We start from the raw sequence: 57,671 nt of genomic DNA on the forward strand, positions 1-57,671 counted from the left end.
TATTTCGGCACTTAAAAACAAATAATAGTAATCTGTACCTTCATTTAATTCCTTCCAAAAATAATGGTAATCGTCGCCTACGACTTTACCAGCCTGCTCACCAGAGTCAGATGTATCTAAAACTTCATCTATTGTTTTACGATTCATCCTATTCTTATTCACGCTATCAAATATTACTTGGTCATTTGCATCAGCAATTGTAACACTGACACCTAACCAGTTAGCAAACTGGTCGACCTTCTCTTGAGTCAGTTGTTCTATTCCACCTATTTCCTCAATCTGGCCAGCTACTAGCTGAATCTCTTTAGACAACCGTTCATCTATCACATTTATATAATAAGATTTAAACAACTGACCTAATAATAAGCCTAAACAAAGCAAAACAGCGATAATCAATGTGATAATAGCAAAAAATAGTTTTGAACGAAATGTTCTCATTCAGGCTTTGGCTCCTCTAGCTTATAGCCAAGCCCACGAATCGTTTTAATATATGTCGGTTTTTTTGAATTTTGCTCGATTTTATCTCTTAGGTGACTAATATGAACATCAACAATCCTTGTATCACCTGCAAAATCATAATTCCAAACGGCACTAAGTAATTGATCCCGAGTTAATACTCTACCTTTATTTTTAGCGAGATATAATAGCAATTCGAACTCTTTCGGTGTCAGTTCAAGTAATTCTTCTTGATAATAGACCTCATATCGTTCTGGATAAATTTTCACGCCGGCTATACGAATGCTATCATTTTCATCTTCTGCAACAGGTTCTTCAAATTGGGCTTGTGATCTTCTTAAAATAGCCTTTACCCGCGCCACTACTTCTCTCGGACTAAATGGCTTTGTCATATAGTCATCTGCCCCAAGCTCTAAGCCAAGAACTTTATCGAATTCATCATCTTTTGCAGTTAACATGAGAATGGGCGTATTCACTTTTCTTTGTCTGATTTGTTTACACACTTCAATTCCGTCTAACTTAGGTAACATCAGATCTAATACAATCAAATCTAGCTGTTCACTTAAAGCAAGATTTTTACCTTCTTCTCCATCAGATGCTGTTAGTACTTCATAACCTGCTTGTTGCAAATTATATTGTAGTAACGTTACAATCGACTGCTCATCATCAACCACTAGAACTTTTTTATCCATAAAAGCCTCCGATAAATAGATTCCCCATTAGTATAAGCCAATTTCTTTAGTAAAACCCCTTATATAAATGTATTATAATATAAAAAAAGAAAAAAAGCGTGCCACGACAAAAAACTAAGCAGTATTAATTACTTTTGCTTAGTCTTTTGGTCAACTATACCTAATGATTTCATGATTAGAAGTTTTCTATCACTTTACTGTTAAGACTCTCAAGTGGATAGGGTGGACAGACTTTCATTCGACCATATAAAACCGTTTCACCTTCCTCATTCGTTGCTTGTACCTTCATATCAATATTATGCTTCTCTTCATCTAGGTGAATAATTTCCATCAAGAATTCAATTGTAGAATAGTGATAAACAGGTTTTACATATTCTAATTCTTGCTTCAAAATATGGCTACCTGGTCCAGGAAGATATTTTGAAACACTTGATGAGACCATACCATTCAGCATAATATTGGGTACAATCGGTTTTTTATAAGGTGTTTGCGAAGCATAATCATGCTGTAAATATAGTGGATTCGCATCATCTGTTAACCCTAGATATAATAATATATCCCTATCTTCTATTTTTTCAGTAAAGGTCAGCTTCTCACCAACCGAAATTTCCTCAAGTCTTCTACCTATTTTTCTCTTTTTCCCTAACATGGATGCACCTCCGCTTTTTGTAAACGCTTGCAAAAAAATGATAGTATAAACTAATTTTTCTGTTTATTTATAATTATATTAACATTTTATTTTAATAAGTAAAAGAAAAAGAGGAAAAATAATTTTCTTTTTATCGCAAAACATAAATTAAGCGAAGCTCAGTTAAAAGACCGAACTTCGCCAACAAGGCTTTCTTTATATATTAGGTTTGTGACAATATTGATATCACCTGACGAACCGACTTAGCTGACTGATCTAATGCATCCTTTTCTTCTTTTGTTAGATCTAACTCGATAACTTTTTCAATTCCATTTGCACCAAGGATTGTTGGCACACCTAAATAAATCCCATGATAGCCAAACTCTCCTTCTAAATAAGCTATTGCAGGAAGTATTCTTTTTTGGTCCTTAATCATAGCCTCTACCATTTCTACTAAAGCTGCTGCTGGTGCATAATAGGCACTACCATTCCCAAGTAAACTAACAATTTCTCCTCCGCCCTTACGCGTTCGATCAACAATTTGCTCTAAACGATCTTTAGAGATTAACTTTTCTAAAGGGATGCCACCTGCATATGAATACCTGACAAGTGGAACCATATCATCACCATGCCCTCCAAGAACAAAGCCTGTTATATCCTTGACGGAAATCTGTAACTCTTGAGCGATAAACGTCCGAAATCTGGCACTATCCAGCACGCCTGATTGTCCAATTACCCGATTTTTTGGGAATCCTGTTTCTTTAAATATCGTATATGTCATCGCATCTACCGGATTGGATAACACAATAATAAATGTATCGGGAGAATAATGCGCAATTTCCTTCGCTACATTCTTCATAATCGTTTCGTTTGTTTGAACAAGATCTTCACGACTCATTCCTGGCTTCCGGGCAATTCCAGCAGTAATAACCACGATATCCGAATCTTTTGTATCTTCATAGTTCGCTGTACCAAGGATATTTGCGTCAAATCCTTGAACTGGGCTTGCTTCTAACATGTCTAAAGCTTTTCCCTTTGTCGGATTTTCCATTTGGGGTATATCAACTAATACAACATCTGCTAATTCCTTTTGTGCCAATAAAAACGCAGTCGTCGCTCCAGTAAAACCGGCTCCGATCACAGAAACTTTTTTACGCTTGAGTGTAGACACTTGCAACATCTCCTTATGTATTCATTTACAACTATTCAATTTATAACCGCTTCTTATGAGATTAAAACATGGGGAAGTAACATAATTTCAGATATGATGGAAAGGATCTTCAACTGGATATCACAGTCAATATAGATGAGGCGTTGATTCTTTTTAATATATTTAGCAAATTATCCTATATATAAAGGAAAAGCAGGTTTAATTTTTAAATTAAACCTGCAAGAAAGTTAATTAGTCCATGTTTTTAATTAGGACATCACCGAATTCAGAACATTTCACTTCTGTTGCTCCGTCCATTAGACGAGCAAAGTCATAAGTTACAACTTTAGAAGCAATAGATTTTTCCATAGATTTCTCAATTAAGTCAGCCGCTTCATTCCAACCTAAATGTTTAAGTAAAAGTACACCTGAAAGAATAACAGATGAAGGGTTTACTTTGTCTAAGCCAGCATATTTAGGAGCTGTTCCATGTGTAGCTTCGAAAATCGCATGTCCAGTTTCGTAGTTGATGTTTGCTCCTGGAGCAATGCCGATTCCACCAACTTGTGCTGCTAGCGCATCAGAAATGTAGTCACCGTTAAGGTTCATTGTTGCTACTACATCAAATTCAGCTGGACGAGTTAAGATTTGTTGTAAGAAAATATCAGCGATAGCATCTTTAACGATGATTTTACCAGCAGCTTCAGCATCAGCTTGTGCTTTGTTTGCTGCATCTACGCCACTTTCATCTTTAATGCGATCATATTCAGCCCATGTGAATACTTTATCGCCGTATTCTTTTTCAGCTAGTTCGTAACCCCAGTTTTTGAATGCACCTTCAGTAAATTTCATGATATTACCTTTGTGGACAAGTGTTACTGATTTACGACCTTCGTTGATTGCATATTCAATTGCAGAGCGAACTAGACGAGTTGTTCCCTCTTGAGAAACAGGTTTAATACCGATTCCAGAAGTTTCTGGGAAGCGAATTTTATTAACGCCCATCTCATCTTTTAAGAAAGAGATTAATTTGTTTACTTCATCTGTACCTTTTGCATATTCAATACCAGCATAAATATCTTCCGTATTTTCACGGAAAATAACCATGTCTGTATCTTGTGGACGCTTAACTGGTGAAGGAACACCTTCAAACCAACGTACAGGACGCAAGCATACGAATAGATCTAATTCTTGACGCAAAGCAACGTTTAAAGAACGAATTCCGCCACCGATTGGTGTTGTAAGAGGTCCTTTAATTGCGATTAAGTATTCATTAATAACATCTAACGTTTCTTTTGGTAACCATTCACCCGTTTGGTTAAATGCTTTTTCACCAGCTAAAACTTCTTTCCAAGCAATTTTACGTTCACCTTTATAAGCTTTTTCAACCGCTGCATCTAATACACGAGAAGCAGATGCCCAAATATCGGGGCCAGTACCGTCACCTTCGATAAAAGGAACGATTGGTTCGTTTGGTACATTTAGTACACCATTATTTACTGTAATTTTTTCTGCTGCCATAATAATTTCTCCCTCCAATTTCCTTGTGTTAAAAATAACACATTACAAACTTATCAGAATCAAAGGCTAGAAGGCAAACCCTCTAACCTCTGACTGGTAGCTTGTTTATCTTTATTTATTGTTATCATCTGTATTAAAAAAACGCAATAAAAAGTTTATCCTCTTTGTTCTACTGGAATATAAGCTTGCATTCCTGGACCAGTATAATCAGCACGAGGGCGGATTAAACGGTTGTTAGAGTATTGTTCTAAAATATGTGCTAACCAACCAGAAACACGGCTAACCGCGAAGATTGGTGTGAAAAGGTCGTGATCGATACCTAAGCTGTGGTATACAGATGCTGAATAGAAGTCAACATTAGGAGGAAGGTCTTTCTCTCCAGTCACAATGCCTTCAATTTTTGTAGACATTTCATACCAATGTGGTTCACCCGTTAATTCTGTTAGTCTTTTTGACATCTCTCTTAAATGTTTCGCTCTTGGGTCACCTTTTCTGTATACACGATGACCAAAGCCCATAATTTTATCTTTATTGGCTAATTTTTCACGAATTGCAGGTTCTACATTATCTAAAGTACCAATTTCTTTTAGCATTTTCATTACCGCTTCATTCGCACCACCATGTAGAGGTCCTTTTAATGCACCGATAGCTGCTGTAATACCAGAGTACACATCAGATAATGTAGCTACACAAACACGAGCTGTAAATGTAGATGCATTTAATTCATGATCAGCATGAAGTACAAGTGCTTTATTCATTGCTTCAACTGCTACATCTTCTGGTACTTCCCCATTTAACATATACAAGAAGTTAGCAGCAAAACTTAATTCTTTTTTAGGAGCAATTGGCTCTAAGCCTTTTCTTACACGCGCAAATGCAGCAACGATAGCAGGCATTTTCGCTTGTAAACGAATAGCTTTTCTATAGTTCGCACCCTCTTCCATTACATCTGCTTCTTCATCATAGAGACCAAGAAGAGATACAGCGGAGCGAAGAGCTGCCATTGGATGAACTTGATCAATTGGATAAGTCTTAAAATGAGCAAGAACCTCTTGTGGCAAATTCATATTTTCTGCCAATTGTGCTTTTAATTCATCTAGTTGTGATTGTGTAGGTAATTTACCATGCCATAATAAATAGATGACTTCCTCAAAACTAGCATTCTCTGCCAAATCATCAATGTTATAGCCTACATATGTTAAAGTATCATCAATGATTGAACTGATAGCAGATGTAGTAGCCACTACACCCTCCAGACCGCGTGTTGCTGTCATAACAAACCATCTCCTTCTTTGAAATATTTTCCCCAAACCCTCTGTCTGCATGAAACTTATTCATTAAGTTGTTATCAGATAAAACCTGATAGCTCTATTGGCTATTGTAGCCGATTTAATCCAGCTAATATGTATTAAGCTGGGAGACAGACTAAATGACATTCTCAGTCAGATTTCCACTGACTAAACAATCTCTGAACGTATGCTCAGTACAAACATGTACAAACATTATTGAAAGAAAATGCTTACATTTTCTTTTTGGTATAAAGTATCTACTATTTTCATAGACTCAACTATCAAACCTATTTGTACATGTATATTATAAACAATTATCTGACTTTTGTGAAACGAAAATTTCATAAAAATACAAGTGACTGATAGCTTGCAAACAATTAGTGAATATACTCAAATATCTTCATGAATAAATAGGCGATACCCGCTCCAATTAGCGGACCAACTGCTACTCCTTTAAATAGAGTAATAGCTAGAATTGTTCCTAGAACAAGAGCAGTCGTAATATGTGGATCTTCTGATAGGAGGGTAAGCCCGCCCTTTGCTAATAATGCAACGATAATGCCAGAGATACAAGCAACCCAAGCATAAGGTGATTTAAATGCATCTGCTAGATCTTTGAACCCGATTGCTCCACTTGCTATAGGAGCTAATACAGCAATCGTAATAATCGTTACACCCCAATTAATACCCTTACTTTGGATAAATGAAAACACTTTTAACTCTGTACCGACTAATTTTAACAATAGGAGGACAGCAATCGCAAATATAAGAGATTGATTTTTAGCCACAATACTAATAGCTAAAAGCAATAGTAAAAACAGGAATGACTCCATATTCTATCTCACCTTCCTGTTAATGATGTTATTTTAACATAATTTCGAAAAAAGATAAAATTAATTTCTTTTTCGCCCATTATGCCACTATAGATAATTAGGACAAAAGAGCAGATTTTCGGCTAAAAGATTGAAATTAGCGTTCAGAAAACAATTTCAGATTATTCAACCTTTTTTCACTTAAAATACACTAAGGAGGAGCGCCAAACAATGACAAGTACTCTCCATTACCAAATCATGAGATTCTTTTTTGTCTTAATAATCATAGTTACTTTCTTATTTGTTAGTTTTTACTTGTCATCCATTGCTTATCCTTTTCTAATTGGATTAGGTATTGCGTACATCATTAATAGGACAGTCAATTTTTTTCAATATTCATGTAAAATACCACGATCTTTTTCTGTTTTCATTTCTTTAACATTACTTTTAGGTGTTATTCTGGGCGGCGCAGTTATTTTGATCACTGAATTGGTCTCTGGGGCAGCTCACCTATCAAAAGTTGTGCCAGCACATGTCCAAGTGTTTATTACCCATATAGAACACTGGATTGCCAATCAGTTTATGCCTGTGTTAAATAAACTCACCAGTTTATTTAATCATTTAGGAACAGAACAACAAGCTAGCATTATGACCAATATAGAAGAAATAGGTAAGAATATAGGACAATCATTAGGGCTTTTTCTGCAATCTTTTTTTGAAAAGCTACCAGCATTATTCTCATGGATACCTAATGCAGCAACTGCCATTATTTTTTCTCTTTTAGCCTCATTTTTCATTAGCAAAGACTGGGAAAAAATAAAACGATTTTTTCTTGATTTGACACCTGAATATGTAAGACGAAGTAGCATTACCGTCTTCTCTGATCTAAAATCAGCCCTTTTTGGCTTTATAAAAGCACAAGCGACTTTAATTTCAATTACGACTCTTATCATCTTGGTGGGATTATTAATATTAAACATAGATTATGCGATGACGATTGCCATCATCGCGGGTATGGTTGATATTCTTCCTTATTTAGGAACAGGTATCATCTTTATTCCATGGATTATTTATTCCTTTTTCATTGGTGAAACGACCATTGCAGTTGGACTCTCTATCCTGTACGTGATTATTATTGTCCAAAGACAAGTGATGGAACCAAAGATTTTATCATCCAATATTGGTTTAGATCCATTGGCGACTTTAATCGCTTTATTTATTGGTTTTAAACTATTTGGATTTCTCGGCCTCATTATTGGTCCAATTATTCTTGTCATTCTTTCTACTTTATACAGAGCAAAAGTATTCACAGATATTTGGCTTTATATAAAAAATGGAAAAGAGGAGAAATAGAAGCTAGCCATTATAATAGCTGCTAAATTTGAGTACCTATTTCCATCACTTTTTGAACCTTGTCTCCAAAAACTCTCGCCAATAAAAAAATCCGAACATCTTCGCACTCATAAATGAATTGGAATATGTTCGGATCTTTTTTTGACTATTCTTTTTTAATATATGGCATCATCTTTGTCTAAATGCTCACCATTTTATCACTTTAATGTTGCCATGATTTATACGCCTTCTAAGGAAGTGATACAAAATAATTTTTAATTTATTTCTTATAAAAGGAATCAATAAGAGAATACCTATGAAATCTGAAATAAATCCCGGTAATACAAGGAAGATACCTGCTATGAATATACAAACACCATCTAGCATGGAATCTCCCGGCATTTCTCCTCTGCGCGTTTCCATCTGCACCTTCTTCATTACTTCTATCCCTTGCCTTTTTGCTATATAAACGCCAAAAACACCAGTCAATATAATTAGAAGAAATGTTACGGCAACACCTAAAGCCTTACCAGCAAGAAGCAGTACAGCAATTTCAATCGCCGGTATTAAAATTAGCGGTAATAATATATAGCGCATTTAGCCACCTCATTATATTTTGTATATATAATGATATCAAAATTATTGGCTCCCGAGAAATATAACACATTTCCATCATTGGAAATTTAAGAACAAAATGTTACTTAAACGAATTCGGGAAAGTACCTATATCGATACCCCAAACAATTGGCATATAGAAATAAATCATGACAACAACAAGGAAAATGGTAAACAGACTTAACCAAAAACCGGATTTAGCCATATCACCTATTTTTAAATAGCCAGATCCAAAGACAATAGCATTAGGCGGTGTAGCAACAGGAAGCATAAAAGCACACGAGGCAGCAATTCCAGCTGCGACCATAAGTGCATAAGGATGAATATTTAAAGCCAATGCTAAAGATGCCATGATAGGAAACATCATTGTTGCCGTAGCCGTGTTTGATGTAATCTCTGTTAAAAATGTAACAAGTGCTGTTACGCATAAAATGACAATAACAAGATGTACACCTTCTAAAACAGTTAATTGTTCACCTATCCAAGTTGCTAAACCTGAATCTTTAAACCCTTTGGCAATAGCTAATCCTCCACCAAATAGTAGTAGGATACCCCAAGGTATATTTAAAGCATCTTTCCAATTTAAAAGCTGACCATCTTTACTACTTTTTGAAGGTAAAAGGAATAATATAATGGCTGCAGCAATAGCTATTATCGTATCATCAATTCGGCTGATAAAATCAAAAGGGATAAATGATCGCGTGATCCATGCAACTGCAGTAGCTAGAAACACAACTAATACTAACTTCTCTTCAAAGGAGATTTTACCTAAATGCTGTCTTTCAGAAGAGATGATCTCTTTTCCACCTGGAAGCTCTTTTATACTCATAGGAAAAGCTATTTTCACCAAATAAACCCATGCAGCTAGTAGTAAAATACATGCAAAAGGAACGCCAAATAACATCCAGGTAGCAAAAGAAATCTCAATACCATAAATTTCTTTTACAACACCTGCAAAAATCATATTTGGTGGTGTACCGATTAATGTACCTAATCCACCTATCGAAGCAGCATAAGCTACCCCAAGCATTAATGACTTACCAAATCGGTTAGCTGATTCTCTCTCCGACTTCATGGAATCGTTTACATGAGTTATTACAGCAATAGCAATCGGCATCATCATCATGGCCGTTGCCGTATTCGATATCCACATAGAAAGGAAACCTGTAGCCACCATAAACCCAAGGATAAGCCTAGATGTACTGGTACCAACCACAGTAATGATACCAAGTGCTATTCTTAAATGTAGATTCCACTTTTCCATGGCAATAGCAATTATGAATCCACCTAAAAATAGGAAAATAGTATTATCGGCATATGAACTTGTTACTCCTTCTGATACTGCACCAGTGACAGGAAAGAGAATAATTGGTAGTAATGATGTTACTGGAATGGGTATAGCTTCTGTAATCCACCAGACAGCGACCCAAAGAGTACTTGCTAGCACCGCTTGGGCTTCTCTGGACATTCCTTCAGGTGAAACAAATAGGAGCGTTAGAGCAAAAAGAATGGGTCCTAATAATAATCCTATATTCTGTTTATTCGTTCTTTTTCTCTGTTTCGGATTTTCTCCATTATTTTCATTTGATTGATTCAATTCACTTGATTGATTCTTATTAGGCTCGTTCTTCACTGAGAATAACCGTAATAAATCCTTTATTTGATCATGCAACCTCCACATTTCCATCCAAAATCCTTGCATATAATTCAGCATATCTTCACCACTCCCTTTAATTATGTATTTATTTCTTTTAGTATCTCTATTCAAAATAATTTAAGAAATATGTTATCATTGTAATTATGATACATTATATTACCTATTATGTTATACTAATATATCGATATTGGCAACTATTATATTCTATTCTGAGTTAAAAATTTAATTAGGGTATCTAAATATCTTTTCACCCCTCTACATAAAAAAAGAACTGCCGAATAATAGTATCCGACAGTTTCTTCCATTTTTATAAGACACTCGCATGTCCGTTATAAATGACACCTCTTTGTGAGTCTACTGTAATGTCTTGGCCATCCTTAATTAATTTTGTAGCCATATCTAAACCGACAATAACCGGTATACCAAGGTTCAAACCAATTACAGCACCATGGCTCGTTAGACCACCTTCTTCAGTAATTAAGGCACTACATTTTTCAATAGCTGGAACCATTTCGCGATCAGAGCCAATCGTTACGAGTATTGAGCCTTCTGTAACCTTTTCCATCGCTTCTTTCGCATTGCGAGCAATAACCGCTTTACCAAATGCTGACTTTCTGCCAATTCCTTGAGCTTTTGCAATGATATCGCCAACTACATGAATTTTCATTAAGTTTGTTGTTCCTGCTTCTCCAACCGGAACGCCAGCCGTTATAACAACAAGATCTCCCGAATGAACGATTCCTGTTTGTAGACTTTCTTCTACAGCTATATCTAGCATATCATCTGTTGTTTTTGCTTTTTGACCGACTTGAGAATACACTCCCCAAACAAGTGATAGGCGACGAGAGACGTATTCATGTGATGTGACAGCTACAATTGGATTTACTGGTCTAAATTTAGCAATCATTCTAGCTGTATGACCGCTCTCAGTAGGGGTAATAATGGCGCTAACTCCTAAGTTTAATGCTGTATGCGCAACAGATTGACCAATGGCATCTGTCACATTATGTTTATTATTTTTACTTCTCTCAGATAAAATTTCTCTATGATTCAACGCTGTCTCTGCACGTGAAGCAATATTATGCATTGTTTTAACTGCTTCTACAGGATAAGACCCCGCTGCTGTTTCCCCTGATAACATGATAGCATCTGTACCATCAAAAATGGCGTTAGCAACATCACTTGCTTCCGCACGAGTTGGGCGAGGGTTTCTTTGCATGGAATCTAACATTTGTGTTGCTGTAATAACTGGCTTTCCAAGCTCATTACATTTTTTTATTAATTGCTTTTGTACAAGTGGTACTTCCTCCGCTGGAATTTCAACTCCCAAATCCCCGCGCGCTACCATTAATCCATCTGACACTTCTAGAATACCTTCAATATTATCTACGCCTTCTTGGTTTTCGATTTTGGGGATAATATGAATATATTCCGCATTATTTTCTTCTAGTAATTGACGAATTTCTAAAACATCTGATGGTCGTCTAACAAAGGAAGCGGCAATAAAGTCCACTTCTTGCTCAATTCCAAAAAGAATATCCTTAGCATCCTTTTCGGTGATGCCAGGAAGGTTAACTGAAACACCTGGTACATTCACACCTTTTTTATTCTTTAACGTCCCACTATTTAAGATTTTTGCATGAATTTCTTCTTTCTCTTTATTGATAGCAATGACTTCCAGAGCAATCAAACCATCATCTAAAAGAATACTAGAGCCAATGTGAACATCATCAATGAGACCACTATATGTAACAGAGAATTTGTCTGTTGTCCCTTCCATTTCTTTCATACTTACAATAATATTGTTACCCGCTTCTAATTCAATCGCACCGTTTTTCATATCATTCGTACGTATTTCTGGCCCTTTTGTATCTAAAAGGATCGCAACTGTTTTTCCAGTTTGTTTGGAGGCTTCACGGATATTAGCGATTCGCTCACCATGCTCTGCAAAATTCCCATGTGAGAAATTTAATCTTGCTACATTCATGCCAGCATTTATTAATTCTATAATCTTTTCAATACTTTCACTAGCTGGTCCAATTGTACAAACAATTTTCGTTTTACGCATATTTATATATACCTCCTAATTATGTACGCTTAAATTGAGAGCTCTCTTGATAACTCGTATAGGTCTAAATCTAAAGTATTATGTTGGCTTAAGACATCACGCAAGCTATTGGCAACGACTTGGTTATTGTTCAAACCAACTGCTTGCCCACCTTTTCCTTTGGCAAGTAACTCCACCGCATGCGCCCCTAAACGACTAGCTAAAACACGATCAAATGCCGTTGGAGATCCTCCTCGTTGGATATGACCAAGCACTGACACCCTCGTTTCAAGTGAGGTTGCGCTCTCCACTTCTTTTGCGAATGCTACACCACTACATACACCTTCGGCCACAATGATAATACTATGCCTTTTTCCTCTTTCAAGTCCACTTTTGAGTTTTGTTGCAATTTCATCTATATCGTAATTCACTTCAGGAATAAGAATTGTTTCTGCCCCACCAGCTAACCCTGCCCATAAGGCAATATCTCCTGCATCTCTTCCCATTACTTCTATAATAAAGGTTCTTTCATGTGAGCTCGCTGTATCCCTGATTTTATCAATGGCATCAATGACCGTATTTAATGCTGTATCGAAACCAATGGTATATTGTGTGCCCGCAATATCATTATCAATCGTCCCTGGTACACCTACACATGGAAAACCCGCTTCAGTGAGGGCAAGTGCTCCTCGATAAGATCCGTCTCCGCCAATCACAACTAGACCTTCTATTTGATGTGCTTTTAAGTTCTCTATCCCCTTTTGTCTTCCTTCTTCTGTTTTAAACTCTTCACATCTTGCAGAATAAAGGATCGTACCGCCACGGTGAATAATATCACCAACGGATCCTAATTCTAGCTTCTCTATATTACCATGAATTAGACCTGTATAACCGCCATAAATACCATATACCTCAATACCATCATGAATAGCTTTTCTAACAACTGCGCGAACAGCCGCATTCATTCCAGGTGAATCTCCTCCACTTGTTAATACACCAATTCTTTTCATTTTCTCTATCACCTCTATTATGGGAAAACAATTTGTATTCTATAAATATGAACGAACCTAGGGGAAAGGAAAAAGAGGACCTATAAAAGGTTATTAAGCTTCTTCTACTGTTAAAATAGCACGAAAAAATAAACATCACAATTATAATTTATTAAGTTTAGTTAAAGAATTCTTACTTATCGACATTCAAGCCAAATGAACAAAGTGATACATTCCATTGAACCCTATCAAAGATTGTATTAACTACCTTACTTTATAGTGCAAATAAACCCTTGTTTATCTCGTGATGTTCTCATTGGTACCGATTAGAATCGTCTTCCATTTTTAAATATCATCAATAATAGGAAAAACGTGCAATTCGCACGTTTTTATTTTACCCCAATATAATCTCTTAAAAACGAATATTTCCCAATTGATTTATATTTCTCATAACGATGGTCAACTAATTGGTTTTCATCTAGTTGAGATAATTCTTTTAATGACTGATAAAGAATATCTTCAATTGCAAGTGCTTGCTGCTCAACATCCTTATGCGCTCCACCTTTTACTTCAGGGATGATTTCATCGATGACTCCAAGCTCCTTTAAATCTGGAGCAGTAATACGCATCGACTCAGCAGCTGTTTGTGCTTTCGTCGCATCTTTCCAAAGAATAGAAGCAGCTCCCTCTGGTGAAATAACAGAGTAAGTAGCATTTTCCAGCATATGAATATAGTTTCCAATGCCTAACGCCAATGCTCCGCCACTTCCCCCTTCTCCAATTACTATGCATACAACCGGTACTTTCAAACTAGCCATTTCAAAAAGGTTTTTAGCTATCGCTTCGCTTTGCCCTCTTTCTTCAGCTGCCTTGCCTGGATAAGCACCTTTCGTATCTATGAAACAAACAATTGGTCGGCGAAACTTCTCCGCCTGCTTCATTAAACGCAGCGCTTTACGATAACCTTCAGGATGCGGCATACCGAAGTTTCTACGAATATTTTCTTTTGTATCTTTTCCACGTTGATGGCCGATTACTGTAACCGGGTGTCCTCTAAACTTAGCAATCCCACTAACAATCGCTTCATCATCTCCGAATACGCGATCGCCATGACATTCAAAAAAGTCATCAAATAAATACTCTATATAATCTAATGTAGTAGGACGATTAGGATGACGAGCAATTTGCACTCGGTCCCACGGGCCTAGATTTTCATATATATCTTTTTCTAACTTGGCTAATCTTGTCTCGAGCTTATTAATCTCAGATCCTAAATCAACATCCGCTGTTTTCGTAAATTCTTTTAATTCAGCTATTCTTTTTCTTAGTTCAATAATCGGTCTTTCAAATGTTAATTCAGTTACCATTTAAGCTCACCTCCTGGCTGATGAATAGAAAGAATGTTAGCAATCTCCTCTCGCAACTTAGAACGGTGAATTACGGCATCAAGTTGCCCATGTTTCAATAAAAATTCTGCTGTTTGGAAGTCCTCTGGCAACTCCTCACGAATCGTCTGTTCAATAATACGGCGCCCCGCAAAACCAATTAACGCTTTCGGTTCAGCAAAATTATAATCTCCTAATGAAGCGAAACTAGCAGATACTCCACCAGTAGTCGGGTGTGTCATAATCGATATAATTAAACCGCCATTATCACTGAATCGCTTAAGCGCCACACTCGTCTTAGCCATCTGCATCAAACTCAATACACCTTCTTGCATTCTTGCACCACCAGAAGCAGTAAAGATAATGAATGGCACTTTCAATTCGTCCGCCTTTTCAATGGCCCTTGTGATCTTCTCTCCGACCACAGATCCCATGCTTCCCATTCTAAAAGTCGAATCCATTACGGCAATAACAATCTGAAAACCATCCAATTCTCCAATCCCTGTCATTACCGCTTCATTCATACCTGTTTTCTTACGGTCTTTTTCAACTTTATCAAGATAATCTGGGAAAGATAGCGGGTTTTCTGATATCATTTCACGGTCTAACTCTTGAATTGTTCCCTTATCTAGAAAACTCTCAAAACGTTCGGCAGCGTTCATTGGGTGATGATGCCCACAATTAATACATACCTTCATGTTTTTCATTAATTCTTTCGTATACATTATCTTCTTACATTCAGGGCATTTAGTCATGATTCCTTCTGGGACATCTTGCTTCGCTGCCTCAGAAGGAATGGTTGCATATTTTTTCTTCTTTGATTTTGTAAAGATGTCTTTTAGCAAGGTGAAACCTCCTTGTAATTACAAAGTAAATAACAAAAGTGAAATTTACCTTTCCTACTTTAGTAATCATTACCATTTTCCTAGGTGGTCAGACCACTTAGAAAAAACAATTGCCTATCGACGTAAGTGCGAGAAAAAAGCTTGTCTCATCACTATACAATAATAGGCTTAAAAAAGATGGAAAACATTGTCGTTAAATGCTCGACAAATTTCTTATTAAACAATATTGAATTTTAGCTGCTTGTTCATCTTTCTGTATCATCGCATCTATTAATAACTGATAGTTTTTTGGATCAACTACAGCTAAACCGAAGTCTAGCGAATTATAATAATCCGTTAAGATCGTCCATAGACGCTTAAATAAATGGTTATCTGCTATGAGAACGATGCGATAAAAATACTCATCTTCTTGAAATACTTCAGAAGTGACCCAATTTCTGAAAGCTTCAAGTTCTTTGACGGTTGCTTTTCTCATCGCTAACCATATACAATCCCATTCTACCAAATATTTCGTTTCTTTAATATCAGTTTTTGCTTGTTTGTCTTGTAGAATAAATGTACTTAGTAATTGTACCAAATTATGACCGCGAAAATCTTTAATAAAGGTTCCTTCGCCTCTTCTCGTCTCTATTAAACCTAAAAGCTCTAACGCACGAAAAGCTTCCCGAACGGAAGAACGCCCAACTTTTAGGCGTTCTGACATTTCACGTTCTGAGGGTAGCTTATCACCTGTTTGATAACCTTCTTCTTGAATAATATTTCGCAGTTGTTTCACGATTTCTATATATAATTTCGTTGAATTTTCCAGCGAACCCACCGCCTATCGTTATTTATCTTTTCCGATAGCTGCAAGTTGTGCTGTTCTATGCTTCACTTCTTCTGGGTCAACTTTGATTCTAGCTACACCCGTTTCCATAGCTGATTTAGCTACCGCAGATGCTACTGCAGGTGCCACTCGCGGATCAAATGGAGCTGGAATGACATAATCAGAATGTAAGTCTTCTTCAGCAATTAATTCAGCAATTGCTTCAACCGCAGCAATTTTCATATGCTCATTAATATGAGTCGCACGAACATCTAAAGCACCTCTAAAGATCCCTGGGAAGGCAAGAACATTATTTACTTGGTTCGGGAAATCTGAACGACCTGTACCAACAACAAGCGCTCCGGCAGCTTTTGCTTCTTCTGGCATGATTTCTGGTGTTGGATTAGCCATGGCAAAAATGATTGCCTTGTCGTTCATTGATTGTACCATATCAGCTGTCAAAGCGCCCGCTACTGATACACCAATAAATACATCTGCATCCTTTATTGCATCCGTTAATGTACCTTTAACTTGGTCACGGTTTGTGAAACGTGCAACTTCACTCTTAATATCATTCATCCCGTTTGGACGTCCTTCATAAATAGCACCCTTTGTATCGCACATAATAATATCTCTTACACCATAACGGTATAGCAATTTAATAATAGCAATACCTGCCGCACCAGCACCGTTTGCAACTACCTTTATTTCGCTCATCTTTTTACCAGCAAGTTTAAGTGCATTGACAAGTCCAGCAACAGTTACAATGGCCGTCCCGTGTTGATCATCATGGAACACTGGAATATTTGTCTCTTTTTTCAAGCGTTCTTCAATATAGAAGCAATTCGGTGCTGCAATATCCTCTAAATTCACCCCGCCAAATGTTGGCTCCATTAGTTTTACCGTATCTACAATCTTATCAATATCATTGGTATTCAAGCAAATTGGAAAAGCATCAACACCTGCAAAACTTTTAAATAACACAGCTTTCCCTTCCATTACTGGTAATGCTGCTTCTGGTCCGATATTACCAAGACCAAGAACAGCAGTCCCATCAGAAACGACCGCTACCATATTGCCTTTCATTGTATAATCATAAACCGTTTCTGGTTTATCATAGATTTCTTTACATGGCTCTGCAACGCCGGGAGAATAAGCTAAGCTTAACTCTTTCGCATTTGTAACAGCTACTTTTGATTTAGATTCTAATTTACCTTTATGAACCTTATGCATATTTAATGCTTCATCTCTTAATGACATGACCTACACCCCTTAGTGCTTTCTTGGAATTCTTCACAAACGCAAATACTAGTTGTCTCTTCTCTTCTTAATGTAAAATTTCTCTTCATCACATATATCAAGAATGTTAGCTAAAACAACTAAATACCTTGAACGTTATAAAATAGCAGTCGACCGCACATTAAACATATACTAGAAAAATGATTCAGTATTCATTAATAAGAATTACTTCAGTACTAGAGACCCATTAACCTATAAACAAGGAAATGAAAGCAGTACTTTAAGCAAATTCTTTAAAAATCAACTTCATGGTGGTCTGACCAGTTTATGATAACAATATAACATATCTGAAAAACTTGTAAAGGCTAACGCTTAAAAACAATATTCTCTCTTCCAAATAATCCTTTTAAGCGTTCAGTCAATTTTTCGCTGTATGATACATACTCATCTTGACTTAATTTGATAGACCGCCGATCATTTTCATAGAATAAAACGACAGGTGATTGCCCTACTTCATAATGTAAAATTTCTTTTAACAAAGTCAATTTCTCATCTGATTCATTCTCTTTCGTCACTTTAATGTAGAGGGTAGGTGGCTTTGATTCTTCCTTCTCAATCACTTCTTCCACCTTCTCAACACTTCTAATAATCCATTGTTTTTTTTCATTCCTTACCTCAATTTCACCTTTCATAAAAACAATATCGCCAGCTTGAATAAAAGAAGAATATTTATTATAGATTTTCGGAAAAGCGACTGCTTCCATATCTCCAGTCTGATCGCTAAGATGTAAAAATGCCATCGCTTCTCCTTTTTTCGTCCTAATTTTCTTCACTTCTGAGATATACACAACTGATTGAACAATGGCTTTTCTCTCTTGACTCTCAATGTATTGAAGTGTTTGAGATTTTAACAACGGGAAGAATGATTCATAGGTCGTTACTGGATGCGCTGAAAGATATAACCCTAAAGCCGCCTTCTCGTTAGCAAGTTTATCTAACAAGGGAATCTCTTCAACAGTTGCGTATTTCGGTTTAGGAAAGAATTCCTCTTCACTAAACATATCAAATTGTTCATCATCTGGCTGAACTAGCTCCGCATGCTCTAAGGCAATATCTAAGCTAGCAAGTAGTGTCGCTCGATCCTCACCAAACTCATCAAAACTCCCGGAATGAACAAGCATTTCAAGCATTCGCCTATTGAACACTTTCCCTGACATACGTAAACAAAAATCAAATAAATCTTGGAATGGTCTACCTGCTCTCACTCGAACAATTTCCTTCCAAGCATTTACCCCAATCGTTTTCACTGCTGCTAAACTATAGCGAATTCCTTCATTTTCCACCTGGAAAGAAAAGATACTTTTATTAATAGAAGGGGGTAGGATAGAAATCCCCAATTGCTTCGCCTCATTTACATATTGGGCTATTTTCGCATCATTACCAATAGCTGAGGTTAACAATGCCGCCATGAAATGTAGCGGATAATGGGCTTTTAAATAGGCCAGTTGATAAGAAATCATACTATATGCTACTGCATGACTTCTATTAAATCCGTAATTAGCAAACTTGACGATGTAATTATATATTTGATTGGCTGTTTCTTCTGTATATCCTTGGGTAATCGCACCTTGCACAAAATGTGCTCTTTCTTTATTCAGAACTTCTTCTTGCTTCTTACTTACGGCCCTTCTTAATAAGTCCGCTTCCCCTAGTGAAAATCCTGCCATCTTTGCTGCGATCTGCATAATTTGCTCTTGGTAAACAATGACACCATAGGTAGGCTTCAATATATCTTCTAAATCTTGATGAGGATAGGTAATTTCCTCCTCACCATGCTTTCTCGCAATAAATAATGGAATATTCTCCATTGGGCCTGGACGATATAATGCATTAACTGCAACAATATCCTCAAATGTAGTCGGTTGCAGTTTCTTTAATACATTTCTCATCCCACTTGATTCTAATTGAAAAATTCCTGTTGTTTCTCCTCTAGATAGTAATTGATAAGCTTTTTGGTCCTGAAGTGGCACTTCTTTGATTGGAATAAGTTTCCCTGTTCTCTTTTTGATAGACTGCAAAATATTTTCAATAAGAGACAAATTACGTAAACCAAGAAAGTCCATCTTTAATAAGCCACGATCTTCTAAGTGCTCCATTGAGAATTGTGTAAGAAAGACATCTCCATGCCCCCCCGTAATTGGTACCACTTGAACGAGAGGGCGCTCACTTATGATAACGCCAGCAGCATGTGTAGAAGTATGTCTAGGCAATCCTTCTAGCTTTAAAGCTGTATTAAATAATTTTTTATATAATGATGATTGATTAATCAATGTCTGCAAAGAATGTGACTCTTGCCAAGCTGATTTTAAGGTAATACCCTGTCGACTAGGTACTGCACGAGATAACTGATCAAGTTCCTTTGAGTTTAAGCCAAAAGCTCTCCCAACGTCTCTGAGTGCCGCCTTAGCTGCTAATGTTCCAAACGTAATGATTTGCGCGACATGTTGCTGACCATATTTGCCCGCCACATACTGGATTACTTCATCTCTGCGATGGTCAGGAAAATCAATATCAATATCAGGCATAGAAATCCGCTCAGGGTTCAAAAACCGTTCAAAAAGCAAATTGTAACGAATCGGATCAACATCTGTTATATAAAGCACATATGCCACAATTGAGCCGGCAGCCGAACCGCGTCCTGGTCCAGTGAAAATTTTTTCTCTTCTACAAAACTGCATAAAGTCAGCAACGATTAAAAAATAATCACTAAAGTTCATTTTCTTCAAAATAGAAAGCTCATATAAAAGGCGATTCCTGGCTTCCTCATTTCCATCAGGATACCTCTCACCCCACCCTTTCATACAGAGCTTCTCTAACTGTTGATCGGCTGTCATATCGCCCTCAGTGGGGAATTTCGGCAAGCTTTTTATGCCAAGGTCCATCTCCACATGACATTCACTGGCAATCCTATTCGTCTGGATAATAGCCTCTTCCTCTTCTACAAAAAGGTCCACCATTTCTTTGACACGCTTTAAAAAATATTGATCAGATTGTAATCTTTCCCAACTCTCGTCTTCTAATTTTTCTCCATTGCGTATAGCCAATGCACATTGTTGCGCAAAGGCATCTTCTTTATTTAAATAATGAACAGCATTTGTCACAGCTAGAGGTATATGACTTTGCTCTGATAAATTCTTCAGCAACGGCAATAATTTCTCTTCCTCTTCTAGCCCATGTCTTTGCATAGAAAGATAAAAGTCACCAGAAAAAATCTCTTTAAACATACGAGCATATTTTTCAGCATCCGGATAACGGTCTTCTAGCAGGTAATTCTCAATTACGCCTTCTATACCAGGTGTTAAAGCAATTAATCCACTTGAATAGGCCCTCAACCACTTGAGCGGGAGCCCGCCTTCTGCTGCCGTTTGCAGACTACTCGTTATTTTGAGTAAGTTTTGATAACCTTGGTTATTTTTCGCCAATAATACTATTGGGTTCATCCCTTCTTCATGTTCCTTTTCAATATCGACAGTCAACCCAATAATAGGTTTAATATTATTTTTTTTACATTCATTATAAAACTCTGCTGTCCCGTACATTACATTTCTATCTGTAAGGGCAATTGCTGGATACCCTTTTACTTTGGCATCTGCTACGAGTTGTTCCACACTAGCTGTGCTCATTAGTAAACTATAGGCACTATATACTTGCAAGTGAATAAAAGACAACTTTCTCACACCCTTATTTTTCTTCTTCTTTTATTATAGAACGTTTGTTTCTTAATGAAAACTATCATTGTACAATCGCATTTGAATTCATTTAAGAATAAACATAATTTATGATGTTCGTCCATATGATGGAATAGAGAGAATTCATCACTTAAAGGCGGTTATGTAAATGAATGAGCAACCCTTCTTTGCTTCTCTTTTAGAAAGTTATTTTATTGCTCTTGGTGTTTTGATTGGCGGTTCAATCATCGGTGGCATTGCCGCATTTTTCACAGGGAAACCTCCCTTAACAGAAATTTTCAATCTATCTAATTCTATTAGAATTTGGGCAATTATCGCTGCTATTGGAGGGACTTTTGATACGGTATATAGTTTTGAGCGTGGTGTCCTTGATGGGCAAACGAAAGATATTATTAAGCAATGTCTCTTGATTCTCTCAGCATTTGGTGGAGCTCAAACAGGTGCTCAAATCATCATCTGGCTAACTCAGGAGCATTTACCTAAATGAGAATTCCCCCGTATTATCGCAGACCTTCTTGGCAGCGTTTTTTTGCTGGAATGGCTATTGGAGGCGTATTAAGTTGGTGTGTGTTCGTCTACATTTTCGGTGAATGGCAAGAGCGTTATAGTTTAGAAATCCACACTCAGGAAGCAGAAATTAAGGAATTAGAAAATGAAAAGGAGATATGGCAGAAGGAATTTAAAAAATTAAATAAAGAAAACGAAGAATTATTAACCGTTCAAGAGATCGTTGTTAAGATCGACCAATCTGCGCTTAAGAAATATAATTTAGACGAATACAGTCTCTATCAAACGGAGGATGCAATCAAAGAAGATATCAGTATTTTAATGGCGCGGGATATAAAAAGCGTCGGACAAAGTATCGAACTCGTTAAACGGATTATTGTGAATAAAACCCACCCCATTAATGGGAAACGTTACCGAGCTGATATTCAATCCATTATAATAGATACGACACTCGTATTGGAGGTTGAGCTATTATTAAATTAATTGCCCAACCTCTTTTAATTACTATATGGTCCACGATTCACAAATGTCATTTAAGGCGGAAATCACATTTTCGGCTTCATCCCAACTATATATAGATGCACCTGCTGCAAATGGATGTCCCCCGCCTTTATAGCATCGTGCTAGTTGATTAATGATCGGACCTTTCGACCTGAATCGCACTCTAATTTGATCTTCTTCTTCAATAAAAAACACCCATGCCTTCATTCCCTTTACATGGCCGAGCTCACCAACTAGAACCGACGCCTCAGCAGGTGTAGCTTCATATTTTTGCAATAAACGACTGTCCATTTTCACCACTGCCGCTCCACTATCAAGCATTTGAAAATGTTGTAGAATATAACCTTGAAGCTGAATTAAATTTGGTGCTAATTCATACATTCTATCGAAAAGCTCTGTCCGTGAGAATTGATATTTAATTAGTTCACCTGCATAAGCAAAGGTTTTATTCGTTGTACTCGGATAGATAAATCTCCCTGTATCACCGACAATGCCAGCGAAAATCAGCCTTGCTGCCTCATCTGTCATTACTAAACCATTCTTTTGTCCACTTAAAAAAAACTCATAAATCATTTCACTTACAGAGCTTGCCTCTGTATCCACCCAAAGGATATCTCCATACGGATCCATATTAGGGTGATGATCAATCTTTATTAATAGATCACCCTTTGTGTAACGTTGATCACTAATGCGCTCTGTATTGGCGGTATCACAAACAATCACTAAAGCTCCTTCATAGACTTCATCACTTATCTTGTCCATTTTACGCAAATAAACAAGAGTTTCGTCCTCTTGCCCCACTGTATAAACTTCTTTCTGTGGAAAAGAAGCTTTTATTATTTCTGCCAACCCACCTTGCGATCCGTAGGCATCTGGATCTGGACGAATATGACGATGGATAATGATTTTGTCATACATTTTGATCGCGGACAGGATTTTATTCTTCATTGTATACTCCTCTCAAATAACGCACAAGAAAGAAAAGCATCTTGCAATTATAATAATTATTCTCTCTCTTCTAGCAATTTCCTCTTACAGAAGTTAAAATAAAGACATATGTTCATTTATGGAGGTTTGTACATGCTTGTACTTGCAGTTTTTATTGCGCTATCTTTTGCTTTGTACGTATTCTATAAAGTGAAATACGTACGCTCTAAACGTCCTGCAGAAAAAGAGTGGATTTCTGCTAAATCACGTATGGCGCTAGGTGCCTTTATTTTCTTTTTCGGTATCAATCAGCTATTTCTTTACAGTGGCACGATAACATACGTCATCTCCGCTATTTTTATCATTATAGGCGGAATCAGTATTTGGGCTGGTATGAAAGCTTATAAGTATTTTCTTCCTCGTGCGATTGAAGAATCAGAATGGATTAAATCTAACCAAAACTAAAACCTTACAATTTTACCTGTGAAGGCTGAGGATTGTAAGGTAGTAAGTAAACTCGGTCTAGTTGATGTTCTATCTTGTAAAAGATGTATCATCAACTAGCCGATCGTGCTTATCTTTCTGTTAATTGACACATCATCATCGCTTTTCCAACCAATATCCCACCATTGAAGACTTCTACATCTACTTTTCCAAACTTTCTCCCTACATCAAGCACTCTTGGAAAAATATCAAGCATACTCTCGATTTGTACTGGTTTTAGAAAGTATATAGTCATATTTTCAACCACTAGGTCACCTTTTTTGTACATGCGTAAAACGCGATTAGCGGCTTCTGTCACTATTGTCGTGAAAACACCATATGAGATGGAACCAATATGGTTCGTCATTTGGGGTGTAACTTCACAGCGATACATCGCTTCATTTTTTGTTTTTCCATTCGCTAATACGAGCTGGTTTGTCACCGTATCATCAATTGTTTCACCAACTTGCGGTTGTCGTTGAATGACCTGGAGCGCCTTTAACACATCCTGGCGACTAATAATCCCCTCTAACTTATGCGATTGGTCCACAACCGGGAGGAGTTCAATTCCTTCCCAAACCATCATATGTGAGGAAGAAGCCACACTTGTTTTCCCACCAACTGTCATCGGGTTTTTCGTCATGACTTTTTCAATAGGGGTATCTGTTTTATGCCCCATAATATCTTTGGAGGTGACCATTCCTTGAACCTTCATATGCTGATCAACCACCGGGAAGCGACTATGACTCGTCTCTCGATTATGCTTTAAATAATCTTCAATCGTATCTGTGGTTTGCAAGCTAATCGTTTGATTGATAGGCGTAAGCACGTCTTCTACTAACACAATCTCTTTCTTAATTAACTGATCATATATTGCTCGGTTAATCATCGTTGCTACTGTAAAAGTATCGTAGCTTGTTGAAATCACTGGTAACTCTAATTCATCGGCAATCCGCTTCACTTCTTCTTCCGTATCAAACCCACCCGTAATAAGAACGGCAGCTCCAGCTTTTAACGCTAGTTCATGGGCATTCGTACGGTTTCCGACGATTAGTAAGTTCCCGGCACCCGTGTATCTCATCATTGCTTCTAGCTTCATCGCACCGATTACGAATTTGTTCAATGTTTTATGGAGTCCTGCTCGTCCTCCTAGCACTTGTCCATCAACGATATTGACAACTTCTGCGTAAGTAAGCTTTTCAAAGTTTTCTTTCTTCTTTCTTTCTATTCTAATGGTACCGACTCTTTCAATCGTACTCACATACCCTTTATTTTCAGCATCTTTAATGGCACGGTAAGCTGTACCCTCGCTCACCGAGAGTGCCTTTGCAATTTGTCTAACGGAAATTTTTTCTCCGACTGGTAATTCATCAATATAATGTAAAATCTGTTCATGCTTTGTAGCCAAGACATCACCCTCTATTTTCATCCTTCATATGCTTATTATAGAATGAAAAGTTGTGATGTTCAACGAACGAGCAATATTATTAATAAGACCTCATTCGTTTACGATTAGATGTAACTACTTTTCGCCTTGTTCTTACATTTGCCTTCGATTTCGGCTCATATAATAAGGCTGTCAAATTTCCAGCAATAACAATCAATGCAAATGCTAACCAGGAAATTGTAAAAACTCCCTCAAGACCACCGCTATAAACATCTAAACGAGGAACTGCGTAATAGAGCATAGCACCTGCCAGCAATAAACAAATAATATAACGATATCTCCTCATCTCATCCTCTCCTCTCATAATCTATATTTATGCAGAGAAGCAGGCGGAAATGACCAGTAATAGACTTCATTACTAGTGTATCTATTATGTAAAATAGTGTGGATCAGGTCCCCGTTATCTTTTCAACACTAAGCCCACGATATAAAAGAAAATTGAAATTTACTCACTTGTTTTCGTTTACGCACATTCTCTATGAAAAAAAGTACCTCGATGGGTCCCAAATTGAAATTAAAAATACCACAGACAGTCATCTGTGGCATGAACTCAGTTTCTATCATAAATACTTTCTATAACTCAACAACTTCTCCAGCATCCATTACTTTTACATCAAATCCTTTTACTAATTTAGCAAAAGCGTGTGGATCTTGTTTAATTGGCGGGAATGTATTGTAATGAACTGGAACGACTTGTTTCGGTTGTAGTAACTCTACTGCATAAGCAGCGTCCTCTGGTCCCATTGTAAAATTATCACCAATCGGGATAAATGCTAAATCAATCGGATGTCTCTCTCCAATTAATTTCATATCTGAAAATAAACCTGTGTCTCCTGCATGATAAATTGTCTTACCATCAATCGTTAGCAGGACACCTGCCGGCATGCCTAAATAGACAATTTGGTTATCCTCAGTTACGAGCCCTGTCCCATGTAAAGCTGGTGTTAATTTCACTTTACCAAAATCAAAATCATAAGCACCACCAATACTCATGCCATGTGCTTCAATACCATGGAAGCCTAAATAGTATGAGAGTTCTGCATTACATATCACTAGCGATTGATTTTTCTTAGCAAGCTCAATGGTGTCTCCTAAATGATCACCGTGTCCGTGTGTCACGATAATAACATCCGGTTGTTCTTCTTCAACTTTAAGGTCTGTTAATTCATTACCTGTAATAAATGGATCAAATAAAATGGTTTTATCCTCTGTTTGTACTTTTACAATTGAATGACCATGAAATGATACTTTCACAAATAATTCTCCTTTCTATTTTTCCTATGTAATTTTTTCAACATAAATATGAAGTTATCCTGTTTCTTCCCTTATTTCTTTCAATTTAAACAGTTCAAAAAGTTTACTTTTTCATATATAGTTGATACGCTTGCTTATAGCTTACTACATAAAGACCAGGAGGGACTACCATGAAGCAAAGAATGGATATATTATCATCATGGATGGAAGAAAACAATATTGATGTATCTTTTATTACATCAACAGAAAATGTATTTTACTTGAGCTCTTTTCACAGTGATCCTAATGAGCGTTTACTAGGATTAGCCGTTTTTCAAGATGCTGACCCTTTCCTTGTCTGTCCAAAAATGGAAATAGAGGATGCAAAAAACGCAGGTTGGAATGGCGATATTATCGGATATACAGATATCGAGAATCCGTGGACAATGATTAATGATGCCATTGTTTCACGTATTTCTACAGTTAATAAAATAGCGATTGAAAAAGAACATATGAATGTTGAACGTTATGAAGCTGTGAAAGAACTTTACCCTCATGCAAATATGGTATCCGCTGAAGAAAAGCTTCGTACATTACGCATGGTAAAGAGTGAAGAAGAGCTTGCGATTATTAAAGAAGCTACTGCACTTGCAGATTTCGCTATTGAAACAGGCTGTGCTGCCATTGCTGAGGGGAAAACAGAGCTTGAAGTATTGGCGACAATCGAATATGAATTAAAGAAAAAAGGCGTTAATGAAATGTCCTTTTCGACAATGGTCTTAACTGGTAAAAACGGGGCATCACCGCATGGTACACCTGGTATGACGAAAATTCAAAAAGGCGATCTTGTTCTATTTGACCTTGGTGTTGTTTGGAAGGGCTATTGTTCTGACATTACTAGAACGGTTGCTTTTGGTGAAATAAATGAGAAACAAAAAGAAATATATGACACTGTGCTCAAGGCACAATTAGCCGCAATATCAGCCTGCAAACCGGGTGTAAAAGCATCAGAGGTTGACTTAGCGGCAAGGAAAATCATTACAGATGCAGGATATGGCGACTACTTCCCACATCGCCTTGGTCACGGACTTGGTATTTCCGTCCATGAATATCCTTCATTAACAGAAACAAATGACTTGCTCCTACAAGAAGGCATGGTGTATACAATCGAACCAGGTATTTACGTTCCAGGAGTTGCTGGTGTCCGTATCGAAGACGATCTCGTTTTAACAAAAGACGGAGCTATACCATTAACAAAATTTCCAAAAGAGCTACAAGTCATCAAATAACACAGAGAAGACCCCGTCAAAATATAACGGGGTCTCTTTTTATATCGTAATACCAAAGACGATTGGCATCCAGTAATATACTGCTAATGTAATCACGACCACACTAACTGCATTTAGCCATATACCCGCTTTAGCCATATCAGCTACTTCCAGTTCACCCGCACTAAAAACAGCGGTATTCGGTGGAGTTGCAACAGGAAGCATATAACAAGATCCCGCCGCTAAGGCAACAGCAGCCATCATAATTAAAGGATCAATTCCAATAGCCACACCTAAACCTGCCGAAATAGGTAAAACGAGGTTAGCAACAGCAGTATTTGATAATATTTCTGTCATACCTAGTACAATGACAACAAGTAAAAGAATAATAATAAACGGCGTATACGCTTCTAATCCTTGTAATGCCACAGCAATAAAGTCATTCACACCCGAATGCTCAAGACTTGATGCTAACGCTAAACCACCACCGAACAAGATTAATACACCCCATGGTAGTTTCGCTAAATCTCCCCACTCTAAGATTCTCTCACCTTTTGTACTCGGTAAGAAGAATAAGAGAATAGCACCCATCATAGAAATACTTGCGTCAGGTAATGAACCCAACCTTCCTAAGAATGATAGGAAACTTACTTGATCTGCAACCCAAGAAATAGCCGGTTTGCCTACCCATAAAGAAACTGTTAATAAGAAGACAGTAATAACAACCCACTCTTCGGTTTTTACCTTCCCAAGATTTCTTTTCTCTTCCTTAATAAAAGAGACTTCTGTTTGGTTCTCAGCATTTACTTTAAATTTCATTTTCGTTAAATAGAAATATAAGAAAACAAACATGATCAGCGCAACTGGACCTGCAAAGATTAACCATTGCAAAAAGGTGACCTCTACATCAAATTGAATCTTAGCAATACCCGCGAGCGCAGCATTTGGAACAGCCGCAACCAGTGTAGCCAAACCGCCAATTGTTGCTGTATAGGCAACAGCAAGTAAGATCGACTTAGCAAAAAAGTCAATATTTTGTCCTTCTAAAATTTTCTTATCACGCATTTCCGAAATTAAAGCTAATGCAACTGGTAACATCATTAATGCAGTCGCAGCATTCGATATAAACATTGTTAACAATCCTGTGGCAAGCATAATACCGAGAATAATTTTATGGCTTGACGTTCCAATCATGTCAATAATATTGAGTGCAATCCTTCTGTGTAAATTCCATTTTTCAATGGCAATCGCCAGAATAAATCCACCCATATACATAAAAATAACGGATTCTCCGTAAGATCTTGAAACCACATCAATCGGGGCACCGCCAAATAACGGAATAAGAACCAACGGTAATAAAGACGCAACAGCCATCGGTACTGCCTCTGTCACCCAATACGTACCAATCATCATAATACTAGCAATAACTACCCTTCCCTCATAACCAATCATATCACTTGGTAATAAAAAGAAGACAATTAATGCAAGTATTGGACCGAGAAATAACCCAATTAATTTCCCTTTTGTGTACCCTTGTTTTTTCACCTCATTAGCCAACTCATCTCACCTTCATTCTAATAAAATAAATATTCTAAAATACTATACCATATTTATATTTAGAAAATATAGATATGTAAACGCATTCATATAAATACTATCATACTTCATCACTTCAACGTAATAACAAGATAATTCTGAAAATAATTATTTTAATACAACAATTTCCTTGCTATGATTTTCATTCAGAATAAAAACATCGGAATGAAACCATCACTTTTATCATCATGTCATTGTTACTTGATAAATTAACTTGCTCAAAGAATACGCATTAAAGAAAAAAATAACCTGAACAAACACGATAAACTGTGTTTGTTCAGGTTTCGTTTGACTTTGCATTTGATTTCGATTATTACTACTTTGAAACATACCAAAATTTTTCGATGATCTGCTGTTGTTGCGTTGGGTTTTTATATTGGGTGAACAAACTAACAACCACATAAATAATGAAAGATAGGAACACGGGAACAACAACCGGGTGCATCCCTAATAAATCCGGAAATAAACGATCAATGATAATATAACTGCCTACCCCTGCAATCATAGAAGCTAGTGCCCCATAGGCATTTCCTTTTTTCCAATAAAGGCCCATAATAATTGGCCAAATAAAGGCTGCTTCTAAGCCTCCAAAAGCAAATAAATTAAGCCAGATAAGAAGATCAGGGGGCTCTATACTGACAATATACACAAGAATCCCAATAATGGCTGTCACGGAAAGCGTCAACCTTTTAATAAACTGATCTGTTGCATTGTTGTTAATATAATTTATGTAAATATCTTTCACCAACGATGAACTAACAAGAAGTAACAATGCATTGACTGTTGAGATAACCGCTGCAATCGGAGCCGCTAACACAATCCCAGCTAACCATGATGGTAAAATGGTTAGGGTCAATTGCGGCATCACCGTATCACCTACTTCAATTCCAGGAAGCACTGCTCGTGCAAAAACACCTGTTAGGTGCATACCTAGCATAATAGCTCCTGTAACAAGTGTTCCAATAATCATCGCTGTATGCATCGCCTTTGAGTTTTTGTAAGACATTGCTCTGACAGCAATTTGCGGTAAACCAACAACACCAACACCAACCAAGATCCAAAAACTGGATACATATAAAGGCGTGAGTGAACCGTCCGCACCAAAAGGTGTAATCAGGTTAGGATTTTCAGCTGTTAATTTCTCCATAATATTCGGTACCCCACCACCAGCAATGATGGTGCCTACTAAAATAATAATGGTACCAATTAACATGATCATACCGAGAACTGTATCAGTGATGGCAACTGCACGAAATCCACCAATGACAACAAAAATGAGAACAGATAATGTAAAAATTAAAAGTGCTGATTGATACGACAATCCCATAAATGATTCTAATAATCGGCCACCACCAATCCACTGCGCCGACATAGAAGCAAATAGGAAAACAACTATACAAATTGACGATAAGATGACTACCCATTTACTTTGATAGCGTTCTCTTAAGAAATCATTTAAAGTAACCGCTTTTGTTTTCCTAGAGATAATCGCAAATTTTTTACCTAAGATTGCAAGTGTAAAGTAGCCTGTTACCACTTGTGACATGGACAATAACACCCAGCCAAGACCCATGTTATAAGCAATTCCAGGTCCACCGATGAAGCTTGACGCACTCCCATATGTAGCGACCATCGTCATCGCCAATAATAAACCACCAAGATTTCTTCCACCTAGAAAATATTCTTGTAAAAAATCGGGCCCATGTTTTAAATATTTTGTCGCATAAATACCAAAAAAGAATAGCGAACATAAAAAAATAATTAACGGTATAGCCACTCCCCAATTCATTGTTCTTCCTCCTCAAAAGGTACATCAGAGAATAAGAACTTCACAACCAACCAAACAATGACAGTAATCATTAGAAAACCTAACACGCAGCTATAGAAAAACCACGAAGGTAATCCTAAGATAAATTGATACTCTTCAACTGGCTTACTACCTAAACCGTAGGCAAAAGAATACCATATGAAAAAGTTGACCAGCGCAATACCGACACCGATAAGCGCTTCACGATTGGCAACTTTATATCTTGGATCAAGCTTTTTTTGCTCCATCTTCTTCTCTCCCTCTACTAAATCTTTCCCCTATCATACTATTCTAATATAAATTACGATTAATGGACATGACCTATATGCATTCGTGCCTTATCAACAATAGATCCATCACAAAAATTATTTTAACAATAAATATACGCTTATTGAATTTTTTGTTTACAAGCTCATATAAAAGGCGCTTGTCATATGACAAAACGCCTTTGTTTATTCAACTTAAATCATCTTCATTGTTTTCGTTCGTCAATTGTTGGCGACTAACTGCCCCACCGTTATATGCTTCCATTATTGAATCGCTAATGGATTGTTCTGCTTCATTTTCATCATACAATTGGTTCCATTCATTTCTTTCTTCTTTTTTCAAGATTGTTCACTCCTTTGTCATTATTTTTCTTTATTATTGTTTGAAAAATGGCTACATTTATTCATAAAAAGGGTATGTATAATAATAGATAAAGGAGGAGATTTAAATGAGTAAACATTATGAAAACATTTTAGTCGCAGTAGATGGTTCAGTAGAAGCAGATGAGGCATTTAACCAAGCAATTGAAATGGTGAAGAATAGTGATGCCACTCTCATTTTAGCTCATGTTGTTGATACTCGTACCAATGCTATTGAAGCCTATGATCACTCTACGTCTGTTAGAGCTACAGAATTTGCTGAAAACTTAATGGCACGTTATAAAGAAGTTTGTACACAGGCAAACGTTACTAAAGTAGAGTATTTAATCGAATATGGATCTCCCAAAATAATCATAACGAAAGATATCGCCAAAACAAAGCCAATCGATCTTATTATATGTGGAGCAACGGGGCTGAATGCTGTTGAACGTTTCTTAATTGGTAGTGTATCAGAATACATTACACGCCACGCCCCTTGCGATGTACTTGTGGTCAGGCCGAATAAATCCGCAAAGCAAAAAAGCGGAGAGGCAAGCGTAGCAGAGAAGCACTCATAAAAATAGCGAAGAAGAGCATGCGCACTTACGCATGCTCTTCTGTATTTAGCTTGGCTTTCGCTTTATCGATAGCGATTCTTACCTGGTCGAAGCCTGTTCCACCTGCGCTATTTCTTCTTTCAACAGCAGTATATGGATCAAGCACCCTATAAATATCTTCTTCAAATAAATCATTCACGTCTCTATATTCCTCAAGTGATAGATCCATTAAGAAACAACCTTTTTGCACGCAAGTAAGCACAAGCTTACCAACGATTTCATGCGCTTCACGGAATGGGACTCCTTTACTTGAAAGATAATCAGCTAATTCAGTTGCATTAGAGAAGTCATTCTTTGTCGCCTTCTCCATTTGCGTTGTTTTCACCTTCATTGTCTCAATCATGCCGACAAAGATTTTTAGTGAACCAACAACCGTTTTGACTGTATCAAACATGCCTTCCTTATCTTCTTGCATATCTTTGTTATAAGCAAGTGGTAAGCCTTTTAAAACAGTCAACATGCCCATAAGATTTCCGTATACTCGTCCCGTTTTGCCGCGTATTAACTCAGCCATATCCGGATTCTTCTTTTGTGGCATAATACTGCTTCCTGTTGCGAAACTATCATCTAATTCAATGAATTGGAATTCTTGACTTGACCAGAGAATGAGTTCTTCACTTAATCGGGATAGATGCATCATAAGTGTTGAACTTGTAGATAAAAATTCCAGAATAAAATCGCGATCACTCACAGCATCTAAGCTGTTTTCATAAATCCCTTCAAAACCAAGCAATTCGGCTGTTTGATAGCGATCAATCGGAAAAGTTGTTCCAGCCAATGCACCAGCTCCAAGTGGAGAAACGTTAATACGTTTCATGCTTTCTTCATAACGTTGTTTATCACGATCAAGCATCCAGAAGTATGCCATTAAGTGATGAGCAAATGAAATGGGTTGCGCTCTTTGTAAATGAGTATATCCTGGCATCACTGTTTCAACGTTCGCTTCCGCTTGTGTGAGTAATGCATTTTGCAGTTCTTCAACAAGCATAAGAATTGTTTGAACCTGCTTCTTTAAATATAAATGCATATCAGTAGCAACCTGGTCGTTACGGCTACGAGCTGTATGTAGCTTTCCACCAACAGGACCGACAAGTTCAGTTAATGCACTTTCTAAATTAAGGTGAATATCTTCAAGTTTAACTGAATATTCAATTTCCTCATTAGCAGCTTTTTCTTGTAATGTTTGCAAGCCAGATTTAATTTTTTCAGCATCCTCTTCGCTAATAATGCCATTTGCAGAAAGCATTGTCACATGAGCAATGCTTCCTTGCAAATCTTCTTGTACTAGCTCCTGATCAAAGGAGATGGATGCGCCAAATTCATCGACCCATTCTTCAGCAGATTTGGTGAATCTGCCTCCCCAAAGTTTCTTCACACTGTCACCTTCTTGTTGCCTTGCACCGCACTTTGTACTTTTGTTGGTAGACCCCATAATTTAATGAAACCGATCGCTGCATTATGATCAAATTCATCATCAGAAGTGTATGTGGCAAGTTTTTCATCGTATAAAGAATAAGGAGATTTTCTTCCTTCAACAATCGCATGGCCTTTAAATAATTTCACTCTTACTGTACCTGTTACGTATTTTTGCGACTCTTTTAAGAATGCTTGAAGAGCTGTTCTTAATTGAGAGAACCAAAGTCCGTTATAGATTAATTCAGCGACCTGCTTTTCAATAATTGGTTTAAAATGTGCTAATTCTTTTACAAGTGTTAAATCTTCCAGCTCTTTATGTGCTTTCATTAAAGTAGTAGCACCTGGCACTTCATAAATTTCACGTGATTTAATACCTACTAATCGGTTCTCCACATGGTCAATACGGCCAACGCCATGTTTTCCAGCAATGTAATTTAATTCTGTAATTAGCTGAGAAAGCATATATGATTTCCCGTTTAATGTCACAGGTACACCTTCTTCAAAACCGATTTCAATGATTTCTGGTGTATCTGGCGTATTTTCAAGACTATTTGTTAAATCATATGCATCTTCTGGTGGTGCTGCCCAAGGATCTTCGAGAATTCCGCACTCATTACTTCTTCCCCATAAGTTTTGGTCAATTGAGTATGGAGAATCTAACTGAATCGGTACAGGAATACCATTTTCTTTTGCATAAGCAATTTCTTCTTCACGAGACCATTTCCAATCACGCACTGGTGCTAAGACTTCTAAGTCAGGATTTAATCCCGCAATCGCCACTTCAAAACGGACCTGATCATTACCTTTACCCGTACAGCCGTGAGCAACAGCAACCGCACCTTCTTTTTCAGCTACTTCTACTAATTTTTTTGCAATCAACGGGCGAGAAAGCGCTGATACTAATGGATATTTATTTTCATATAAAGCATGTGCTTGTAAGGCTACAAGGGCAAATTCTTGCGCGAATTCCTCTCTTGCATCAATCACGTAAGAAGCAACTGCACCTACCTGAAGTGCTTTTTCTTTTACGAAATCAAGGTCTTTTCCTTCACCAACATCTAGACAACAAGCAACAACAGCGTAACCTTGATCTCCTAACCATTTAATTGCAACTGAAGTATCTAAACCGCCTGAATAGGCAAGAACAACTTTTGGATTTGACATTTTTTATTTCCTCCTTGAAGTAAGTACGTATAAATATTCAATAACTTATATTTTTATTCAACTGATTATGTTAATACTTTAACAACCTTTCCCTAAAATTGCAATAGGTTATCTACAATTTCTATAAAATATCCATAAATGCATAAACCCACATAAATATCCGTCCAATCGAAACAAGTGAAAGGGTAGAGAGGAAGCAAAAATTCCAGCATACATTACAAACTATTATAAAAAAAAGATAAAAACCTTATTGGCTTTTATCTTAGTTTCCTTACTCTCGTTTTTATTTATTTATAGCAATGATTGCTAAGAGATTATTGCCTTATAAATAAGGTCTATTACCTTCCCATAATTACTAATAGCTGACTGATCACCTGCAAAAACATTTGGATTCTTTTGAGGATCAATTACATGTGAGTGTCTTTTATTTGTTAGTAAACATATGCCAAGCTGATTTTCCTTATCAATGACCGTCATTGTTCCTGTCCAGCCTGTGTGACCAATGGCAGTGCTCGGTGCACTTTCACTAAAGAATTGATGCATATGATCGTCACTATTGATCCTCCAACCTAATGCAAAAGAAGAGCCAGGGGATGAAGGGGTTGTAAACTGATTGATAGTTGACTGATTAAAAAGTTCAATATTCCCGTAGCCGCCTCCATTTAACATCACTTGTAATAATACAGCCATTTCCCTACCAGTAGAAAATAGTCCAGCGTGCCCTGATACACCCGCCATACTATAAAATGCCTTCTCATCATGAACTTCGCCTTGTAATGTATGCTTCCTTATATGAGGAAAAGAAATGGCACCATCTCTTGTATTACCAAATAACTCGGTTGCGGCAAATTCATTTTGTCTTTCTCCTTTTTGTAAAGGATTATACTTAGTATGAATAAGGCCAAGGGGGTTATAGATTTCCTTTTCAACATAGTCGTCTAATGCTATATTCGTCACTTCTTCAATAATCATCCCTAATAGCATATAATCAATATCACTATATATTTGTGTTGTATGGGGCGGATGGTTCAGTGGTGTAGCTACGACCATCTTTTTAGTTAACTCTCTATCTTGAGAATATAGGACGCCTGCTTTTTTTGGATCGTGATAATGTATACTGCTTGGTAGTCCAGCAGTATGCTGCAACAGATCGGTTACTGTTATCGTTGCTTTTCCTTTTATCACATCATTGTCACTGTCTTTAAATGCTGGTAAATAATATTGGACAGATTGCTTCAAGTCAACTTTTCCTTGGGAAACCAACCGTTGCATAGCAAAATTTGTACTGAACATTTTTGTATTTGATGCGAGGTCAAAAATGGTTGTTGTTTTCATTTTTAATGGTTCCGATAATACGGAATGTCCAACATATTGTTTAGCAAAGCCATACGCTGATTCTTTAATAATTTTTCCATCCTTAATGATTACTAAAACAGCGCCTGGAAAACCACGAGATATTTCCGTTGTTATACATTCATCCACAACTTTTAAACGCTCACTACTGATACCAACATCTTCAGGCAGCCCTTTTTGCAATTGCCTATAATGTACTTTTTTTGCTTGCATGGTGTTTGTATTCGCTTTAGCATTAGAAGGGGATGGAGAAAGGCAAAGCAGAATAAATAGAAGAATCCAGAAGATATTTTTCATTACTTGCCATTCCTTTCTCAATATGATTACTTTTACTATATTCACTTGGCCAAGCAAATGGAAGGGTATATAGCTATGATTTGAAAAAGAAGATACACTTATAAATAATAAAGATTTTAGGGAGGGGGCAAACAATGCAACAACATTTTACGTTCAATCAAAGGTTATCTATTGATTTACCAACAATACAAAAGGATTGGGAGGCATTAACTTCAATTGAGCAACAACAAATTTTAGTTCATTGGGAAACCGTTCGTGGTAAAATCCCAGACCGTATAAAAAATATAGAAAGCATCATTAATAGGAAACAAGAAGAGCTCTCCAATGAAAGTGATTTTGAAACTTCTTGTAAACTCAATCACGAAATTGCCGAATTAGCCTCACAAATAAATGAATTATGGCTTTGGTTCCGAACTGACCAAGAGGTAACGCTTAAAGGTCACTTTTAATGAATAGGCCCGAACGCTAATGGTTCGGACCACTCTCTTTAATATAAATCTTTACGTAACTCTTTCACGACATGACTGATCTCAGGCAATATCAATTTGTTCATCGCTAATTTGACAGCACCAGAGGATCCAGGTGTACAAAACACCGCTTTATGTTTAATTACACCCGCTATCGCTCTCGACATCATGGCACTAGAACCGATATCCTCGGTATAACTAAGCATGCGAAATAGCTCACCGAAGCCATCAATCTTTTTATCAAACAAACGTTGCACCGTTTCAATTGTGACATCGCGTAAAGCAATACCTGTACCACCATTCGTTAATATTATATCAACATCCTCTTGGTCATATCCAGCTCGTACACTTTGTTCAATTGCCTCACTTTCGTCTTTGACAATTTCATAGGCATTCACTTTATGACCCGCTTGCTCAAGTAATGCAATCATTAATTGTCCACTTTTATCTGTTTCCTTATCTCTTGTATCACTGACTGTGATGACTTTACAGCCTACAGTTAACGAAGCCTTCATATGTTCCGTTACGCTCATCGTTTACAATCACCCTGACTTATTTAATAAATAGCGATACTGATAATACTTATGAGCAAAGTCCGTTACATTTCTTGTTAATTGGTAATTAGTACCCGCGCCTATTGCCATACTGATGACTGGTATTCCTTGTAACGTCTTCTTTCTGAGTAAAACAATCGCTACCGCTTTAAACATTTGCTTCATCGGTTGTTCTAACCACGTAATATCTGTTAATTCTTCTTTTCCCTCATAAAAATATAAATCGTCATGCTGGTCTAAGTCCTTCATTAAGTCATCCCAAGCTTCTCCTTGGATTCTCCTTGGTAAGGTAGCGGCATGAAAAACTTTTAATGAACTCATCATTTCAAATGGTGTATTTACTTCGACACCATAAGTCATGGCAATTAACTGAACGGCTCTTAAATTGATGACAGCCATTGCCGGAATATCACTTCCTAGCATCATCAGCCCACCCGTTCCTGTCGCACCACCTTGTGCTAAAGAATACATACGGTGTCTAGCAATTTGCTGTTTAGCTATGTATGATAATTGATCAATCGTCAAAGTATGCATATCATGTAATGTATCAATATCCTTTTGGAAAATCCTACCTGAAGATAAAATTCTTTCTTTTGCATCAAGCTGTAATTGTGACCCTTGGATAAGTGCATGTAAATGAAACATCCAACTATCCATCAGAGAAAACACTTGTTTTTGTACATTTTCTGATAATAATGAAAAAGAGTATTCTAGATAATGTTCATATGAACGCTCAATATCATTCGCTTCGTAGCTATATAATTGATTTTCCCATTCACGGATTTCATTAAGTACCATTTGTTCACGTGTAGATAATGGCATCTCCTTATCCTCCATTCGCTACTAGATTTTGTTAATAGTATAGCAAATTAACTAATAATAAGCACGTTGCTCTTATTAGCCAGACTGATTAGACTATCAGATTCTTTAGTGAAGGATGACTAAGTTAACGACTTGATACTCTTTATGGAAAGTGGAGAACGATCTACTGCTATCTTTCCTGGTCTTCTATCTGTTAATATAGCATTTCATTCCCTTAACTATTTTCTTCCAAATACAAAAACCGACTCCACCAAAAAGGGGAGCCGGAGCGAATGTTAATTACATTATGATATTAATTCAATCGTATCTCTTGCAATCATTACTTCTTCGTTTGTAGGAATGATGATGACTTTTACCGGACTATGCGGATAGTTTATAAACGCCTCACGACCACGGACTTTATTAAGTGCAGGATCCCAATAAACACCCATAAACTCCAGTCCCCTTAATACTCTTTCTCTTACAACATCACTGTTTTCACCGATACCAGCTGTAAAGATAATCGCATCGACACCATACATTTTCGCTGCATATGAACCGATATATTTATGAATATGGTTTGCGAATATTTCTAATGCTAATTCGGCACGATCATTGCCCTCTTCCGCCGCCGTCTCAATATCTCTTAAATCACTTGAAAAACCAGTAACACCAAGCATGCCACTTTGTTTATTTAACACATCTAACACTTCATCTGCTGACTTCTCCGTTTTTTGCATGATAAACGGAATAAGCGCAGGGTCAATATCTCCTGATCTCGTTCCCATCGTTACGCCAGCTAATGGTGTAAAGCCCATGGATGTATCAATAGACTTTCCACTTTCAATCGCTGCAATACTCGCACCATTACCTAAGTGGCAAGAAATTAATCGTAATTGCTCAAGCGGTCTCCCTAACAATTCAGCTGCTCGTTCCGATACATATTTATGTGACGTTCCGTGGAATCCATACTTTCTTATATCATACTCAGTATAATAACGATACGGAAGACTGTATAAGTAAGAACTTTCCGGCATGGATTGATGGAAGGCTGTATCAAAAACCGCTACTGCTGGAACATCTGGTAATGCCTGTTTGAATGCTAAAATCCCCGTTAAATTTGCAGGATTATGCAGCGGAGCTAAATCAGATAGTTTACTGATTTTATCCATCACTTCATCTGTAATCAACACGGATTGCGAGAAGTCTTCTCCACCGTGAACTACACGATGACCTACACCAACGATTTCGTCTAGTTCAGCAATAATTTCATGTGCTGTTAACTCATGCAAAAGTAATTGCACAGCTACTTCATGATTGGGAATCTCTAGTTCTTTTGTTCTTTTTTCACCGTTCACTACTATTGTAAAGACCGCATGTTCTAATCCAATTCTTTCTACTATTCCTTTTGTAATTACTTTTTCTTCTGGCATATCGAATAATTGAAATTTCAAAGAAGAACTACCTGCATTAATGGCCATAATTTTAGTCAAATGATTCACTTCCTTATATCTAATATTTCCTAAGTTATTTATAAAAACATCGTTTATTGATCGAAGTTTATCTCATCAAAAATTCATTTAAACATGAGTTACATCATATTTCAAGGAATTATAACAGGAAATAGAAAGTAGTTAAATTCGGAATATTGTATTAGATAAAATAGACTTCCGTATCACATAACTTTATAAGTATCATCTTTAGAATCTGCAAAAACGAAAAAGGACCTCGGCTATTTTTTACCGAAATCCTTCATCATTTTATGAACCTTTGTTTTCTTTAATCCAATTACTCACTTTTGTTAAAACACGATCAACGTCATCTGCTTTTGACAAGGAAGGCAGATTGACAAGTAATGACTCTTTCGGAGGTTTGACAGCTTTCCCTTTTTTCTGAAGGATAAATATACTTTTAGCTGCTTGTTCATTTTTGAATAAGTTCATTGGTAAATGTAATAAGCCTTGAATAATTGCGTACTTCTTCAAAAAGTCATGTAACTTTGGAGCTTGTGGACTTTCAAACAGACCGTTTGGAATTAATAAGAACAGAAATCCACCTTCTTTTACATGTTTAAAGCTTTGTTCTATAAATAAGTGATGGGCATACGCATGACCTTCATCAGCCTTAAGCTCATAATCTTGCGCGCGTAAATCGTTTGGATAATAGCCAACAGGTAAATCACTTACAACCACATCTACCTCATTGATAAATAACGGCTCTAAGCTATCTTGATTGTAGAAGCGGATTGGATGTTCCTGCCAGTTCGCATTCACATACGCAAGTTTAATCAAGAGGTCATCAATTTCCACACCTGTTGCTTCTACCATTTTACCAGATTGTGCATTCATCACTGTTGTAATGAGATTACCGGTTCCAACTGCTGGGTCTAATAAGGAAAAAGAAGATTGATCAATAAACTTATTTACTAAATACCCCATTAACAATCCTATAGAGTCTGGTGTCATTTGATGGTTAGGTTGAACATTTTCTTTCATGCCTTTAAGGATGGAAAGTTGAAATCCCTTTCTTAAATCTTCTTTTGTAAATTTACTCATATGAAAGGATTCATAACTTTTCTCAAGACGCTTCGTTGTCAGTTCACTCAGTTCCTCTTGAAGTATTGCACCTTGAAATACATTTTCTCCCGTTTCTGCTAATGCCTCAAGATATGTGATATTTAATTCTTCCTTCAATAACTCCGCCGTTTCATTTAATAATGTAAATACTTCTTCCACCGGCAAAACTTTCATTGGTCATCATCGCTCCCGTTCCTATACTATATCTCCTTATTGTACCTAGCTTTATCACCATTCTCAAGTGATGAAGTTTATTTCATATATTCTAACTAATTGAATTCAATGAATGGTAGTTCTGTACTAGAGGAGGGCCATGTTGTTCAGACGAAGCAGTGAATATTTTTTTTCAACGGGAGAGCTGCAAAGTGACAACTGATAGGACAGCAAAATGGCAAAAGAAGGATTGTACTAAAAAAGCACAAGCCATTTCTGAAAATGATTCAGAAACTGCTCGTGCTTCATCAAATGATCCTACTTATTTTGCTGATTTTGCTGCTTCAATTGCTGCTTCATAGTTTGGATGATCTGTTCCTTCTCCAACATACTCTACATAAACCACTTGGTCATTGGAATCTACAACAAATACCGAACGAGCTAACAAACGAAGCTCTTGCATTACAACACCATACGCTTCACCAAAAGATAAATCTCTATGATCTGAAAGAGTTTGTACATTTTCTAATCCGGAAGCAGCACACCAGCGTTTTTGAGCAAATGGAAGGTCCACGCTAATGGTTAATACCTCAACATTGTTCAGTCCTGATGCTTCTTCATTAAACTTTCTTGTTTGTGCATCACAAACGCCTGTATCAACAGAAGGAACCACACTAATTAAACGGATTTTCCCTTTTGTATTAGCTAAAGTTACTTCAGATAAATCATTGGCTAAGACAGAGAACTGAGGTGCCTGATCCCCAACTTTCACTTCATTTCCTAGCAGTGTAACAGGATTCCCTTTAAATGTAACTGATGCCATCATAACTTCCTCCTTTATTTATAAGTATGTACGTTTAAATGATAGCTTTTCAGAATCTTTTTTGCAATTGAAATGAATCCGATGAAAGGCAGGCATAAGGAAAAATCTGAACGATTCAAAACCTTTTACCTTTGAATATTGTTCAGATTTTTGATTGAAACATATTTGTTTAAAAGTCTAAATTACTTTTGTCTTGATGCTCTTTCTCTTGTGATGATTCTTCTTTATGTTCCTTCTTATTAAATAAATGTTGGATTTTATCAACTGCTTGAGGTGCTAAATCTAAGATTTTTTCATAAAGATGGGTGCTCTCATCTAAGTGAACCATTTTTACTTCATGAGAGTTAACTATAAGGAATGCGATTGGCGTGATAGAAACACCTCCACCGCTACCTCCTCCAAAAGGATGGCCTTTGGATTCACTATCATTACTATCTTTTTTGCTTCCATCCATCATAAACTCCGAGCCTCCAGCAGCAAAACCAAAGCCCACTTTTGAAACTGTAATAATCACACTGCCATCTGGTGTTTCCACTGGGTCACCAATGATCGTATTTACATCCACCATTTCTTTCAAGTTTTCCATTGCAGTTGTCATCAAGCCTTGTATTGGATGATCAGACATTCTCAATCGCCCCTTCTCATCTAGTATGTTTTAGGTTTATCACCTGATAAAATAGAAAGCTGGCTTGTCTTAAAATGAGCTTTGCCACCTTTCCAAAATTTAATCAGTTTAAATCCTGCAAGCATAGCATGCCCGATACGAAATTGAATCATACATATGAAAGAGGTTTGAGCGACCGCAAATTGAAACTGTGGTGAAATAGCAATATCTGGTCTAGTCTTTAATTTCATATAATGGCTTAACACGCCAATTATACTGCCTTTAACAGACCAAAACCCACCAGTTAAGACACCCGTTAACGCTGCATTTCCTACACCAATAACTGTATGCCAACGCAGCTGACGAACAATGACCTTACTCATGAAATGGCGAATAATATGATAAAAAGAAACGACATGCTTTAAGAGCTCATCCATATCCTTAAAGCTGTTTAACAAATCTTCTGCAGTAATATTCTTCGAGTCCTCTTTCGTCTCTCCTCCTGATGCTGTCTTTTCTTCCTTTAACTTAATTTCTGCATTTTGCGGATCCACTTCCATCAAAGGGATATCAATTGTATACTTGAGCCATTTCCAAAATTTTAACTTTATACTGAGGTGACTTTGTTTATCGTAATAATAAAAATGAACAGTAATGGAGAGTTTAGAAAAAAATATTGCAAACATGAGAAGGAAAAAGAAAAAAATAAGACCAGCAATAATGATGAACCATACCATAATGAGCACCCCTGCCTTTCAAGCAATTAGTATGGTCATTTTTACCTTTGGTTAAACTTTCTCAAATTAACATCTCCAAATTTTATTGCTCTTTTGGTACCAATTAGCTTCGCAAAAGGGTTAACTCTACTTTCTTCTATGATTATTCTTATAGACCACTTTGGGTTGGTACAGCACCTGCTACATTTATTAAAATAAGTAACATAGTAAAAAATTCAACAAGAGTTAATTATCAACTAAAACATGATGTAGGAATACCTTTCGGAGATGCCCTTTCACCAGATATTACTTATACATATCAAGCCACTGTATATAAAATTAGTAGTTACAATATAACCGGCCAACATGATCAAGCTCCGTCCCATGAAATGTATATTTTTATACCAAACTCTGATGTTTCTAATAGAATTCATGCTATTGCAAATAAAGGGATTAAGTATTTATGGCCATATGAACCAAATCACAGGTTTAATTCTCATATTAACAATAATAACGATAAAAAAAGAAAAAGCCTTATTACATTAATTAGTAAAAAGCTTTTTCTTTTTGAAAAACAATTACTACCCTTGGTGTAGAAAAATACCATGATCTTATTTTTTAAAGCTTTTACTATTTATAGTCCTCAAGATTTCGTCAACAATAAAGAATAAAACTGATATCATTACTGAAAACAAGGTGAAAAACCATAATAAAAAAAAAGGGATAATTCCTAATAGAAGATGGAACGCAAACGTAAAGAAAAAACGTGCTTCTTTAGATTTCTTTAATATTTTTTCTATGACAATCGATAAAGGTAAACCATAAAGAAAAATTCCAGCTCCAATATAAATAGAGTAAATTATAAAGTCATCAAAAAAAATGAAAAAATCGCGTGGTTCATTATATTCACCTAATAAAATATCAATCGGAACCAATAGAGTAATTATTAAGGTAGATATAAAAAATGTTAAAAGTGAGGTAACTAATTTTCTTTTTATCATTCTTTCACCTCCTTCAACAAGATAATTATAGCACTAATGGATATTATTAGTGCTTCTTTATGGTGTGAAAAGGGAAAATACAAAGAAAGAAGCATTTCAAAACGCATTTGATGGAATGAAAGCCCACCTTTATAAGGTAATTTCACTAGAGTAAGCAGGTTAATTCAACAAAGATTTCTCTGAAAATATATGGAATATATTATTGATTTGATTTTAGGGGAAGAAACAAATGGAGATTAGAAAAGCAACTTCAAATGATATAAAAGAATTAGCATCATTAATGGACCAACTTGGTTATCAGAACTCAATAGAGCAAATGAGGATTAGGTTTAATAATATTGAAGCTACTACAAACCATTATACTTTAGTTGCAATCTATAAAGAAAAAGTTGTTGGAATGGTTAGATTTCATACTGGTGTCCTTTATAACAAAGATGGTATATACGCTCGTGTAATTGCTTTTGTAGAGGTTTCCAAATTTAGAAGTAAAGGAATAGGAAGGCGTTTATTAACTGAAGCCGAAAGCATTGCAATAATTTCAGGTGCTGATGGGATTGGTTTAAATAGTGGAAATCGTACAGAACAGATAATGCACATCCATTTTATAAAAATATGGGATATGAAGCAAAAAGCATAGGATTTGTAAAAACTCTTATTTAACTAACTAACGGGGCTTTAGTTAGATAGCCCCATATTGGTCTTGCCCCTGTCAAGTAGACAATATAAAAAGCTAAGCAGTGAGCTTGGGTTAATTACATACACTGATTATTTCACATAACAAAAAGCCACCCCTTAAAGGAATGACTTTTTATATACCGAGCTATTCAATTATCTCTCATGGACAACGGTTGTATCTGCAAATAGGTCATGTATGCCCTTCTTTTTTGGATGAAAAGCTACGACAAGGTAAGGAAGCATCATCACTGTACCTGAGATGAAGCGACCAATCCACTCTCTAAAAAGAATCGTTCCCCACGAAAGCTTCCCTCCATCTATTTGTACGACTCTTAAACCGAATACCATTTTTCCTAATGTTTGCCCGAGGTATTTCGTCATAAGAACAAAATACAGATAGAAGGTCAATGTGGTTGCAATCGCAACAGCAGAAAAGTAAGACGAGTTATCTAAAGAAACATCTAAAGCTCTAAAAACAGGGTAAATCAGGATACTATTAATGCTACCAATTATTAGCCAATCTAATAAATACGCCCAAAATCTCATCCAAAACCCCGCTAAACGATACTCTTCAGTCACAGTCATCAATTCGGAAGGCACTGCTTGTTCATAACCTTCTTCTTGTTGCAGCAATTCCTTATTTTCGGATTCGTCTTGATTATGCATGCAAATAGGCCTCCTTTCTATTCAGCATATAAATACATTAGGCGTGGGGAATTCGGCTGTGTAAGAAGCTTCATTACACCTTCCATTTGCAGATCATTCCCAGCAACTTTATTTGCTGCCACACTAAGAAGTGAGCCGAAACCAACATTATCGCTATATTGAATAACTGCAGCGTTTTCTAAGCCGACATCGTTTTTCATTTCATTAATGACATCTTCTGCATAGCCTAATCCGTCAATTAATTGTTTATCTAATGCTTGACGACCATCATAAATACGACCATCTGCTAGTTCACGGACTTGATTTTCTGACATCTCCCGCCCAGAAGCAATAACCTCTACGAATCCTTGGTAAGCATTATCTATCATTTCTTGTAAAATGTTTTGTTCTTCTTTAGTCATTTCTCTCGTTTGACTCATAATGTCTTTAAATTCGCCACTTTTGATTGTATTGAATTCAACGCCTATCTTATCCGCAAGTTCGGTAATGTTTACCCCTTGCATAATGACACCTAATGAACCTGTCATTGTATCTGCACTAGCGAAGATTTTTTCCGCCGGAGCTGAAATATAATATCCACCAGACGCAGCCATAGAACCCATAGAAATATACACAGGTTTATTCGCCTCTTCTTGAATTTCAACAATTTTATCGTGAATTTGCGCGCTCTCAACAACACCCCCACCCGGTGTATTCACTTTAATTACAACACCTTTAACAGTGGTATCATCTTTCACATGGTTTAATAATTTCATAAAACGATTGTGGTTATATGTAGAAGATGCTAATAATGAGCCACTCTCACCCGTATCCTGAATCGTCCCATTTAAATTTAATACAGCAATTTTATTTAAAGACTCTCCTGTTTCGATGATTTCTTCAGTAAAAGCATCGTCGCCTGTGGCCATCAAGTTTGAAAAGGTATCTTCAAAATTCGTTGATGCCAAGGTAGACATAAAGTTAATTCCTACTGAAAATGCAAATAAAACAGCAGCAATTCCCAAAGCAGCCCATCTCTTTGCTGTCATTCCATCATTCCTCCTTTGAATTATGTATCCTCTTCCCATAGAATAAGAATTAAGATGATTAGGTTATCTCTTCTTATGATAGCAAAAAATGTCACTTCTTCAAATCATAAGCACCTTTATTCATTTTATCTTTCCAACACATTTTTTATGAAACATTAAAGGAGGTTTTTTCATGCATCAACGACTTTTATATTTCTACCATAAACAAGACACCGAAACACTTGCAATTGTAGAAAACTTAAAACAACAAGCAAGCAATCATGGCTTTACTATAGTAACAGATCCGAAAGAAGCGACCATTATTGTTAGTATTGGAGAAGATGGCGCGTTCTTACAAGCAGTAAGGAAAACGGGATTTCGTAATGATTGTCTATACGCAGGGATCTCCACACATGGGCCATTAGGTATTTACTGTGACTTTCAATTAAATGAGCCTTCGAAAATGTTAGAAGCAGCACAAAATGAAAATATTGAAGTTCGTAAATATCCCACAATCCAAGTTACAGTTGATGGGGAAACCTCTTTTCAATGCTTAAATGAGTTCTCCATCAGGTCTAGTATTATTAAAACATTAGTGATGGAAATCTATATAGATGGTCAATTATTTGAAACATTCCGTGGTGATGGAATGATCGTTTCAACTCCTACTGGTAGTACCGCTTATAATAAATCAGTCAACGGTGCGATTGTAGACCCCATGCTACCATGTTTACAAGTAAGCGAGCTTGCCTCTTTAAATAATAATAAGTATCGTACACTTGGCTCTTCATTCATTTTAGGAGAACAAAGAACTTTAACATTAAAAATCACACATGAGGGAAATGATCACCCTATCATGGGGATGGATAATGAAGCATTAAGTATTCAGCATGTCGATGAAATAGAAATCACCTTAAGTCCACACAGTATAAAAACCGTTAAATTAAAAGACAACTCTTTTTGGGAAAAAGTGAAGAGAACCTTCTTATAAAGAATGGCCAGGACAACAAAATGAACGCGATAGAGAGGTAACCAAAATGAAAGCCGTTGAAATTTTATTATCTTAAAATTTCAACGGCTTTATTCTAAAATGGGATGCAATAGTTGATATCCACCATACTTTAGCGACCTTAACGCAAGAAGATCTCGGCATAGACCTAAGAAGAGATATTAGAACCAGCCGCTTCTTCACATCCCTATTTGTTTTCCTCTAGCTATTTTACTTTCCCATAATAAAACCCACTTTGTACGGGATAAAGAATAAATAGTCAGCGAAATCCATATAAACAAAAAGGATAAGAAATGTGCTTTAGAGAAATATTCACCATATACAAACACACCTAAAACAAGCATGATCGTTGGCGCAATATATTGTAAAAACCCTACCATTGAAAGAGGAATTCGTTGGACTCCGTTAGCAAAAAGCAATAATGGTACGGCTGTTGCTACTCCAGCGCCAATCAATAATAAATCTAAACCAACGTTTCCATGAAACAGCATCTGTTTTTGCTGCCCAAACAAACTACCCATATATAGTAAAGCAATTGGCGTAATAACCATCGTTTCAAGTGTAAGGCCAATGGCTGCATCTACTTTCACTATTTTTTTCGCTAACCCATACAGTGCGAAGCTTAAAGCAAGTAAAAAGGAAACCCAAGGAAATGAACCATATGAAACAGTTAAAATAATCACACCAATGGCCGCTAGTGAGAAAGAAACATATTGAGAAATAGATAACCGCTCTTTGAAAACGACCATCCCTAGGAGCACACTAATCAACGGATTAATATAGTATCCCATGCTAGTTTCAATCATTTGTCCATTATTTACAGCCCATATAAAGATAAACCAATTCGCACTTACTAATAGAGAAGCGATAATTAGTCCGAACAACTGCTTCTTTGTTTGCCACAGTCCTTTTACAACAGTCATAAAAGTACGCAATTTACCTAAAAATAGCAATAAAATCAGCATAAAAATAAAGCTCCAAATGACCCGGTTAGCAAGTGTTTCGCCAGCACTAACCCCGCCTATTAACTTCCAATAAATCGGCAGTATTCCCCATAACACATACGATAAACCTGCATAAATTACACCTTGCTTAACATCTTGCGCCATTTTCTATCCTCAATTCTTTCTATATTCGAAATAAAATGTATTATACGCCTAAAAGAATGGAATAGACAATAGTTTTTAAACTATTTTAACTTTTTGTATAAACAATCTCGTCTGCTACCACAGTCATTTCAATAGTGATGTTGGGGATTTCTTGCACAGGGATGCTAAAAATATCTTCTTTTAAAATCGTAAAATCCGCTACAAATCCCTCTACAATCATCCCGCGTTCATGCTCATGACTACATGCATAAGCGCTTCCTCTCGTATACAACCACACCGCATTAAAAGGTGAAAGTGTTTGGTTGATATCATAAACCGTTTCATTCGAATCATTCACGTTTGTTCTGGTAACTGCTGCATGGATACCTAACAATGGACTTAGTGGTTCAATAGGCGCATCCGATCCACCTGCACATATTACACCCTCTTGCATGAGAGTACGCCAAGCATAGCACCATTTCATATGTTCTTCCCCAATTCGTTCAATTACCCAAGGAAAATCTGAGGAAACAAAACTCGGTTGAATATCAAGAACTAATGGTTGTTTTTTCGCTCGCTCAATAAGCTCTTCCCTTAATATTTGCGCATGGATGATTCGATCTCTATCTTTAGTATGCTGCGGATGTGCCTCTATTGCTGTTAGGGCCATTTCGAATGCTTGATCCCCAATCGCATGTATGGCAACAGGCATAGAATAAGAACGAGCTTTCTCTACTAAAGCATTTAGTTCCTCTTGCGTAAATATAGCTACTCCACTTGTTTCCTTATCATCTGCATATGGATGACTTAATAAAGCGGTTCTTCCGCCAAGTGCACCATCTGCAAATATTTTCATCGCACCAAATTCTATAAATGGATGAGGAGAAATCGCCTTCGCTTGTTGTTCATCTACCACCTCATGATGAACGAGTAAGTGTGCTCTAAACGGAAGCTTGGCATCTTTTATCACCGTTTTAAAAGTTTGATAGGTCTGTTCAAAGCCACCATAATAATTTAGGTCTTCTGTATGTCCTCCTGTAAGACCTAATCGATGTGCGTCACGAATAGCGGCTTTCATAGCTTTCATCATATAAGCATCAGTTACTGACGGTATCACAGATGTAATCAATTCTTGTGCTTGATCCTTTAATAAGCCATTCGGCTGACCATCCTCATCTTTTTCAATTACACCACCTGAAGGACAGACTGTCTTTTTTGAAATACCCGCAAGCGCCATTGCCTTTGTATTCACACTAATCGCATGCCTACATACCCGTTTAAGCATGACAGGGTGATCATTTACCCATCTGTCTATATCACTAGCAACGATAGGTTCTGCTTCATCCCAGAGATTCTCATTCCAACCCTCTCCAATAATCCACTCACCAGGGTTGGCATCTTCACTATATTCTTTTAAAGCTTGTAAGCTCGCTTCTTTTGAAGTGAATTGCGATAAATCAAGACGAATAAGTTTTTCCCCATGTCCAATTAAGTGCATATGACTATCAACAAAGCCTGGGAGCATTACACTCCCCTTTAAATCCACTAACTTCGTCAACTCATGCTGATAGACATGTCTCAATTCAGCTTCATTACCTGTTGCAATAATTCGCCCTTCTCTTGTAAAAACAGCTTCAACGTAATCATTTGCTGTTTGCATTGTATACACTTTTCCGCCAAACCAAAGTGTTCCCATTCCCTTTGACTCCTTTATGATTTTTCTACAGTATAACAAAAAAGCCCATTCTTCTATATCACTCAATATAAAAAAGACAGAAGATTTTTATTTTCTTCTGTCTCTTTTATATTAGTTGGCCGTCGTCTTTGTAGCCTCTTGTTTTCGTAACTCTTTTCTCATAATTTTGCCTGAAGTTGTTTTTGGTAAATCTTTAACAAATTCAATCTTTCTTGGATATTTATACGGTGCTGTAAGCTCTTTAACATGCTGTTGTAAACTCGGAATTAAATTAGCGTCATTTTCATCGACATCCTCTTTTAAAACGATGAAGGCTTTGACAATCAAACCTCTGACTTCATCTGGACTGCCTACAACCGCACACTCTTTAACAGATGGATGCTTCACGAGCGCATCCTCAACTTCAAACGGTCCAATGGTATAACCTGAGCTAATGATAATATCATCACCGCGTCCTTCAAACCAAAAATAACCATCTTTATCCATCTTGGCTTTATCCCCTGTAATATAATAATCTCCACGGAATTGCATGGCCGTTCTTTCAGGGTCTTTATAATAATTTTTAAATAGTGCTGGCGTATCAACATGGACAGCGATATCCCCTACTTCACCTACTGAACATGGCCTGCCGTCTTCATTAATGATCTCTACTCTGTTACCTGGTGTTGGTTTTCCCATTGAACCCGGTCTTAACCCCATGCCTTTCGTGACACCTACAAGCAGTGTATTTTCCGTCTGTCCATATCCGTCTCTCACTTCAAGCCCGAAATGCTTTTCAAAAATATCAATGACTTCTCTGTTCAAAGGTTCTCCTGCTGAAACAGCACTATGAAGCTTTGATAAATTATATTGACCAATATGATCTACCTTTGCCATTAAGCGATATTCTGTAGGTGTACAGCAAAGCACATTGACTTCATAATCCTGCAAGAGTTGTAAATACTTTTTCGGTTCAAACTTTCCGTTATAAACAAACCCTGTTGCTCCTGAGCCTAATACAGAAAGAAAAGGGCTCCATATCCATTTTTGCCAACCTGGACCTGCTGTTGCCCAGACAGTGTCCCCTTCCTCAATACCAAGCCAATGTGTAGCTGCAGTTCTTAAATGAGCAAATGCCCAACCATGGGTATGAACGACACCCTTTGGATTGCCTGTTGTTCCCGAAGTATACGAAAGAAAAGCCATATCGTCTTTCTTCGTTTCTACTATTCTAAACGACTCATTTGCTCTTTCCATTTCTTCATCTAAAGAAATCCATCCTTGCGCTTTTCCTCCAATAATGAACTTTGGAAGTTTCTCTGCTTCTTTTATCTCGTTGAATTCTGATACATAAGGTTCGTAACTAACAATCGCTTTGACATCACCATGATTAATACGATATTGTAAGTCTTTAGTTTTTAACATTTCTGAGCTAGGGATGACAACCATTCCTGCTTTCAGCGCAGCTAAATATGTTTGATATGCTTCTACAAGACGAGGAATGATCACTAGAACAACATCGCCTTTTTCTAACCCTTTATCTACGAAAACGTTTCCAATTCTATTCGCTTTGTTCATTAATTGCTTATATGTAATTTCCTTTTTCTCACCCTGCTCATCTTCCCATTGAATCGCCAGTTTATCACTATTTTGTGCATAGTGCTCAACCTCTGAGACTAAATTATAAACCTCTGGTGCTAATAAATCCTCTCGTTTCATCCAAAAACCTCTCCTTTTCTCTAAATCTATGCGTCATTCTAGATGTTACTAATGATTATACTAAATTATTTAAATAATTAAAATAATTTCTCTCTCTATCTCATTGATTGATTGCCAAACACAAACTTACTTCCTTCAAAAACATAGTTAAATTCTCCTTAAGCGCTCTCTTTCTTTTTTCGCTTTATATTCTCTTAAAGATGCAAAAAAATCCGAGCAATATTATTCTCATTCGTTGAATTGAATAATTACTCGGATTCTTCTTACAATATATTTTCTTTTTTAAGATAATAAATTAATGCTCGTAATTATAATTGGCATTGCAAAGACATCGATGAGAAATGCCCCTACAATTGGTACAATTAAGAATGCTTTTGGCGAAGGTCCATATTTTTCAGTAATGGCAGACATATTCGCCATCGCATTTGGTGTTGCCCCAAGACCGTGTCCTGTAAATCCACCGACCATTACAGCAGCATCATAATCTTTTCCAAATACCTTAAATAGAACAAAGATAGAGAACAACACGATAAAGACCACTTGAATAAATACAATGAATAGCATTGGAAGAGCAAGGTCAGCAATCTCCCATAGTTTAATGCTCATAAGCGCCATTGAGAGGAATATACCTAATGTAATATCGCCAATAAAATTAATTGATTTCATATCAATGATGCGTCCATTTACTTTATCTACAATATTTCTTACGATTACAGCAACAAACATCGCTCCAACATAGCTTGGTAATACAAAACCTGTTGCTTCGGAAAATAATTCTCCTAATAATGATCCAACTGTCATACAAAAAGTAATAATGAGAACTTGAACCATAAAATGATTAGTAGAAGTTGGTAAATGATCTTTATCCTCTTCTAATGTAGTGGCAATTTCACTTGCTGAATCACTTGATTGTTTAGGTGTTAATTTGTATTTATTAATTAAATACTTAACTGTTGGCCCTCCAACTAAACCACCAGCTATTAAACCAAACGTAGCAGCAGCTAATCCAGTGGATAGTGCAGACTCTATTCCTAATTCTTCAATTGTTCCACCAAATGCCGTTGCGGCACCATGTCCACCTTCCATAGAAACGGCCCCCATCATGACACCTAGTAACGGTTCAAGACCAAGTGCGGTTGCTAGAGAAATCCCAATGGCATTCTGACATAAGGCAAGTACGCCACAGGCAATCCAGTAGAAGATAAGAAGCTTACCACCTAACTTCACTAATTTAAAACTAGCCCCTAAGCCAACCGTCGTAAAAAAGGTAAGCATAAAAATGCTTTGTAGTGATGTATCTAATTCAATATTCATTAACCCTGTTTGTTTTAAAATTAAAATAAGTAAAGCAAATAATAATCCGCCCACAACTGGAGCAGGTATACAATAACGATTTAACCAAGGCACCTTTTTTATTAATATGTTACCGATTAACAAAAGGGCGACAGCAAGAAATAATGTTGAAATTGAATCTAAAGTGATGTTCATCTCTTTGTCCTCCTGTGAAATGCACTGATTGCTTCACTCACCAATTGAGCTGCAACTGCTGCTGTTTGTCCATCTCTGTCTAATGAAGGATTAACTTCGGAGATATCAAACGAAATCGTCTTATCATTATGTGTAACCCATCGAACAAGTTCCCTTACTTCAAATGGAGTTAAGCCGAATGGAGATGGCGCACTTACACCTGGTGCGTAGGCAGAATTAACAGCATCCATGCACAGTGTTAACAAGCACACATCACATTCTTTAATAAAATCATTAATTACTTGTTTGGTTTGATTTAAACCTTCTGCATGAATGGTTTCTTCTAAAATATAGGTGACACCCAGTTTGGAGGCAGTCTCGAAAAGGGAAGCTGTATTCCCCTGTTTTTGTATGCCAATGCATAAATAATTTGCATTTTCGTCTTGATCTAATATTTGTTTAAACATCGTACCCGATGAAGGCGCTTCATCATATGATCGTAAATCAAAATGTGCGTCAATATTTATGATACCTAATTTCTTCTGTTTACTTATCGATTTTCTAACACCTAAGTAATGACCGTATAGCGTCTCATGACCACCACCTAATATGATAGGTGTAGATTTTTCATTGAGAATCAAGCTAACAAAATCCCCTAATTCTGCTTGTGCTTCTTCCAACTGCTGATGATCACAAACCACATTACCAAAATCATAAATATTGGTATCAACATCATATGGAAAAGGTAATTTAGCAACTGCTTTTTTTATGGCATTTGGTCCCTCTTTTGCTCCTAGTCTACCGTTGTTTCTTCTTACCCCTTCTTCACTTTCGAAACCAATCATTCCATAGCTAGATCTTTGTATTTTACAGCTCGGCGTGAGAAGATTTTCCGTTTTAATAACCTGATGGTATCTAAAACTCTTTCGATCCTCTAAAGAGTCAATTCTGCCTATCCATTGGTCTTTCCTTCCTTGACTGTACATTGCGAACTCCCTCACTTTTATTAAATTTCTGATTTTTTAGAGTGGATATATTTAAAAGTATCGTATAAAAAAAGTATATAAAGAGTTATGCTATAATGACCAATACCAAATATATATATATCTATAGCTTTTAACTATAAGCAGGTGAAAAAATGGACATAAGGAAATTAAATTATTTTATCACAGTAGCTGAGGAGAAGAGTTTTTCTAAGGCAGCACAAATTTTACATATATCACAGCCGTCATTAAGTAATGCCATTATAAAATTAGAAAATGATTTAAAGATGGAGCTATTCAAACGAGATACAAGAAGTATATATTTGACAGATATCGGAAAGGTTTTTTATCAAAGAGCTCTACATATAGTAAGGCAATTCGAACATTTTCAACTAGAAGTGGCAGAGATGGCCGAAACCGGTGATGGTCATATTAATATTGGTATTATTGAATCTGCCAAGTTTTGGCTATTCAAAGTCATAAAGGATTTTAAAATTACCTACCCTGATATACACTTTCAATTTAATGAAGTGCTTGGCCAAAAAGAAGTTATTTCTTCCATATTAGAAGGAGATGTGCATTTTACTATTACCAATCAACCCATGCATAATCAATTAATAACTTCACACCCGCTTTATCATGAGCCCTTTATGTTAGCTATTTATGAAACACATCCACTTGCTCGTGAAACTTCTGTAAAGCTCACTGATATTGCTAATCAAACATTTATTATTAGTCGTGAGGGTTTCCAGACCAGAGGAGATGTGCTACAAGCTTTTATGAAGGAACAGCTTTATCCAAAAATTGAATATGAAATCGAACGCTTAGAAACTGCTTGTAAAATGGTTGAAGAAGGTTTAGGCGTGACTATATTACCTAAAAGCTACTTAGATTATAACCCTACCCCTCATATTATTGGCTTGCCCATTGATTCTATTTTTCTTAATAGAACTGTTTATCTTGCTTATCTGAAAGACAGATCCATGACGCCTGCCATTCAAAAACTGTTAAACAACATACGTCAATTTGATGTTTTTTAAATAGAAAAAGGGCGAAGTGATTACTCCGCCCTTTTGTAGCCATCATATTAAATTATTTTTGGAAACCACCTAATTGTTGTTCAGCCATTTGAACTAAACGTTTAGTGATTTCTCCACCAACTGAACCGTTAGCACGAGAAGTAGTTTCTCCACCAAGGTTTACACCAAATTCAGTTGCGATTTCGTATTTCATTTGATCAAGAGCTTGTTGTACACCAGGTACTACAAGATTATTTGAGTTGTTGTTTGCCATGTGATTTCACCTCCTTGTGAGTATAGAATGTGTAGAATCACATGGCACTATGCAATAAATATTTGGTAATTGTTGCATTTATATTACTGATTGTCATCTATTCGTAATAAAGAGCATTAAAAAAGATCTTCCATCTCTTTTTCTATGTTTGAATTCGGCATAATAACAAGTTTTTCGGTATTTTCAACCGCTTTTTGAATATACGGCTCGAAGTCTGTATAGCTTTCAAAATGTTGAACTTTTTCAAGCTTCGGCTTCGTTTTAGGTGAAGAAGGTACAAATACAGTACAACAATCCTCAAATGGACGAATAGAAATGTCATGCGTGTCAATATTCTGGGCAATATCAATAATATCTGCTTTATCCATCATAATCAGTGGCCTTAAAATCGGTGTGCTAACCACCTCATTAATAGCATACATACTTTCCATCGTCTGACTAGCAACTTGTCCAAGACTCTCACCAGTAATAATGGATAATCCTTGATATTTTTCTCGAAGGGCGTCAGTTATTCTAAGCATTAACCTTCTAGTCGTTGTCATTGTATAGTTATCAGGAATTTGTTTCTGAATCAGCTGTTGAATCTCAGTAAAAGGAACAATATGAAGTGCCACACCACCATTAATTCGAGAGAGCTTTTCCGCTAGATCAATGACTTTTTGTTTTGATCTTTCACTTGTAAATGGAGGGCTATAAAAATGAACCGCCTCGACTTCAATTCCTCTTTTCATGGATAGATAGCCTGCGACAGGGCTGTCAATCCCACCAGATAACATGAGCATACCTTTCCCGCTTGAACCAGCTGGTAATCCACCGGCGCCTTTAATATTCTCACATGAAATATAGCTTGCTTCTTTTCTCACTTCAATGACTAAATTTATACTTGGTTTCTTCACATCAACTGGGATAGTGGGCATATTTTGTAAAATATGTGCACCAAATGCTTGGTTGATACCAAAAGTATCTAATGCAAAACTTTTATCTGCTCTTTTCGCAGTAATTTTGAACGTATCGCCTTCTTGATATACCTTTTGCATTAATTGTAATGCCTTTTCCTTCATTGTTTCTAAATCTTTTTCTACCTTTAACACGGGACTAAAAGATTGGATACCAAAGACACCCTTCAATCTTTCAATAATCTCTTCATGTGGCTGGTCATTAAGCAGAACAAACATGCGATCTCTTTGCCCCTCGACCTTGATTTCAGGAAAATCATGTAAGACTCTCTTTACACTTTTTCTTAATTTATCTATAAAATTTTTACGGTTTCTTCCTTTAGTTGAAATTTCCCCATAACGAATTAATATTCTATCGTATTTCATTAAACCTTCATTACCTTTCTCAGTTGAAATATAGTATTTTTCACTGCATGAATAAATTTTTCTACTTCATCAGCAGTTGTTTGATAGCTCAAACTAACTCTCACTGCACTCAAAGCAATTTCTTCTTTTATACCCATTGCAAGTAATGTACTACTCGCATGAGCATGCTTAGATGAACACGCACTAGTAGTAGAGATATAAATATCATTCTCTTCTAAGGCATGAACAAAAACCTCTGACTTAAAACCTTTAACAGAGAAATTAAGAATATGTGGCGCTGTCGCTTTTATTGGCGTATGGATAATGACATCTTCTATCTCATCCAATGCTATTCTCATTTGATTCATTAAACTAGGGAGGTTAGAGCTAGAATTGAATTGATCATTTGTCATCCTCAACGCTTTAGCCATCGCGACAATTCCACCTGTATTTTCTGTTCCGCTCCTTAATTCACTTTCTTGGTTGCCACCAGCAAGGAGTGGTATTAAGGATACACCTTGCCGTAAATATAAAAGACCCGTACCCTTTAAACCATGAAATTTATGGCTTGACATTGTACATGCATCAATACCATATTCATATAACCCCAGAGGGACTTTACCTACTGATTGAACCGCAT

At 36.7% G+C, this 57,671-nt stretch carries 56 protein-coding genes (2 of these 56 running past the window's edge); 11 read left to right on the forward strand and 45 right to left on the reverse strand.

Annotated elements, in window-relative coordinates; all coding sequences use genetic code 11:
- The 7 genes from pnpS to MHH73_RS16585 all read right to left on the reverse strand — a co-directional run.
- Positions 1-438, reverse strand: the 5' portion of a protein-coding gene (gene pnpS, locus MHH73_RS16555) for a two-component system histidine kinase PnpS (protein WP_341068184.1). 1,317 nt of this gene lie to the left of the window's left edge; the window shows 438 of its 1,755 coding nt (coding positions 1-438); the start codon lies at positions 436-438; its stop codon lies off the left edge, out of view.
- Complete coding sequence (locus MHH73_RS16560; RefSeq protein WP_191810041.1) at positions 435-1,148, reverse strand: response regulator transcription factor; 714 nt, start codon at positions 1,146-1,148, stop codon at positions 435-437. The genes pnpS and MHH73_RS16560 overlap by 4 nt, the downstream gene beginning before the upstream one ends.
- 175 nt (positions 1,149-1,323) lie before the next feature.
- Positions 1,324-1,797 (reverse strand): MaoC/PaaZ C-terminal domain-containing protein, encoded by a 474-nt coding sequence (locus MHH73_RS16565; protein ID WP_191810039.1) that lies wholly within the window; start codon positions 1,795-1,797, stop codon positions 1,324-1,326.
- Positions 1,798-1,999: 202 nt separating this feature from the next.
- Entirely contained in the window at positions 2,000-2,947 is a 948-nt protein-coding gene (gene mdh / locus MHH73_RS16570) for a malate dehydrogenase (protein WP_341068186.1), read from the reverse strand.
- A 231-nt stretch (positions 2,948-3,178) separates the two neighbouring features.
- Positions 3,179-4,450 carry an NADP-dependent isocitrate dehydrogenase gene (gene icd / locus MHH73_RS16575; RefSeq protein WP_191811315.1) on the reverse strand — a complete coding sequence of 424 codons (1,272 nt, stop codon included), beginning with the start codon at positions 4,448-4,450 and terminating at the stop codon, positions 3,179-3,181.
- 152 nt (positions 4,451-4,602) lie between these two features.
- Entirely contained in the window at positions 4,603-5,721 is a 1,119-nt protein-coding gene (citZ, locus tag MHH73_RS16580) for a citrate synthase (protein WP_191810035.1), read from the reverse strand.
- A 392-nt stretch (positions 5,722-6,113) separates the two neighbouring features.
- Positions 6,114-6,569 carry a DUF441 domain-containing protein gene (locus tag MHH73_RS16585; RefSeq protein ID WP_191810033.1) on the reverse strand — a complete coding sequence of 152 codons (456 nt, stop codon included), beginning with the start codon at positions 6,567-6,569 and terminating at the stop codon, positions 6,114-6,116.
- 210 nt (positions 6,570-6,779) lie between these two features.
- Between MHH73_RS16585 and ytvI the strand changes: the two genes are divergently transcribed.
- Positions 6,780-7,901 carry a sporulation integral membrane protein YtvI gene (ytvI, locus tag MHH73_RS16590; RefSeq protein WP_191810031.1) on the forward strand — a complete coding sequence of 374 codons (1,122 nt, stop codon included), beginning with the start codon at positions 6,780-6,782 and terminating at the stop codon, positions 7,899-7,901.
- Between the two features lie 186 nt (positions 7,902-8,087).
- Here the strand turns inward: ytvI and MHH73_RS16595 are convergent, their stop codons facing one another.
- From MHH73_RS16595 to dnaE, 9 genes are all read right to left on the reverse strand, one after another.
- The gene (locus MHH73_RS16595) at positions 8,088-8,477 is read right to left on the reverse strand and encodes an FxsA family protein (protein ID WP_341068189.1); all 390 of its coding nucleotides are present in this window, start codon (positions 8,475-8,477) and stop codon (positions 8,088-8,090) included.
- A gap of 100 nt (positions 8,478-8,577) precedes the next feature.
- Positions 8,578-10,209, reverse strand: coding sequence for an SLC13 family permease (locus MHH73_RS16600; RefSeq protein WP_341068191.1), 1,632 nt, complete (start codon positions 10,207-10,209; stop codon positions 8,578-8,580).
- 250 nt (positions 10,210-10,459) lie between these two features.
- Complete coding sequence (pyk, locus tag MHH73_RS16605) at positions 10,460-12,220, reverse strand: pyruvate kinase (protein WP_191810027.1); 1,761 nt, start codon at positions 12,218-12,220, stop codon at positions 10,460-10,462.
- Between the two features lie 29 nt (positions 12,221-12,249).
- Positions 12,250-13,209 carry a 6-phosphofructokinase gene (gene pfkA / locus MHH73_RS16610; protein ID WP_191810025.1) on the reverse strand — a complete coding sequence of 320 codons (960 nt, stop codon included), beginning with the start codon at positions 13,207-13,209 and terminating at the stop codon, positions 12,250-12,252.
- Positions 13,210-13,577: 368 nt separating this feature from the next.
- The gene (gene accA, locus MHH73_RS16615) at positions 13,578-14,555 is read right to left on the reverse strand and encodes an acetyl-CoA carboxylase carboxyl transferase subunit alpha (RefSeq protein WP_191810022.1); all 978 of its coding nucleotides are present in this window, start codon (positions 14,553-14,555) and stop codon (positions 13,578-13,580) included.
- A complete protein-coding gene (gene accD / locus MHH73_RS16620) occupies positions 14,549-15,418 on the reverse strand; it encodes an acetyl-CoA carboxylase, carboxyltransferase subunit beta (protein ID WP_191810020.1) in 870 nt (289 codons plus the stop codon). Before accD ends, accA begins: the two co-directional genes overlap by 7 nt.
- 193 nt (positions 15,419-15,611) lie before the next feature.
- Positions 15,612-16,235 carry a FadR/GntR family transcriptional regulator gene (locus tag MHH73_RS16625; protein WP_341068196.1) on the reverse strand — a complete coding sequence of 208 codons (624 nt, stop codon included), beginning with the start codon at positions 16,233-16,235 and terminating at the stop codon, positions 15,612-15,614.
- A 9-nt stretch (positions 16,236-16,244) separates the two neighbouring features.
- Entirely contained in the window at positions 16,245-17,483 is a 1,239-nt protein-coding gene (locus MHH73_RS16630) for an NAD(P)-dependent malic enzyme (RefSeq protein ID WP_191810018.1), read from the reverse strand.
- 344 nt (positions 17,484-17,827) lie between these two features.
- Positions 17,828-21,199 carry a DNA polymerase III subunit alpha gene (gene dnaE / locus MHH73_RS16635; protein ID WP_341068200.1) on the reverse strand — a complete coding sequence of 1,124 codons (3,372 nt, stop codon included), beginning with the start codon at positions 21,197-21,199 and terminating at the stop codon, positions 17,828-17,830.
- A 160-nt stretch (positions 21,200-21,359) separates the two neighbouring features.
- On the opposite strand from dnaE, the gene MHH73_RS16640 reads away from it, so the two are divergent.
- The gene (locus MHH73_RS16640; protein ID WP_191810013.1) at positions 21,360-21,698 is read left to right on the forward strand and encodes a YtrH family sporulation protein; all 339 of its coding nucleotides are present in this window, start codon (positions 21,360-21,362) and stop codon (positions 21,696-21,698) included.
- Entirely contained in the window at positions 21,695-22,201 is a 507-nt protein-coding gene (gene ytrI, locus MHH73_RS16645; protein ID WP_095372297.1) for a sporulation membrane protein YtrI, read from the forward strand. Before MHH73_RS16640 ends, ytrI begins: the two co-directional genes overlap by 4 nt.
- 21 nt (positions 22,202-22,222) lie before the next feature.
- Here ytrI and MHH73_RS16650 read toward each other — a convergent pair whose 3' ends face one another.
- The gene (locus tag MHH73_RS16650) at positions 22,223-23,167 is read right to left on the reverse strand and encodes a DHH family phosphoesterase (protein ID WP_191810011.1); all 945 of its coding nucleotides are present in this window, start codon (positions 23,165-23,167) and stop codon (positions 22,223-22,225) included.
- 132 nt (positions 23,168-23,299) lie between these two features.
- Here MHH73_RS16650 and MHH73_RS16655 point away from each other — a divergent pair, with 132 nt between their 5' ends.
- Positions 23,300-23,611 carry a YtpI family protein gene (locus MHH73_RS16655; RefSeq protein ID WP_341068203.1) on the forward strand — a complete coding sequence of 104 codons (312 nt, stop codon included), beginning with the start codon at positions 23,300-23,302 and terminating at the stop codon, positions 23,609-23,611.
- 109 nt (positions 23,612-23,720) lie between these two features.
- Here MHH73_RS16655 and MHH73_RS16660 read toward each other — a convergent pair whose 3' ends face one another.
- The 3 genes from MHH73_RS16660 to MHH73_RS16670 form a co-directional block, all read right to left on the reverse strand.
- The gene (locus MHH73_RS16660) at positions 23,721-25,037 is read right to left on the reverse strand and encodes a CBS domain-containing protein (RefSeq protein ID WP_191810009.1); all 1,317 of its coding nucleotides are present in this window, start codon (positions 25,035-25,037) and stop codon (positions 23,721-23,723) included.
- Between the two features lie 79 nt (positions 25,038-25,116).
- Positions 25,117-25,362, reverse strand: a complete 246-nt coding sequence (locus MHH73_RS16665) for a hypothetical protein (RefSeq protein ID WP_191810007.1) — start codon at positions 25,360-25,362, stop codon at positions 25,117-25,119.
- Between the two features lie 287 nt (positions 25,363-25,649).
- Entirely contained in the window at positions 25,650-26,330 is a 681-nt protein-coding gene (locus tag MHH73_RS16670) for a metal-dependent hydrolase (protein ID WP_191810005.1), read from the reverse strand.
- Between the two features lie 170 nt (positions 26,331-26,500).
- Between MHH73_RS16670 and MHH73_RS16675 the strand changes: the two genes are divergently transcribed.
- The gene (locus MHH73_RS16675) at positions 26,501-27,598 is read left to right on the forward strand and encodes a M24 family metallopeptidase (protein ID WP_191810003.1); all 1,098 of its coding nucleotides are present in this window, start codon (positions 26,501-26,503) and stop codon (positions 27,596-27,598) included.
- Between the two features lie 39 nt (positions 27,599-27,637).
- On the opposite strand, the gene MHH73_RS16680 is transcribed toward MHH73_RS16675, so the two are convergent.
- From MHH73_RS16680 to MHH73_RS16695, 4 genes are all read right to left on the reverse strand, one after another.
- Positions 27,638-29,134 (reverse strand): SLC13 family permease, encoded by a 1,497-nt coding sequence (locus MHH73_RS16680; protein WP_225230361.1) that lies wholly within the window; start codon positions 29,132-29,134, stop codon positions 27,638-27,640.
- A gap of 355 nt (positions 29,135-29,489) precedes the next feature.
- Positions 29,490-30,962 (reverse strand): sodium/pantothenate symporter, encoded by a 1,473-nt coding sequence (gene panF / locus MHH73_RS16685; protein WP_191810001.1) that lies wholly within the window; start codon positions 30,960-30,962, stop codon positions 29,490-29,492.
- Positions 30,959-31,228, reverse strand: coding sequence for a YhdT family protein (locus MHH73_RS16690; RefSeq protein WP_191809999.1), 270 nt, complete (start codon positions 31,226-31,228; stop codon positions 30,959-30,961). Before MHH73_RS16690 ends, panF begins: the two co-directional genes overlap by 4 nt.
- A 208-nt stretch (positions 31,229-31,436) precedes the next feature.
- Complete coding sequence (locus tag MHH73_RS16695; RefSeq protein WP_191809997.1) at positions 31,437-31,589, reverse strand: hypothetical protein; 153 nt, start codon at positions 31,587-31,589, stop codon at positions 31,437-31,439.
- 106 nt (positions 31,590-31,695) lie between these two features.
- Here MHH73_RS16695 and MHH73_RS16700 point away from each other — a divergent pair, with 106 nt between their 5' ends.
- A complete protein-coding gene (locus tag MHH73_RS16700) occupies positions 31,696-32,184 on the forward strand; it encodes a universal stress protein (protein ID WP_191809994.1) in 489 nt (162 codons plus the stop codon).
- 25 nt (positions 32,185-32,209) lie between these two features.
- Here MHH73_RS16700 and argH read toward each other — a convergent pair whose 3' ends face one another.
- From argH to pbp4b, 3 genes are all read right to left on the reverse strand, one after another.
- Entirely contained in the window at positions 32,210-33,598 is a 1,389-nt protein-coding gene (gene argH, locus MHH73_RS16705) for an argininosuccinate lyase (protein ID WP_191809992.1), read from the reverse strand.
- Positions 33,595-34,803 (reverse strand): argininosuccinate synthase, encoded by a 1,209-nt coding sequence (locus MHH73_RS16710; RefSeq protein WP_191809990.1) that lies wholly within the window; start codon positions 34,801-34,803, stop codon positions 33,595-33,597. The genes argH and MHH73_RS16710 overlap by 4 nt, the downstream gene beginning before the upstream one ends.
- A 306-nt stretch (positions 34,804-35,109) precedes the next feature.
- Positions 35,110-36,453 (reverse strand): penicillin binding protein PBP4B, encoded by a 1,344-nt coding sequence (gene pbp4b, locus MHH73_RS16715; RefSeq protein ID WP_191809988.1) that lies wholly within the window; start codon positions 36,451-36,453, stop codon positions 35,110-35,112.
- Between the two features lie 134 nt (positions 36,454-36,587).
- Between pbp4b and MHH73_RS16720 the strand changes: the two genes are divergently transcribed.
- Positions 36,588-36,902, forward strand: a complete 315-nt coding sequence (locus MHH73_RS16720; protein ID WP_191809986.1) for a hypothetical protein — start codon at positions 36,588-36,590, stop codon at positions 36,900-36,902.
- A 38-nt stretch (positions 36,903-36,940) separates the two neighbouring features.
- Here the strand turns inward: MHH73_RS16720 and MHH73_RS16725 are convergent, their stop codons facing one another.
- From MHH73_RS16725 to MHH73_RS16740, 4 genes are all read right to left on the reverse strand, one after another.
- A complete protein-coding gene (locus MHH73_RS16725; protein WP_191809984.1) occupies positions 36,941-37,453 on the reverse strand; it encodes a MogA/MoaB family molybdenum cofactor biosynthesis protein in 513 nt (170 codons plus the stop codon).
- 9 nt (positions 37,454-37,462) lie between these two features.
- A complete protein-coding gene (locus MHH73_RS16730; protein WP_341068211.1) occupies positions 37,463-38,296 on the reverse strand; it encodes an EcsC family protein in 834 nt (277 codons plus the stop codon).
- Between the two features lie 284 nt (positions 38,297-38,580).
- Positions 38,581-39,768, reverse strand: a complete 1,188-nt coding sequence (locus MHH73_RS16735) for an acetate kinase (protein ID WP_191809980.1) — start codon at positions 39,766-39,768, stop codon at positions 38,581-38,583.
- A 267-nt stretch (positions 39,769-40,035) separates the two neighbouring features.
- Positions 40,036-41,025: a class I SAM-dependent methyltransferase gene (locus tag MHH73_RS16740; RefSeq protein WP_191809978.1), complete on the reverse strand. Its 990-nt coding sequence runs from the start codon at positions 41,023-41,025 to the stop codon at positions 40,036-40,038.
- Positions 41,026-41,216: 191 nt separating this feature from the next.
- Between MHH73_RS16740 and MHH73_RS16745 the strand changes: the two genes are divergently transcribed.
- A complete protein-coding gene (locus tag MHH73_RS16745; RefSeq protein ID WP_341068212.1) occupies positions 41,217-41,366 on the forward strand; it encodes a hypothetical protein in 150 nt (49 codons plus the stop codon).
- Here the strand turns inward: MHH73_RS16745 and tpx are convergent.
- From tpx to MHH73_RS16765, 4 genes are all read right to left on the reverse strand, one after another.
- Positions 41,327-41,827 carry a thiol peroxidase gene (gene tpx / locus MHH73_RS16750; RefSeq protein WP_341068214.1) on the reverse strand — a complete coding sequence of 167 codons (501 nt, stop codon included), beginning with the start codon at positions 41,825-41,827 and terminating at the stop codon, positions 41,327-41,329. The genes MHH73_RS16745 and tpx overlap by 40 nt on opposite strands.
- Positions 41,828-41,996: 169 nt before the next feature.
- Positions 41,997-42,452, reverse strand: coding sequence for a GerW family sporulation protein (gene ytfJ, locus MHH73_RS16755; RefSeq protein ID WP_191809974.1), 456 nt, complete (start codon positions 42,450-42,452; stop codon positions 41,997-41,999).
- A 20-nt stretch (positions 42,453-42,472) separates the two neighbouring features.
- A complete protein-coding gene (locus MHH73_RS16760; protein ID WP_191809972.1) occupies positions 42,473-43,168 on the reverse strand; it encodes a DUF2953 domain-containing protein in 696 nt (231 codons plus the stop codon).
- Positions 43,169-43,758: 590 nt separating this feature from the next.
- Positions 43,759-44,148, reverse strand: coding sequence for a hypothetical protein (locus tag MHH73_RS16765; protein ID WP_191809970.1), 390 nt, complete (start codon positions 44,146-44,148; stop codon positions 43,759-43,761).
- A gap of 229 nt (positions 44,149-44,377) precedes the next feature.
- On the opposite strand from MHH73_RS16765, the gene MHH73_RS16770 reads away from it, so the two are divergent.
- On the forward strand, positions 44,378-44,785 hold the full coding sequence (locus tag MHH73_RS16770) for a GNAT family N-acetyltransferase (protein WP_225230358.1): 408 nt from the start codon (positions 44,378-44,380) through the stop codon (positions 44,783-44,785).
- Positions 44,786-44,976: 191 nt separating this feature from the next.
- Here MHH73_RS16770 and MHH73_RS16775 read toward each other — a convergent pair whose 3' ends face one another.
- Positions 44,977-45,489 carry an RDD family protein gene (locus MHH73_RS16775; protein ID WP_191809968.1) on the reverse strand — a complete coding sequence of 171 codons (513 nt, stop codon included), beginning with the start codon at positions 45,487-45,489 and terminating at the stop codon, positions 44,977-44,979.
- Between the two features lie 17 nt (positions 45,490-45,506).
- Complete coding sequence (gene sppA / locus MHH73_RS16780) at positions 45,507-46,517, reverse strand: signal peptide peptidase SppA (RefSeq protein ID WP_341068218.1); 1,011 nt, start codon at positions 46,515-46,517, stop codon at positions 45,507-45,509.
- Between the two features lie 172 nt (positions 46,518-46,689).
- Here sppA and MHH73_RS16785 point away from each other — a divergent pair, with 172 nt between their 5' ends.
- Positions 46,690-47,487, forward strand: coding sequence for an NAD kinase (locus MHH73_RS16785; protein ID WP_191809964.1), 798 nt, complete (start codon positions 46,690-46,692; stop codon positions 47,485-47,487).
- 197 nt (positions 47,488-47,684) lie between these two features.
- Here the strand turns inward: MHH73_RS16785 and rarD are convergent, their stop codons facing one another.
- The 5 genes from rarD to hutG all read right to left on the reverse strand — a co-directional run bounded on the left by rarD (position 47,685) and on the right by hutG (position 54,440).
- Positions 47,685-48,614, reverse strand: a complete 930-nt coding sequence (gene rarD, locus MHH73_RS16790) for an EamA family transporter RarD (RefSeq protein WP_341068220.1) — start codon at positions 48,612-48,614, stop codon at positions 47,685-47,687.
- Between the two features lie 85 nt (positions 48,615-48,699).
- Positions 48,700-50,289 (reverse strand): amidohydrolase, encoded by a 1,590-nt coding sequence (locus MHH73_RS16795; protein WP_341068223.1) that lies wholly within the window; start codon positions 50,287-50,289, stop codon positions 48,700-48,702.
- A gap of 111 nt (positions 50,290-50,400) precedes the next feature.
- The gene (gene mbcS / locus MHH73_RS16800) at positions 50,401-51,987 is read right to left on the reverse strand and encodes an acyl-CoA synthetase MbcS (RefSeq protein WP_341068224.1); all 1,587 of its coding nucleotides are present in this window, start codon (positions 51,985-51,987) and stop codon (positions 50,401-50,403) included.
- Between the two features lie 282 nt (positions 51,988-52,269).
- Entirely contained in the window at positions 52,270-53,475 is a 1,206-nt protein-coding gene (gene gltS / locus MHH73_RS16805; protein WP_191809956.1) for a sodium/glutamate symporter, read from the reverse strand.
- Complete coding sequence (gene hutG, locus MHH73_RS16810) at positions 53,472-54,440, reverse strand: formimidoylglutamase (protein WP_341068225.1); 969 nt, start codon at positions 54,438-54,440, stop codon at positions 53,472-53,474. Before hutG ends, gltS begins: the two co-directional genes overlap by 4 nt.
- A gap of 152 nt (positions 54,441-54,592) precedes the next feature.
- On the opposite strand from hutG, the gene MHH73_RS16815 reads away from it, so the two are divergent.
- Positions 54,593-55,477 (forward strand): LysR family transcriptional regulator, encoded by an 885-nt coding sequence (locus MHH73_RS16815; protein ID WP_341068226.1) that lies wholly within the window; start codon positions 54,593-54,595, stop codon positions 55,475-55,477.
- Between the two features lie 52 nt (positions 55,478-55,529).
- Here the strand turns inward: MHH73_RS16815 and MHH73_RS16820 are convergent, their stop codons facing one another.
- The 3 genes from MHH73_RS16820 to MHH73_RS16830 form a co-directional block, all read right to left on the reverse strand.
- On the reverse strand, positions 55,530-55,730 hold the full coding sequence (locus tag MHH73_RS16820; RefSeq protein WP_191809950.1) for an alpha/beta-type small acid-soluble spore protein: 201 nt from the start codon (positions 55,728-55,730) through the stop codon (positions 55,530-55,532).
- A 116-nt stretch (positions 55,731-55,846) separates the two neighbouring features.
- Positions 55,847-57,052 (reverse strand): tRNA uracil 4-sulfurtransferase ThiI, encoded by a 1,206-nt coding sequence (thiI, locus tag MHH73_RS16825; RefSeq protein WP_191809947.1) that lies wholly within the window; start codon positions 57,050-57,052, stop codon positions 55,847-55,849.
- Positions 57,052-57,671, reverse strand: the 3' portion of a protein-coding gene (locus MHH73_RS16830) for a cysteine desulfurase family protein (protein WP_341068228.1). The gene runs 523 nt beyond the window's last position; 620 of the gene's 1,143 nt are visible here — the last part of the coding sequence; the start codon falls outside the window, past its right edge; it ends in the stop codon at positions 57,052-57,054. Before MHH73_RS16830 ends, thiI begins: the two co-directional genes overlap by 1 nt.

Source organism: Cytobacillus sp. FSL K6-0265 (assembly GCF_038003465.1).
In the GTDB taxonomy this organism is placed as follows: domain Bacteria; phylum Bacillota; class Bacilli; order Bacillales; family Cytobacillaceae; genus Cytobacillus; species Cytobacillus stercorigallinarum.

What these genes read in the sequence shown, in the direction of transcription:
- MHH73_RS16640 (WP_191810013.1), top strand. Translation starts at nt 21,360, where the DNA reads ATGAATGAGCAACCCTTCTTTGCTTCTCTTTTAGAAAGTTATTTTATT.
- MHH73_RS16775 (WP_191809968.1), bottom strand. Translation starts at nt 45,489, where the DNA reads ATGCATAATCAAGACGAATCCGAAAATAAGGAATTGCTGCAACAAGAA.
- ytvI (WP_191810031.1), top strand. Translation starts at nt 6,780, where the DNA reads ATGACAAGTACTCTCCATTACCAAATCATGAGATTCTTTTTTGTCTTA.
- MHH73_RS16650 (WP_191810011.1), bottom strand. Translation starts at nt 23,167, where the DNA reads ATGAAGAATAAAATCCTGTCCGCGATCAAAATGTATGACAAAATCATT.
- MHH73_RS16785 (WP_191809964.1), top strand. Translation starts at nt 46,690, where the DNA reads ATGCATCAACGACTTTTATATTTCTACCATAAACAAGACACCGAAACA.
- accA (WP_191810022.1), bottom strand. Translation starts at nt 14,555, where the DNA reads ATGGTAACTGAATTAACATTTGAAAGACCGATTATTGAACTAAGAAAA.
- MHH73_RS16795 (WP_341068223.1), bottom strand. Translation starts at nt 50,289, where the DNA reads ATGGGAACACTTTGGTTTGGCGGAAAAGTGTATACAATGCAAACAGCA.
- tpx (WP_341068214.1), bottom strand. Translation starts at nt 41,827, where the DNA reads ATGGCATCAGTTACATTTAAAGGGAATCCTGTTACACTGCTAGGAAAT.
- MHH73_RS16690 (WP_191809999.1), bottom strand. Translation starts at nt 31,228, where the DNA reads ATGGAGCAAAAAAAGCTTGATCCAAGATATAAAGTTGCCAATCGTGAA.
- ytfJ (WP_191809974.1), bottom strand. Translation starts at nt 42,452, where the DNA reads ATGTCTGATCATCCAATACAAGGCTTGATGACAACTGCAATGGAAAAC.
- MHH73_RS16595 (WP_341068189.1), bottom strand. Translation starts at nt 8,477, where the DNA reads ATGCGCTATATATTATTACCGCTAATTTTAATACCGGCGATTGAAATT.
- gltS (WP_191809956.1), bottom strand. Translation starts at nt 53,475, where the DNA reads ATGAACATCACTTTAGATTCAATTTCAACATTATTTCTTGCTGTCGCC.
- MHH73_RS16600 (WP_341068191.1), bottom strand. Translation starts at nt 10,209, where the DNA reads ATGCTGAATTATATGCAAGGATTTTGGATGGAAATGTGGAGGTTGCAT.
- MHH73_RS16760 (WP_191809972.1), bottom strand. Translation starts at nt 43,168, where the DNA reads ATGGTATGGTTCATCATTATTGCTGGTCTTATTTTTTTCTTTTTCCTT.
- MHH73_RS16820 (WP_191809950.1), bottom strand. Translation starts at nt 55,730, where the DNA reads ATGGCAAACAACAACTCAAATAATCTTGTAGTACCTGGTGTACAACAA.
- mbcS (WP_341068224.1), bottom strand. Translation starts at nt 51,987, where the DNA reads ATGAAACGAGAGGATTTATTAGCACCAGAGGTTTATAATTTAGTCTCA.
- MHH73_RS16730 (WP_341068211.1), bottom strand. Translation starts at nt 38,296, where the DNA reads ATGCCATTATCTACACGTGAACAAATGGTACTTAATGAAATCCGTGAA.
- MHH73_RS16700 (WP_191809994.1), top strand. Translation starts at nt 31,696, where the DNA reads ATGAGTAAACATTATGAAAACATTTTAGTCGCAGTAGATGGTTCAGTA.
- MHH73_RS16560 (WP_191810041.1), bottom strand. Translation starts at nt 1,148, where the DNA reads ATGGATAAAAAAGTTCTAGTGGTTGATGATGAGCAGTCGATTGTAACG.
- MHH73_RS16725 (WP_191809984.1), bottom strand. Translation starts at nt 37,453, where the DNA reads ATGAGCGTAACGGAACATATGAAGGCTTCGTTAACTGTAGGCTGTAAA.
- MHH73_RS16565 (WP_191810039.1), bottom strand. Translation starts at nt 1,797, where the DNA reads ATGTTAGGGAAAAAGAGAAAAATAGGTAGAAGACTTGAGGAAATTTCG.
- MHH73_RS16665 (WP_191810007.1), bottom strand. Translation starts at nt 25,362, where the DNA reads ATGAGGAGATATCGTTATATTATTTGTTTATTGCTGGCAGGTGCTATG.
- MHH73_RS16710 (WP_191809990.1), bottom strand. Translation starts at nt 34,803, where the DNA reads ATGTCAAATCCAAAAGTTGTTCTTGCCTATTCAGGCGGTTTAGATACT.
- MHH73_RS16630 (WP_191810018.1), bottom strand. Translation starts at nt 17,483, where the DNA reads ATGTCATTAAGAGATGAAGCATTAAATATGCATAAGGTTCATAAAGGT.
- thiI (WP_191809947.1), bottom strand. Translation starts at nt 57,052, where the DNA reads ATGAAATACGATAGAATATTAATTCGTTATGGGGAAATTTCAACTAAA.
- MHH73_RS16585 (WP_191810033.1), bottom strand. Translation starts at nt 6,569, where the DNA reads ATGGAGTCATTCCTGTTTTTACTATTGCTTTTAGCTATTAGTATTGTG.
- pbp4b (WP_191809988.1), bottom strand. Translation starts at nt 36,453, where the DNA reads ATGAAAAATATCTTCTGGATTCTTCTATTTATTCTGCTTTGCCTTTCT.
- MHH73_RS16740 (WP_191809978.1), bottom strand. Translation starts at nt 41,025, where the DNA reads ATGAAAGTTTTGCCGGTGGAAGAAGTATTTACATTATTAAATGAAACG.
- MHH73_RS16765 (WP_191809970.1), bottom strand. Translation starts at nt 44,148, where the DNA reads ATGATAAAAAGAAAATTAGTTACCTCACTTTTAACATTTTTTATATCT.
- sppA (WP_341068218.1), bottom strand. Translation starts at nt 46,517, where the DNA reads ATGACAGCAAAGAGATGGGCTGCTTTGGGAATTGCTGCTGTTTTATTT.
- MHH73_RS16815 (WP_341068226.1), top strand. Translation starts at nt 54,593, where the DNA reads ATGGACATAAGGAAATTAAATTATTTTATCACAGTAGCTGAGGAGAAG.
- rarD (WP_341068220.1), bottom strand. Translation starts at nt 48,614, where the DNA reads ATGGCGCAAGATGTTAAGCAAGGTGTAATTTATGCAGGTTTATCGTAT.
- pyk (WP_191810027.1), bottom strand. Translation starts at nt 12,220, where the DNA reads ATGCGTAAAACGAAAATTGTTTGTACAATTGGACCAGCTAGTGAAAGT.
- MHH73_RS16720 (WP_191809986.1), top strand. Translation starts at nt 36,588, where the DNA reads ATGCAACAACATTTTACGTTCAATCAAAGGTTATCTATTGATTTACCA.
- MHH73_RS16655 (WP_341068203.1), top strand. Translation starts at nt 23,300, where the DNA reads ATGCTTGTACTTGCAGTTTTTATTGCGCTATCTTTTGCTTTGTACGTA.
- citZ (WP_191810035.1), bottom strand. Translation starts at nt 5,721, where the DNA reads ATGACAGCAACACGCGGTCTGGAGGGTGTAGTGGCTACTACATCTGCT.
- pfkA (WP_191810025.1), bottom strand. Translation starts at nt 13,209, where the DNA reads ATGAAAAGAATTGGTGTATTAACAAGTGGAGGAGATTCACCTGGAATG.
- MHH73_RS16675 (WP_191810003.1), top strand. Translation starts at nt 26,501, where the DNA reads ATGAAGCAAAGAATGGATATATTATCATCATGGATGGAAGAAAACAAT.
- hutG (WP_341068225.1), bottom strand. Translation starts at nt 54,440, where the DNA reads ATGTACAGTCAAGGAAGGAAAGACCAATGGATAGGCAGAATTGACTCT.
- MHH73_RS16770 (WP_225230358.1), top strand. Translation starts at nt 44,378, where the DNA reads ATGGAGATTAGAAAAGCAACTTCAAATGATATAAAAGAATTAGCATCA.
- ytrI (WP_095372297.1), top strand. Translation starts at nt 21,695, where the DNA reads ATGAGAATTCCCCCGTATTATCGCAGACCTTCTTGGCAGCGTTTTTTT.
- panF (WP_191810001.1), bottom strand. Translation starts at nt 30,962, where the DNA reads ATGAATTGGGGAGTGGCTATACCGTTAATTATTTTTTTATGTTCGCTA.